The sequence below is a fragment of the Leptolyngbya sp. CCNP1308 genome, from assembly GCF_034932455.1.
In the GTDB taxonomy this organism is placed as follows: domain Bacteria; phylum Cyanobacteriota; class Cyanobacteriia; order Phormidesmidales; family Phormidesmidaceae; genus Nodosilinea.
In genome coordinates this window covers 1-57,671 of record NZ_JAYGIH010000107.1, presented here as the reverse complement: position 1 = coordinate 57,671, position 57,671 = coordinate 1, and the positions used below count along the sequence as shown (strand labels likewise).

At 58.0% G+C, this 57,671-nt stretch carries 52 protein-coding genes and 1 pseudogene (1 of these 53 running past the window's edge); 30 read left to right on the top strand and 23 right to left on the bottom strand.

Annotated features, from left to right (window positions below):
• The 4 genes and pseudogenes from VB780_RS27415 to VB780_RS27400 all read left to right on the top strand — a co-directional run.
• Positions 1–2,575: the 3' portion of a COR domain-containing protein gene (locus tag VB780_RS27415; RefSeq protein ID WP_323354365.1), read on the top strand. It extends 704 nt beyond the left edge of the window; the window shows 2,575 of its 3,279 coding nt (coding positions 705–3,279); its start codon lies beyond the left edge, outside the window; its stop codon occupies positions 2,573–2,575.
• A gap of 234 nt (positions 2,576–2,809) precedes the next feature.
• Positions 2,810–3,178: a hypothetical protein gene (locus VB780_RS27410; protein ID WP_323354364.1), complete on the top strand. Its 369-nt coding sequence runs from the start codon at positions 2,810–2,812 to the stop codon at positions 3,176–3,178.
• Between the two features lie 57 nt (positions 3,179–3,235).
• A pseudogene (locus VB780_RS27405) lies at positions 3,236–4,416 on the top strand (IS3 family transposase).
• A gap of 373 nt (positions 4,417–4,789) precedes the next feature.
• Positions 4,790–5,068, top strand: a complete 279-nt coding sequence (locus VB780_RS27400; RefSeq protein WP_323354363.1) for a hypothetical protein — start codon at positions 4,790–4,792, stop codon at positions 5,066–5,068.
• 40 nt (positions 5,069–5,108) lie between these two features.
• On the opposite strand, the gene VB780_RS27395 is transcribed toward VB780_RS27400, so the two are convergent.
• Complete coding sequence (locus tag VB780_RS27395) at positions 5,109–5,405, bottom strand: hypothetical protein (RefSeq protein ID WP_323354362.1); 297 nt, start codon at positions 5,403–5,405, stop codon at positions 5,109–5,111.
• Positions 5,406–5,591: 186 nt separating this feature from the next.
• Here VB780_RS27395 and trpS point away from each other — a divergent pair, with 186 nt between their 5' ends.
• Complete coding sequence (gene trpS / locus VB780_RS27390) at positions 5,592–6,602, top strand: tryptophan--tRNA ligase (protein WP_323354361.1); 1,011 nt, start codon at positions 5,592–5,594, stop codon at positions 6,600–6,602.
• 57 nt (positions 6,603–6,659) lie between these two features.
• Complete coding sequence (locus VB780_RS27385; protein ID WP_323354360.1) at positions 6,660–7,583, top strand: methylenetetrahydrofolate reductase; 924 nt, start codon at positions 6,660–6,662, stop codon at positions 7,581–7,583.
• Here the strand turns inward: VB780_RS27385 and VB780_RS27380 are convergent.
• From VB780_RS27380 to VB780_RS27355, 6 genes are all read right to left on the bottom strand, one after another.
• Entirely contained in the window at positions 7,569–8,945 is a 1,377-nt protein-coding gene (locus VB780_RS27380; protein WP_323354359.1) for a cytochrome P450, read from the bottom strand. The two genes, VB780_RS27385 and VB780_RS27380, sit on opposite strands and share 15 nt — an antisense overlap.
• A 114-nt stretch (positions 8,946–9,059) precedes the next feature.
• Positions 9,060–9,818 (bottom strand): glycosyltransferase family 4 protein, encoded by a 759-nt coding sequence (locus VB780_RS27375; RefSeq protein ID WP_323354358.1) that lies wholly within the window; start codon positions 9,816–9,818, stop codon positions 9,060–9,062.
• An 874-nt stretch (positions 9,819–10,692) separates the two neighbouring features.
• A complete protein-coding gene (locus VB780_RS27370; RefSeq protein WP_323354357.1) occupies positions 10,693–10,926 on the bottom strand; it encodes a hypothetical protein in 234 nt (77 codons plus the stop codon).
• Positions 10,927–10,948: 22 nt separating this feature from the next.
• Positions 10,949–12,085: a CO2 hydration protein gene (locus VB780_RS27365; RefSeq protein ID WP_323354356.1), complete on the bottom strand. Its 1,137-nt coding sequence runs from the start codon at positions 12,083–12,085 to the stop codon at positions 10,949–10,951.
• Positions 12,082–13,710, bottom strand: coding sequence for an NADH-quinone oxidoreductase subunit M (locus tag VB780_RS27360; protein ID WP_323354355.1), 1,629 nt, complete (start codon positions 13,708–13,710; stop codon positions 12,082–12,084). The genes VB780_RS27365 and VB780_RS27360 overlap by 4 nt, the downstream gene beginning before the upstream one ends.
• Before the next feature lie 9 nt (positions 13,711–13,719).
• Positions 13,720–15,573: an NAD(P)H-quinone oxidoreductase subunit F gene (locus tag VB780_RS27355; protein ID WP_323354354.1), complete on the bottom strand. Its 1,854-nt coding sequence runs from the start codon at positions 15,571–15,573 to the stop codon at positions 13,720–13,722.
• A 906-nt stretch (positions 15,574–16,479) separates the two neighbouring features.
• Between VB780_RS27355 and VB780_RS27350 the strand changes: the two genes are divergently transcribed.
• From VB780_RS27350 to VB780_RS27325, 6 genes are all read left to right on the top strand, one after another.
• On the top strand, positions 16,480–16,788 hold the full coding sequence (locus tag VB780_RS27350) for a carbon dioxide-concentrating mechanism protein CcmK (protein ID WP_193966493.1): 309 nt from the start codon (positions 16,480–16,482) through the stop codon (positions 16,786–16,788).
• Between the two features lie 139 nt (positions 16,789–16,927).
• Positions 16,928–17,266 (top strand): carbon dioxide-concentrating mechanism protein CcmK, encoded by a 339-nt coding sequence (locus tag VB780_RS27345; RefSeq protein WP_006454499.1) that lies wholly within the window; start codon positions 16,928–16,930, stop codon positions 17,264–17,266.
• A 6-nt stretch (positions 17,267–17,272) separates the two neighbouring features.
• Complete coding sequence (locus VB780_RS27340; RefSeq protein ID WP_323354353.1) at positions 17,273–17,575, top strand: EutN/CcmL family microcompartment protein; 303 nt, start codon at positions 17,273–17,275, stop codon at positions 17,573–17,575.
• Positions 17,576–17,720: 145 nt separating this feature from the next.
• Complete coding sequence (locus tag VB780_RS27335; protein WP_323354352.1) at positions 17,721–19,697, top strand: ribulose bisphosphate carboxylase small subunit; 1,977 nt, start codon at positions 17,721–17,723, stop codon at positions 19,695–19,697.
• A 26-nt stretch (positions 19,698–19,723) separates the two neighbouring features.
• Complete coding sequence (locus tag VB780_RS27330) at positions 19,724–20,380, top strand: hypothetical protein (RefSeq protein WP_323354351.1); 657 nt, start codon at positions 19,724–19,726, stop codon at positions 20,378–20,380.
• Between the two features lie 36 nt (positions 20,381–20,416).
• Entirely contained in the window at positions 20,417–21,286 is an 870-nt protein-coding gene (locus tag VB780_RS27325) for a BMC domain-containing protein (protein WP_323354350.1), read from the top strand.
• A 4-nt stretch (positions 21,287–21,290) separates the two neighbouring features.
• Here the strand turns inward: VB780_RS27325 and miaA are convergent, their stop codons facing one another.
• Positions 21,291–22,262, bottom strand: coding sequence for a tRNA (adenosine(37)-N6)-dimethylallyltransferase MiaA (gene miaA, locus VB780_RS27320; RefSeq protein WP_323354349.1), 972 nt, complete (start codon positions 22,260–22,262; stop codon positions 21,291–21,293).
• A 173-nt stretch (positions 22,263–22,435) separates the two neighbouring features.
• On the opposite strand from miaA, the gene gyrB reads away from it, so the two are divergent.
• On the top strand, positions 22,436–24,376 hold the full coding sequence (gene gyrB, locus VB780_RS27315) for a DNA topoisomerase (ATP-hydrolyzing) subunit B (protein ID WP_323354348.1): 1,941 nt from the start codon (positions 22,436–22,438) through the stop codon (positions 24,374–24,376).
• Between the two features lie 99 nt (positions 24,377–24,475).
• Here gyrB and VB780_RS27310 read toward each other — a convergent pair whose 3' ends face one another.
• A complete protein-coding gene (locus VB780_RS27310; protein ID WP_323354347.1) occupies positions 24,476–25,297 on the bottom strand; it encodes an acyl-CoA desaturase in 822 nt (273 codons plus the stop codon).
• A gap of 143 nt (positions 25,298–25,440) precedes the next feature.
• Here VB780_RS27310 and VB780_RS27305 point away from each other — a divergent pair, with 143 nt between their 5' ends.
• Entirely contained in the window at positions 25,441–26,649 is a 1,209-nt protein-coding gene (locus VB780_RS27305; RefSeq protein WP_323354346.1) for a methionine gamma-lyase family protein, read from the top strand.
• A gap of 150 nt (positions 26,650–26,799) precedes the next feature.
• On the opposite strand, the gene VB780_RS27300 is transcribed toward VB780_RS27305, so the two are convergent.
• From VB780_RS27300 to VB780_RS27290, 3 genes are all read right to left on the bottom strand, one after another.
• Entirely contained in the window at positions 26,800–27,282 is a 483-nt protein-coding gene (locus tag VB780_RS27300) for a photosystem I reaction center subunit XI (protein WP_323354345.1), read from the bottom strand.
• A gap of 125 nt (positions 27,283–27,407) precedes the next feature.
• Positions 27,408–27,533, bottom strand: coding sequence for a photosystem I reaction center subunit IX (gene psaJ / locus VB780_RS27295; protein ID WP_017301046.1), 126 nt, complete (start codon positions 27,531–27,533; stop codon positions 27,408–27,410).
• Between the two features lie 49 nt (positions 27,534–27,582).
• Positions 27,583–28,083 carry a Photosystem I reaction center subunit III gene (locus VB780_RS27290; protein WP_323354344.1) on the bottom strand — a complete coding sequence of 167 codons (501 nt, stop codon included), beginning with the start codon at positions 28,081–28,083 and terminating at the stop codon, positions 27,583–27,585.
• A 219-nt stretch (positions 28,084–28,302) separates the two neighbouring features.
• On the opposite strand from VB780_RS27290, the gene tsaD reads away from it, so the two are divergent.
• From tsaD to VB780_RS27275, 3 genes are all read left to right on the top strand, one after another.
• Positions 28,303–29,361: a tRNA (adenosine(37)-N6)-threonylcarbamoyltransferase complex transferase subunit TsaD gene (gene tsaD / locus VB780_RS27285; RefSeq protein ID WP_323354343.1), complete on the top strand. Its 1,059-nt coding sequence runs from the start codon at positions 28,303–28,305 to the stop codon at positions 29,359–29,361.
• 67 nt (positions 29,362–29,428) lie between these two features.
• Entirely contained in the window at positions 29,429–29,842 is a 414-nt protein-coding gene (locus VB780_RS27280; RefSeq protein ID WP_323354342.1) for a thioredoxin domain-containing protein, read from the top strand.
• 73 nt (positions 29,843–29,915) lie between these two features.
• Positions 29,916–30,263 (top strand): metal-sensitive transcriptional regulator, encoded by a 348-nt coding sequence (locus VB780_RS27275; RefSeq protein WP_323354341.1) that lies wholly within the window; start codon positions 29,916–29,918, stop codon positions 30,261–30,263.
• Between the two features lie 74 nt (positions 30,264–30,337).
• On the opposite strand, the gene VB780_RS27270 is transcribed toward VB780_RS27275, so the two are convergent.
• Together VB780_RS27270 and VB780_RS27265 are read right to left on the bottom strand one after the other, a co-directional pair.
• Complete coding sequence (locus tag VB780_RS27270; RefSeq protein WP_323354340.1) at positions 30,338–30,751, bottom strand: hypothetical protein; 414 nt, start codon at positions 30,749–30,751, stop codon at positions 30,338–30,340.
• A 136-nt stretch (positions 30,752–30,887) separates the two neighbouring features.
• A complete protein-coding gene (locus VB780_RS27265) occupies positions 30,888–32,465 on the bottom strand; it encodes an adenylate/guanylate cyclase domain-containing protein (RefSeq protein WP_323354339.1) in 1,578 nt (525 codons plus the stop codon).
• A gap of 519 nt (positions 32,466–32,984) precedes the next feature.
• Here VB780_RS27265 and acs point away from each other — a divergent pair.
• The 3 genes from acs to VB780_RS27250 all read left to right on the top strand — a co-directional run bounded on the left by acs (position 32,985) and on the right by VB780_RS27250 (position 37,222).
• Positions 32,985–34,952: an acetate--CoA ligase gene (gene acs, locus VB780_RS27260; protein ID WP_323354338.1), complete on the top strand. Its 1,968-nt coding sequence runs from the start codon at positions 32,985–32,987 to the stop codon at positions 34,950–34,952.
• 990 nt (positions 34,953–35,942) lie between these two features.
• Complete coding sequence (locus VB780_RS27255) at positions 35,943–36,323, top strand: AbrB family transcriptional regulator (RefSeq protein WP_190755376.1); 381 nt, start codon at positions 35,943–35,945, stop codon at positions 36,321–36,323.
• 140 nt (positions 36,324–36,463) lie between these two features.
• Positions 36,464–37,222 carry a CPBP family intramembrane glutamic endopeptidase gene (locus tag VB780_RS27250; RefSeq protein WP_323354337.1) on the top strand — a complete coding sequence of 253 codons (759 nt, stop codon included), beginning with the start codon at positions 36,464–36,466 and terminating at the stop codon, positions 37,220–37,222.
• Between the two features lie 39 nt (positions 37,223–37,261).
• Here VB780_RS27250 and cbiE read toward each other — a convergent pair whose 3' ends face one another.
• Together cbiE and VB780_RS27240 are read right to left on the bottom strand one after the other, a co-directional pair.
• Complete coding sequence (gene cbiE, locus VB780_RS27245; RefSeq protein WP_323354336.1) at positions 37,262–38,518, bottom strand: precorrin-6y C5,15-methyltransferase (decarboxylating) subunit CbiE; 1,257 nt, start codon at positions 38,516–38,518, stop codon at positions 37,262–37,264.
• The gene (locus VB780_RS27240; protein WP_323354335.1) at positions 38,515–39,132 is read right to left on the bottom strand and encodes a precorrin-8X methylmutase; all 618 of its coding nucleotides are present in this window, start codon (positions 39,130–39,132) and stop codon (positions 38,515–38,517) included. Before VB780_RS27240 ends, cbiE begins: the two co-directional genes overlap by 4 nt.
• A gap of 137 nt (positions 39,133–39,269) precedes the next feature.
• Between VB780_RS27240 and holA the strand changes: the two genes are divergently transcribed.
• From holA to VB780_RS27210, 6 genes are all read left to right on the top strand, one after another.
• On the top strand, positions 39,270–40,256 hold the full coding sequence (gene holA, locus VB780_RS27235) for a DNA polymerase III subunit delta (RefSeq protein ID WP_323354334.1): 987 nt from the start codon (positions 39,270–39,272) through the stop codon (positions 40,254–40,256).
• 152 nt (positions 40,257–40,408) lie between these two features.
• The gene (locus VB780_RS27230) at positions 40,409–40,936 is read left to right on the top strand and encodes a DUF4168 domain-containing protein (RefSeq protein WP_323354333.1); all 528 of its coding nucleotides are present in this window, start codon (positions 40,409–40,411) and stop codon (positions 40,934–40,936) included.
• The gene (gene obgE / locus VB780_RS27225) at positions 40,936–41,976 is read left to right on the top strand and encodes a GTPase ObgE (protein WP_323354332.1); all 1,041 of its coding nucleotides are present in this window, start codon (positions 40,936–40,938) and stop codon (positions 41,974–41,976) included. Before VB780_RS27230 ends, obgE begins: the two co-directional genes overlap by 1 nt.
• A gap of 249 nt (positions 41,977–42,225) precedes the next feature.
• Entirely contained in the window at positions 42,226–43,620 is a 1,395-nt protein-coding gene (locus VB780_RS27220; protein WP_323354331.1) for a GAF domain-containing sensor histidine kinase, read from the top strand.
• Positions 43,621–43,734: 114 nt separating this feature from the next.
• Positions 43,735–44,589: a response regulator transcription factor gene (locus VB780_RS27215; RefSeq protein ID WP_323354330.1), complete on the top strand. Its 855-nt coding sequence runs from the start codon at positions 43,735–43,737 to the stop codon at positions 44,587–44,589.
• 90 nt (positions 44,590–44,679) lie between these two features.
• Positions 44,680–45,246 (top strand): FKBP-type peptidyl-prolyl cis-trans isomerase, encoded by a 567-nt coding sequence (locus VB780_RS27210; protein WP_323354329.1) that lies wholly within the window; start codon positions 44,680–44,682, stop codon positions 45,244–45,246.
• A 33-nt stretch (positions 45,247–45,279) separates the two neighbouring features.
• On the opposite strand, the gene VB780_RS27205 is transcribed toward VB780_RS27210, so the two are convergent.
• The 6 genes from VB780_RS27205 to hemF all read right to left on the bottom strand — a co-directional run bounded on the left by VB780_RS27205 (position 45,280) and on the right by hemF (position 51,183).
• Positions 45,280–46,149 (bottom strand): arylamine N-acetyltransferase, encoded by an 870-nt coding sequence (locus VB780_RS27205; RefSeq protein ID WP_323354328.1) that lies wholly within the window; start codon positions 46,147–46,149, stop codon positions 45,280–45,282.
• 48 nt (positions 46,150–46,197) lie between these two features.
• On the bottom strand, positions 46,198–46,680 hold the full coding sequence (locus tag VB780_RS27200) for a peptidoglycan-binding domain-containing protein (protein ID WP_323354327.1): 483 nt from the start codon (positions 46,678–46,680) through the stop codon (positions 46,198–46,200).
• 111 nt (positions 46,681–46,791) lie between these two features.
• Positions 46,792–48,336, bottom strand: coding sequence for an ABC transporter ATP-binding protein (locus VB780_RS27195; protein WP_323354326.1), 1,545 nt, complete (start codon positions 48,334–48,336; stop codon positions 46,792–46,794).
• 93 nt (positions 48,337–48,429) lie between these two features.
• Positions 48,430–49,545 (bottom strand): threonine-phosphate decarboxylase CobD, encoded by a 1,116-nt coding sequence (cobD, locus tag VB780_RS27190; RefSeq protein ID WP_323354325.1) that lies wholly within the window; start codon positions 49,543–49,545, stop codon positions 48,430–48,432.
• An 8-nt stretch (positions 49,546–49,553) separates the two neighbouring features.
• Positions 49,554–49,844 (bottom strand): HU family DNA-binding protein, encoded by a 291-nt coding sequence (locus VB780_RS27185; RefSeq protein WP_323354324.1) that lies wholly within the window; start codon positions 49,842–49,844, stop codon positions 49,554–49,556.
• A gap of 295 nt (positions 49,845–50,139) precedes the next feature.
• On the bottom strand, positions 50,140–51,183 hold the full coding sequence (hemF, locus tag VB780_RS27180) for an oxygen-dependent coproporphyrinogen oxidase (RefSeq protein WP_323354323.1): 1,044 nt from the start codon (positions 51,181–51,183) through the stop codon (positions 50,140–50,142).
• A gap of 377 nt (positions 51,184–51,560) precedes the next feature.
• On the opposite strand from hemF, the gene VB780_RS27175 reads away from it, so the two are divergent.
• The 4 genes from VB780_RS27175 (at position 51,561) to VB780_RS27160 (ending at position 55,121) form a co-directional block, all read left to right on the top strand.
• Positions 51,561–52,091 carry an SRPBCC family protein gene (locus tag VB780_RS27175; protein WP_323354322.1) on the top strand — a complete coding sequence of 177 codons (531 nt, stop codon included), beginning with the start codon at positions 51,561–51,563 and terminating at the stop codon, positions 52,089–52,091.
• 220 nt (positions 52,092–52,311) lie between these two features.
• Positions 52,312–53,376 (top strand): Mrp/NBP35 family ATP-binding protein, encoded by a 1,065-nt coding sequence (locus VB780_RS27170; RefSeq protein WP_323354321.1) that lies wholly within the window; start codon positions 52,312–52,314, stop codon positions 53,374–53,376.
• A gap of 104 nt (positions 53,377–53,480) precedes the next feature.
• A complete protein-coding gene (gene rodA, locus VB780_RS27165; protein WP_323354320.1) occupies positions 53,481–54,740 on the top strand; it encodes a rod shape-determining protein RodA in 1,260 nt (419 codons plus the stop codon).
• A gap of 9 nt (positions 54,741–54,749) precedes the next feature.
• Complete coding sequence (locus tag VB780_RS27160; RefSeq protein ID WP_323354319.1) at positions 54,750–55,121, top strand: nucleotidyltransferase family protein; 372 nt, start codon at positions 54,750–54,752, stop codon at positions 55,119–55,121.
• A gap of 74 nt (positions 55,122–55,195) precedes the next feature.
• On the opposite strand, the gene VB780_RS27155 is transcribed toward VB780_RS27160, so the two are convergent.
• Positions 55,196–57,671 (bottom strand): COR domain-containing protein (locus VB780_RS27155; RefSeq protein WP_323354318.1); only part of this gene is annotated, 2,476 nt, incomplete at its 5' end.

The window sequence follows — 57,671 nt, the reverse complement described above, 5'->3', positions numbered from 1 at the left end:
GACTATTAGGGGAGTCACAAGTTATCACTATCCAGAAGGACACTTTGATGACAAAACAGCTAGGAACCGCTTTGGATTAAACACCCTGCCTTCCGAAATTTGGAAGCTCACTAATCTCTACGAGCTTGATCTTAGCTATAATAAATTAGCTAACCTTCCTTCTGAAATTGGACAGCTCACTAATCTCTACGAGCTTGATCTTAGCTATAATAAATTAGCTAACCTTCCTTCTGAAATTGGACAGCTCACTAATCTCTACGAGCTTGATCTTAGCGGAAATAATCTGATTGGCTTGCCACCTGAGATTATACAGCTTACTGAGCTTCATATATTTGAGCTAAACGAAAACCATCTAGTTCAAATGCCACTGGAGATTGCCCAGATTACGAACCTTAAAAGTCTTTGCTTGCGTAACAATCAACTGAGTGAATTAGCGCCAGAAATCAGGCAGCTTTCAAAACTCACTAAACTTGATCTTCGAGGCAACCCTCTTCCTATTGCTCCTGAAATACTGGAGGATAGAGAAAAAGGGGATGTGGGTTATGTAAGTGCCATTCTAGATTTCTACTTCGCCACCCAAGACCCTACCGCGATTGATCGCCTCTACGAAGCCAAATTTCTTATCGTTGGCGAAGGCGGCGCGGGCAAAACTTCACTCGCTAAAAAGATTCAAGATCCTAATTACGAACTGAATCTTGAAGAAGAGTCGACCCACGGCATTGATGTGATTCAGTGGCGCTTCCCCCTCGACAGTGGGCAAGAGTTTCGTGTCAACCTATGGGACTTTGGCGGTCAGGAAATCTACCATCAAACCCACCAGTTCTTTCTCACCGAGCGATCCCTCTATGCCCTCGTTGCCGACACCCGCAAAGAAAATACCGACTTTCCCTACTGGCTCAACTCCATCGAGCTATTCGGTGGCGATAGTCCCGTGCTGTTAATCAAGAATGAAAAGGGCGATCGACCCTGCAATGTCAACGAAAGGCAGTTAAGCAGTGAGTTTCCCCATATCAAAAGGTTCCTTGCTACCAATCTGCATAATCGCGGCTTGCCAGAGATCAAAGAGGCGATTCGTGAATATATCACACAGCTAGAGTTTGTCGGCACCCCCCTGCCCAAACCCTGGGTCCGCGTCCGCTACGCGCTGGAAAATGACGCCCGCAACTATATCGATCAGCGCGACTACTTCGCTCTTTGCGAGCGCAATGGGGTAACAGACCGCGACGAAATGCTCCGCATCAGTGATTTTCTCCACAAGCTCGGCATCTGCCTGCACTTTCAAAAAGACCGTGTCCTCAAGCAAATGGTCATCCTGCGCCCCGAGTGGGCCACCAACGCTGTCTACGCAATCGTCAAAAACGACACCGTCGCTGCTGCTAAAGGTCTCTTCACCCGCACCGATGCCGAAACCATTTGGGCCAAGGCCAACTACGCCAACCTCGGGGACGAACTCTTGCAGCTGATGGAAAACTTCAACCTCTGCTACCCCATCCCTGGCCTACCCGATGCCTACATCGCCCCCCAGCTACTCGAATTTGAGCCACCCCCCTACGACTGGGGCAGTACCAACACCCTCACCCTGCGCTACGAATACGACTTCATGCCCAAGGGCATCCTTACCCAGCTCATTGTTCGCCTCTACCGCTGGATTGAGCAGCAGCAACTCGTCTGGCGCAGCGGCGTGGTGCTCACCAACGGTCGTGCCCGCGCCGAAGTGATCGAAACCTATCGCCCCTACAAAGGCGAAATCAGCCTCCGCGTTTCCGGCGTCCACAACAAAGAGCTGCTCAGCATCATCGCCAATGAAATCGACCAGATCAACGCCCCCTTTGAGAAGATCAAAGTTAATAAAAAAATTCCCTGCAACTGCGAAGAGTGCCTTGAAGACACAGACCCCCACTACTTTCGCCTGCAAACCCTTGATCGCTTCCTCGCCAAAGGTCGCACCGAAGTCGCCTGCGAAAAGAGTGCCATTGACATACCCATCCGCAGTCTCACCGCCGTCATCCCCACTATCGAACTTGTCGCTGGTCTTGAAGACCGTTTCGCTCCAGGCAAGCTACCGGCTAATTTCGGAAAGCAAGGTATTCAAGATACCTTCGATCTCCTCAAGCAAAAACACACCGAGTACTATCCTGAGAACCAGTTCTATGACGTCTTTCTCGCCCATAACAGCAAAGACAAGCCCTTTGTACGGCAGGTTTATCGACAGCTCCGAGCCATAGGCCTGCAACCCTGGCTCGACGAAGAAGAAGTCGCCCCCGGCAGGAATTTTCATGACGAAATTCAGCGAATGATTCGGCAGATCAAGACCGCTGCTATTTTTTTGGGGCCACAAGGGCTTGGCCCCTGGCAAAAAGTTGAGCAAGAATCCTTTATTGCCGAATGCGTTGAGCGAGATATCCCAGTCATTCCAGTACTCCTACCTGGAGTCGAAAAGATCCCCGATGAGCTAGTTTTCTTAAAGCGATTTAGCACTGTTTCCTTTGACTCAGACCAAGATCAGGCAGCACTGAATCGTTTAAAGTGGGGTGTCTCTGGAGAAAAGCCTGAAAAGAACACGCCGTCAAACTAGCTTACCCAGCAGTAGCTCAACGACCCCCAGGTGTTTCTCCCCCAGCTCAGCCAGCGACTAGAGGCCATCGTCGGCGACCACTGGCTCTTCGACCCCGCCCACGTTGCCTAACCCACCCCTCACCCCCTCGTCCCGACGCTCCAGCGTCGCCTAAGCCCGGGGCGCAGGAGCGCCAAGAGCGGCGTTCCCACGCAGAGCTTGGGAACGATAGAAGAGTCGAGACAGAACACGCCCATGGGTCGCAGCCGCTACGTCATCACCGAGCCTGATGCTCCCCACTTTTTGACCTGCACCGTAGTCGAGTGGCTGCCAGTCTTCACTCGCCCCGAAGCCGTAGAAATACTTCTAAACAGTTGGGCTTATCTGCGAGAGCACAGCGACTTCAGGCTATATGGCTACGTCGTGCTAGAAAACCATTTGCACTTGGTTGCCCAAGCCCCGCGGCTAGATAAATGTATGGTCAGCTTCAAGTCCTTCACAGCGGTTAAACTCATCGAGCTTTTAACCTGCCATCGCGCCACCACCATTCTGAAGCGACTGCATGAGGCTAAGCCCGCCCATAAGCGCGATCGCGATCACCAGTTCTGGCAAGAAGGTGTATGACCTTACCTCGAAAAAGTGGACATTCTCGAAGAGTCGATACCGAAGGAGAATGTTCAGATGACCCAAAAACCGCGAAGGACATTTACAGACGAACAAAAAGCAGAGGCTGTTCGCATTGTGGGCCAATCAGGTAAACCAGTCAGCCAGGTGGCTCAAGAAATGGGTTTGACCGAAAGTGCGTTGCGCAAGTGGGTGAAGCAAGCCCGAATTGATCGCTCTGGTGATACCGGAGGTTCATTGACCTCTGCTGAACGTCAAGAATTAACTACACTGCGTCGAGACCTAAAACGAGTTCGTATGGAGCGTGATTTCTTAAAAAAAGCCGCGACCTTCTTTGCTCAGGAAAGCTCAGATCCTATGAGTTAATCCAGAGGGAGAAGGTGAATTTTCCGATTGCTCTGATGTGCCGAGTCCTGAAGCAGTCCAGGAGTGGCTATTACGCCTGGTGCAACCGCCTCGCTTCCCGTAGAACCCAGGAGAATGAGCTCTTGTCTGACCAAATTCAACGCATTTATGACACCAGTCGCCAAAGCTATGGGTCCCCTCGGATTCAGGCGGCCCTGGTAGCTCAAGGCTGGAGCGTCAGCCGTCAACGGGTGGTGCGATTAATGTCCAAACTCGGCATCAGCGCTCGGACTCGGCGTAAATTCCAGGTGACGACTGACTCTAAGCATGCCTGGCCCATCGCTGAGAACCACTTGGACAGAGACTTTACGACGACAGAACCTGACCGGGTATGGGTGGCTGACATGACCTACATTTGGACGAGCGAAGGCTGACTGTATCTGGCGGTCATCATCGATCTATTTTCTCGACGGGTCGTGGGATGGTCGATGGCCGAGCATATGCGCACAGAGGTCGTGTTGACGGCCTTAGAGGCGGCCCTAGGGCAACGCCAACCGGCTCCATCGGGTCTGCTGTTCCATTCTGACCGAGGCTCTCAATATGCCAGTGGAGAGTACCAGGCGGCGCTTCAGCAGGCTACGATAAGGGTCAGCATGAGCCGTCGAGGCAATTGTTGGGATAATGCGGTGGCTGAAAGCTTTTTTGGCACCCTCAAAACCGAGGTGATTCATCCTAGGATCTTCTCTACTCGAACGGTTGCCCGCACCGTTATTGCTGAATGGATTGAGGTCTTCTATAACCGACAACGGTTGCACTCAACTCTTGGATATCTGTCCCCAGTGCAGTTTGAAGAAAACTATTGGTGCTCTTTGAATAGCCTGAGTGCAGCCTAAACTACCTGTCCACTTTCTTGAGTCAAGATCAGTATATGCGGAGTTGGTGTTCAGCGAGGCCGTGATGCGACAAAAGCTAGAGTACATAAATAACAATCCGGTCAAGCGAGGTTACGTAGACAGTCCCGAGCATTGGCGTTACTCCAGCGCGCGCAACTATCTCGGTGAACCCGGCATGATCGCCATTGACCCCTGGTGCTAAGGCCGCCCCTCATCGCATCATCGTCCCGACGCTAAAGCGTCGAGACGTAACCCCAGACGCTCCAGCGTCCCTGAGTCTGGGGCGCAGGAGCGCCCGGGGCGGCATTCCCACGCGGAGCATGGGAACGAGGGGAAACGAGGGGAAAGCAGGCCAGCCGCTGAAAGGCGTAATATGGTCGTTTCTCCACTGCGCAGTGCTGCGACTCGCAACGCAACGGGAATGAACACCTACTTGATCTTCTGGATTCTGGGCTTTGGCATTCTTTGGTCGGGGCTCAGGCTGTTTGACGACGAGGTGTTTCTCATCGTCACCCTCATAGTTGGCTGTGGGCTGGTGCTAGCCGGGCTAATCTCTGCCCCCGCCACGCTGCAAATTGTCGTTGAGGTCGTCTTGGTTATCGCCCTGTTCCACATCTGTATGGAGTGCATCAGTCGAGGCAACCGCAGCTAGTTTGACCGAGCGGCGGCCTGCGCCTCTACTGCTCTTGCCTCTATTGCTCTTGAATCAGCCGCAGGTAGTTTTGCTTAAGCTGAATGTGGCTCTCGCTGAGGCGATCGGACAGATTCTTTTCTACATCCGATAGCTGTTCCCAAAACAGCGAAGAGCGCTGGGTGCCGATGTACTCGCGCCAAAGCTGCTCTAGCAGTTCAGCCGCTACGGGGCTTTCGGCTTTGAGATCCCCTAGTACCTCCTGAAACGCCTGGTTGGCTTCGGGATGCTGCTGCACTTCTTTGGCCAGGCCAATGGCCGTTTGCAGGCGGGTTGAGAGATCGGTGGGGAGAGTCATAGGATTAATAGTTTTTATGATTGGATGTTACAAATCTAAGCAATTTAGTTTATCCCGACAAGGAAAGCCTATTTATCGGCCCAGGTCTGGCTACTGCGACGGGCAGAGATTGGGGTAGATTCATAGGGGGGGCGCCCGCTGGCTCTCTGCCAACCCCGTTCACGTCGCTACATCTTTCCCAGACCTATGGCCAAACAGCGCATTCTCTCAGGCATTCAGCCCACGGGCAATCTTCACCTAGGCAACTATCTGGGGGCGATCCGCAACTGGGTTGACCTGCAAAAAGACTACGATGCTTTTTTGTTTATGGCCGACCTCCACGCCATTACCGTACCCCACGACCCCAAGCGGCTGGCGGAAGATACCTACAAGGTGGCGGCCACCTATATCGCCTGCGGCATTGACCCCGAGAAGGCGACTATTTTTGTGCAGTCGCACCTGTCGGCCCACTCAGAACTGGCCTGGCTGTTCAACTGCATCACCCCGCTCAACTGGCTAGAGCGCATGATTCAGTTCAAAGAAAAGGCGATTAAGCAGGGGGGAAACGTCAGCATTGGCCTGCTCGACTACCCGGTGCTGCAGGCCGCCGACATTCTGCTCTACGAACCCGATCTGGTGCCCGTGGGCGAAGACCAAAAGCAGCACCTAGAACTCACCCGCGATATTGCGGCCCGGCTCAACTTTCAGTTCGGCAGCGAAGAAAACCCGGTGCTCAAGGTGCCCGAACCGATGATTCGCGCCGAAGGGGCCAGGGTAATGAGCCTGACCGACGGCACTAAGAAAATGTCGAAGTCAGACCCCTCTGACCAGAGCCGTATTGATCTAACCGACCCCACCGATGCGATCGTCAAGAAGATTAAGCGGGCCAAAACTGACCCCGAGCGGGGGCTTTGGTTCGATGACCCGGCCCGGCCCGAGTGCAACAACCTGCTGACGCTGTATATGCTGCTGTCGAACCAGACCAAAGAGGCGGTGGCGGCAGAGTGCAAAGAGATGGGCTGGGGCCAGTTTAAGCCGCTGCTGGCCGATACGGCGGTAGCGGCCCTAGAGCCAATTCAGAGCCGGTTTAATGAGCTGATGGGCGATCGCACCTACCTCGAAAGCATTCTCAGAACCGGGCGCGAAAAGGCTGGCGACGTGGCCAACACCACCCTGGCGCGGGTAAAAGACGCCCTGGGCTACTCTAAACCGCTGTAGCTGGCGAGATATACTAATCAATCACCCCTGTTTCCCACAGATCCTGAGGAGGATTGTTTGGCTTCTGCACCCCTGGGTTATCGGCTGCGCACGGCGGCCCAAGCCGACCAGTTTTTGGTGACGGCAGAGGTGATGCCGCCCAAGGGGGGCAACCCAGAGCACATGCTGGCCATGGGCCAACTGCTTAAGGGTCGAGTGCACGCCGTCAATGTCACCGACGGCAGCCGGGCGGTGATGCGCATGTCATCGTGGGCGGCGGCGCTGCTGCTCCAGCAGCAGGGGGTTGAGGCTGTGTGCCAGGTGGCCTGCCGCGATCGCAACCGCATTGCCCTCCAGGCCGACCTGATGGGGGCCCACGCCCTGGGGCTGCGCAACATTCTGGCCCTCACGGGCGACCCGGTTAAAGCCGGCGACCATCCCGAAGCGCGATCGGTATTTGATCTAGAGTCGGTGCGGCTGCTCAAACTGCTCGAAAAACTCAACTTTGGCCTAGACAGCCACGACAAGCCCCTCACCGACGGCGCGCTCGATCTGTTTGCCGGAGCGGCGATCGATCCGCAATCGCCCAGCTGGTCGGGGTTACAGCGCCGCTTTGAATCCAAGGTCAAAGCCGGAGCGCAGTTCTTTCAAAGCCAGCTCATCACCGACTTCGATCGCCTGGCCAAGTTTATGGATCAGGTAGCCTCCGGCTACAGCCGCCCCGTTCTCGCCGGAATTTTCCTGCTTAAGTCGGCTAAAAACGCCAATTTCATCAACCGCAACGTGCCCGGTGCCCAGATTCCCCAGGCGATTATCGATCGCCTGGCCGCAGCCCCCGACCCCCTGCAAGAGGGGGTGCAGATTGCCGCCGAGCAGGTGCAGGCCGCCCGCTCCCTGTGCCAGGGGGTGCACCTGATGGCCGTGCGTCGCGAAGATTTGATTCCCCAAATTCTCGACCAGGGTGGGGTAGCCCCCGTCGATGACGCCCTAGCCGAGCGGTAGCGCCTGGGGTTGGGCAACGCGCTGGGCCAGGGGCATCAGCCGCAGATTTCCCGGTGGCGCTAGAGTGAGACCCCGCCGCACGGGTTTGAGCGGGTGACGCAGCCCCTCGGGCAGTTCCAGCTGCCAGTGGCGCAAAATCGTCGCCAGCACCAGCTTCATTTCCATCAGGGCAAAGGCCGAGCCAATGCAGCTGCGATGCCCACCCCCAAAGGGGAGATACTCGGCGGGCGAATACTGCCGCTCTAAGAATCGCTCGGGCCTAAAGGTGTTGGGTTCTGGGTAGAGATCCTCCCTATGGTGCACCAGGTAAATGTTAAGAAACAGCACCGACCCAGCGGAGAACTCGTAGCCCGCCACCGTCATCGGCTGGCTAACAATGCGAATGCCGGTAGTGGGGGCGACGGGGTAGATGCGCAGGGTCTCCTGGCAGACGGCGGTGAGGTAGGGCAAACTGGCGTAGCTGAGGGGATCGACAGTTTGCCCCAAGGTGTCCAGCTCTTGGTGGAGGCGCTTGCCCACATCCGGTAGCCAGTGCGCCCAGTACAGCGCCCAGGTCAGCGCGGAAGCCGTGGTTTCGTGACCCGCCACCAGCAGCGTCATCAGCTCGTCGTGGAGTTCGCCATCGCTGAGGGGCTCACCCTGCTCGTCGCGGGCGCTGATCATCAGCGAGAGAATGTCGGAGCTGTTGGGCTGCGGATGCTGGCGGCGATCGCCAATTTCGGCGTAGATCAGCGCGTCAATCTCCGCTTTGATCCGCACAAACTTTCCCCAGGGGCTCATCGGTCCCCAGTCTTGCTGAAGCCTTGGGAAGAAAATAAAAAAAGCGCTGAAGGGAGTGCCTAAGCCCTCCAGCAGCGTGCTCAGCAGGTATCGCAGGCGATCGTAGCGATCGCCGTCACCCAGCCCAAACACCGCCTTCAAGATCACCCGCAGGGTAATCTCCTGCATGGCCGCCCGCACGTTAAAGGCAATGCCAGGCCGCCAGCTCGCCATCACCTGTTCGGTGAGGGTGCCGATGACCTGACCGTAGGTGCGCATGCGATCGCCATGGAACGGCGGCATCAGCAGGCGACGGTGGCGACGATGGCGAGCCCCATCCAGCAGCAGCAGCGACTGATCGCCCAGCAGAAAGGTCAACCCACCCCCCGGGCTCTGGGGCGGAATGTGAAACTGAGCCGCATCGGCCTGAAAAATACCCTGAATCACCGCCGGATCGGCCACGTAGATCGACAGCGGCTTTTCCCCCACCTGAAACACCGGCCCGTAGCGGCGATAGTGGTCTTCAAAGTAGTCTAGCGGGCGCAGAATAAGCTTGGGTGCGCGCCGCCAAAAGGGAGTTTTGGTGCCGGGGATAGCAGGCATGCTAAAGAGACGTAGTAGAGCATTGAAGTGGCTAGCCTGTGCCCAGCCACCTCAATGCTAGACCATCTCAGCGGGTTCCCTAGTCGCCGCTGCATAGATTCTGCGCCGTCAAACTTAAGCTGACTGCAAGCGGCTAGAACTGAGTCGTTGCTGTTGATAAAAGCACTGCTCCAGGCTGTGCTGCAACAACCCTCGACGGCTATCGGGCGTATCGTTTACCCACTGCTTAATCAGTTGATGCCACTTGACCGGCAGCTGTAATCTAGACCAGGCTCTAGCAGAGTTGACCGATAGAGTTCGATACAGCTCTGCATTGGTCAGCAGTGCTTCAATATTACGGGCCAGGGTAGCTACATCCTGCTCAGGAAACATCAGCACATCCTGGCCGGGCTCAAACTTATCCTGAAACATGGGATGATCCGAAATAATTAGCGGAGTTCTGACGGTCAAGGCCTCGTAGATAGTTAAGGGCAATCCCTCCGGATAGGCATGGCGGCTGGGCACTAAAACCACATCGGCCCAGCGCATTTTCTCTAAGACCTGATCGTGGGGCAGACCGCCCGCCAGCGTCACCTGAGTATCTAACCCTAAACGGTGAATTTCCGCTCTGCACCAGTCCAGTTCTCCTCTGCCAATCAGCGTGAGATGGGGGGTTAGGCCAGTCTGCTTCAGCCGCGCCAGGGCATTTAAGCCATCGCCGACCCCTTTGACCTCACAGATTCGGCCAACGTAGATAATATTTCGAGCATGAACGCTGGCGTCACCCAGGCTTTTTGGCACAAAGTCGCTAGGAGTAATTTCATAGGGAAAATCCCACGGAATAATTTTGCTGGGCTTAACGCCAATATTCCGCAGAGAGTGACATGAGCTCAAACCGTGATTACCCACCAAATCAATAGCTTTGTCGTTAAGCATCCGAGACAGACGAACGCGTTTAAATTTAGATAAAAGCCCACCCCCCTGAAAGGAGTCGGCAAATAAACCCATCACCTTGACGTTATTTTGCTTAGCCCATTTAAATGCAGCAACCGAGGGAAAATGTACAACTAGATGGGTAGGCTTTTGCTGCTCAATCAACTCTAAAAGGCGCTTTGGCTCTTTGTAGGGGTCTAGGTTGCCGCCGACAACTCGCAGACCAGGCTCTAAAACTTCATTGTATTCAGAGTCTGTCTGACAGCAAACATGAATAACCTCATCGACCTCTCTACCGATTTCGATGGATTTTTCTAAGATATATCGGTGGCTAAAATATTCTTGCTTACCGGACTGAGCCAGTAAGTGATAAGCCTTCTTCAGGTCACCGGCATATTGAAGTATGACCAGGCGAGCTTTAGCCAAGTTAGACATAGTGTAGTTATTCAATCTGTTAGAGTTATAGCCACGCTTTCAAGATGCCAATCACCCAATCCAGCTGGGGCAACGACTCAATTAAGCTAGAAATACACAGCCACGATGGGTAGTAGTGGCTGTATCCCATCCACAACCTAATTGGCCAGCCTCCGAAAGAACTCAGATGCGGCGCAGCTTCAGATAAACTTCAAAGAATGTGAACTTATTTAAAGCTCAAGGAATAAATATAGCCTTAGCCTTCAAAAGCTGAGGCGATCGCTACGGTAGCCGTATAGGTTTAGGTGTAGCCGTGTTCGCCCTGCTAGAGTTTGAGGGCGGTCATCACAATCGGGGAAAGCCTTGATTCAAAAGGATTACAGGTACTTGACCCTTTCGCAATTTAATTCGTCTCACCGACTTAGACGCTGGCCATGTCAATCATTTTGTCAATCTGCCCTCTTACATGAGGCTGATATGCAAAGCTGCCATCAAATTGGATAACCTCTGAACCCCACAACAGCCATATTGATGGATGATCCTCAAAACACAATCGGATTTCACGATCAAGGGCATGGAAATCATCATCTTCGTGTCCGTTTAAGGCTTCTGCATCTGAATGGTATAGCGCGTAGATTACCTGAATGAGCTTCATGAGAAGCTAGCCTAATTCTTGGTCAAAGCTGCACCACATCCAGTCGGGAAGTCGCTAGGCGATCCATCCATCCTGCGAGGAAGGCGTGGTTGGCGGCTTGCTCGGTGGGGTCTTGGGTATCGGCGGGGTGGGGCAGCAGCCCTTGCAGCGAGGCACTGGTGACGCAGAACATCGACTTTTGAAAGCTCTGGCAGATCTTAACCCGTACATCGTCGAGCCCGCGCCCGCTGGATTGGTAGAACGCCGTCAGGTAGTCGGGCAGGTAGTGACGCATATCCTGCATCAACAGGGTGGGGGGAATGCCCGCTCCACCAATGGGTAGGGGGTCGGCATAGAGAGCCCCGTACTCAAAGCGGCCCTGGTCGGCGGAGATTTGGTTGGCTTGAGCATTGTAGGAGACCGTCCCCAAAAATGGCGTGCCGCGAAAGAACACCGCCTCCACGTAGGGAACCGCCACATCCATTAAAAACGTCAGCCCAGCAGACTTGGGCAGCAGTTCGTAGCTGGTGCCGCTGATTTCGACTGCATAAGTAATGGGGTTCGCCGCCGCTGCCACCAACCCGGCTTTGATAAAGGCCACCACCTCAGGAATGGTCTGCACCTTACCGGCATCGTAGGCGTCGGACAGATCGATAAATAGATCGCTCATCACCCGCCAAAACTGGCCGAGAGCGCTGTAGTAGGCAAGCTGGCGCACCTGCTCGGGCAGAAAGTCGGGGAACAGACCATTTAGTGCCCGAATGGGAAGGTTAGTTTTGATCTTGGCGGCAACGGCGGCCTGACAGTGCTGCAAAAAGTCGTCGCTGTCGAGGTATTCGTCGAGTTTGCCGCCGCCGTGCCAAAGCATGGTTTTCATGCAGTATTCGGCGTACTCGAAGTTGATGCGATCGTGCCACCAGTGGCGCAGCAGCTGGGGCAGCGTCACCCTGCCGTTGAAATACTTGAAAAATGGAAACAGCACCAAGAACTGGTGATCGGCGATGTAGATTAGATTCTTGGAGTAGGCATCGAGCACTACCCCGTAGCTTTTGAGAATGCCCACCACTTCGATCACATTACTCTCAAAGTCGGGCAGCAGCGCCTCGGCTGCCAACAGCTTTTGAATGAAGGGCTCTAGGGGATGGGGGTTGGGTTTGGCCAGGGGTAGGGTTTTGGTCATGGCAGGGAAGTTTCAACGCTGGGGTCGGCAAAGACAGGGGAAACGGGAACCGGCGGGGCTAAGGTTGGCTCAACCAGCAGGATGTCGGCTACAGCGGCGGGCAGAGCCGCGGGGGCAAACCGGGTGCGCGCCTGCACAAACCCTTGGTAGGGCTGGTGCAGGGCCAGGGTGGTGTGCTCGCTCCAGCGGGCTAGCCAGTTGGGCTGGAGCCCAAAGGCAATAATCAAGGCGGCTAGACCCAGGGCGGGGGCGCGATCGCGCCAGGTCACCGAGGGCAGCTCAATGTCGAGCTGGGGAGCCACGGTGGGAGGTGCGATCGCCAGTCGGCCAAAAAAGACCCGGTTCACCAGCAGCAAAAAGTACACCGCCGTCAGGCCCGAGCCCACCATGCACAGCAGCGTCTGCACCGGAAAGATCAAAAAGCTGCCGCGAAACACCAGGAACTCAGAAATAAACCCCACCATACCGGGAATACCGGCACTGGCCATCACCCCTAGGATCATCATTGACCCGACGAAGGGCAGACCCCGCTCAGGGTTGAGCAGGCCGCGCAGCACCGTCATGTCGCGGGTGCCCGTGGCCTTATACACCACCCCCACCAGCAAAAACAGCAGCGCCGAAATCAGCCCGTGGCTAATCATCTGGAACACCGTCGCCACAATGCTCACGGGGGTAGAAGCCGCCGCCGCCAGCAGTACGTAGCCCATGTGGCCAATGGAGCTGTAGGCCACCATTTTCTTCATGTCGGTCTGGGCGATCGCCGCCAGCGACCCGTAGAGCACGCTGATCACCGCCCAGGTCGCCATCCAGGGGGCCAGGGCCATCCAGGCATCGGGCAGCAGACCAAGGCCAAACCGCACCACACCGTAGGTGCCCAGCTTCAGCAGCACCCCCGCCAGCAGCACCGACACTGGCGTCGATGCCTCCACGTGGGCATCGGGCAACCAGGTGTGAAACGGAAACAGCGGCACCTTAATGCCAAAGCCGATCAGCAGCGCCACCAGCAGAGTAATCTGCTGGGCCAGGGGTAGGGCCGTAGCTAGGCCGCTGTCGTAGTCGAAGCTGGTGTTGCCCGACAGCCACACCAGGCCCAAGAACGCCCCCAAAATCAGCACCCCCGACAGGGCGGTGTAGATCAAAAACTTAGTGGCGGCGTAGCCCCGTCGCGACCCGCCCCAGATGGCGATCAGCAGGTACAGCGGAATCAGCTCTAGCTCATAGAAGATAAAGAACAGCAGCAGGTTGGCCGCCAAAAAGGCTCCCGCTACGGCGCTGTTGATCACCAGCAGCAGCACGTAGTAGAGCCGAGTACGGTGCAGGGTGGGGTCGCTGATGTAGATCGCCACCAGGCTCAGCAGGCTATTCACCGCCAGCAGCGGCAGCGACAGACCATCGAGGCCCAGGCGATAGCTTAACCCCAGGGGCTCGACCCAGGGCAGCACCTCCTCAAACTGAAATCCCGGCGTTGCCAGCTCGAAGCGGGTGGCCAAAAAACCGACCAGAGCCAGGGTCAGGGCCAAACCAACGCCGCTTACAACCTTGGCCGTCTGCGCCTCTAGCTTGCCAGGCCACAGGATCAGCACCAGGGCCGCCACCAGCGGAATTAAAATCAGTGCACTCAGCATCGCCAACCGTTACCAAAGCGTCCAGGTCATGAAAATTCCAAGCAGCCCCACCCCGGCAAAGATGGTCAACAGGTAGAGCTGCGACTGGCCCGAGGCGCTATATTTAAGCCCCTCGCCACCAAACAGCGAGGCCAGCCCCACTCCATTTACCAGGCCATCGACCACGTACTGGTCAAACCAGCTGCTAAACCGGGCCAGGGTAGACACGGCGGCCACCACGGTTTTGTCGTAGAGGCGCTCGGTGTAAAAGTCGTAGGCCAGCAGATCTTGAACAATGCGCAGGGAACGGTTGAGCGATCGCGCCAGTGACTTCGACAGAGGCACCATTGCCCCCGCTACAACTCCGACCCAGCCCGACAGCAGCGTCAGCAAGGTGATCGGCCAGTTGATGTATTCCCAGGGGGGCAGCACCAGCAGCTTGCCCATAATCAGCGGCAGCAGCAGCGTAACCACTGACAGCGTGACCATGGGTACCGCCATCTGCCACGGTACCTCTGGGGCCCGACGGGTTTTGGGCTGGGGTGTCCCCAAAAATACCAGGCGAAACACCCGCGTCAGGTTCAGGGCGGTGAGCCCGTTGACCAGCAAAAACACCAGCATCAGCAGCGGATAGTCGCGGCTGAGAAAATCAGCCCCCATTCGCAGCCCCCAAAAGCAGCCCAGGGGCATCACGCCGACCAGGCCTAAGGCCCCGGTTACAAAGGCCAGGGTGGTAGCCGGCATTTTTCTCCCTAGGCCGCCCAGTTCGGTCAGGGTTTGGCAGTTGGTGGTCGTAATAATCGAGCCCACCGCCATAAAGATCAGCGCCTTGGCCACGGCATGGGTCAGCAGCAAAATCAACGCCACCCCAGGCCAGGTTGTGCCAACGGCAATAAACACCAGCCCCAAGTAGGCGCTGGTGGAGTAAGAAAACGTGCGCTTTAGATCGACCTGGGCCAGGGCGACCAGCGACCCGCCAATGGCCGTCACCGTGCCAATCACTACCAGCATGCCTAGGGCCACTGGCGACAGCACCACAATGGGCTGTAGCCGAATCAGCACGTAGGCACCGCAGGTTACCACCACCGAGTTCCGCAGAATTGAGGCCGGGTTGGGCCCTTCCATGGCCTCGTCAAGCCACAGGTGAAGCGGAAACTGGGCGCATTTGCCGATTGGCCCAGCAATCAACGCCAACCCCAGTAGGGTAGCCATGGGCTGAGACAACCCCTCTATCTTGACCCACTCGTATAGGTCGTTGAAGTCGAGACTGCCCGCCAGGCAGGCCAAGGAAACCACCCCCATCAACAGCAGCACATCGCCAATGCGCTTCGTCAAGAAGGCATCGCGGGCCGCCGTTACCACCAGGGGTTGTGCATACCAGAACCCCACCAGTAAATAGGTTGACAGGGTGAGCATCTCCAGCAGCGAGTAGGAGAAAAACAGCGACCCGCTCAGCACTAGGCCACTCATGGCTGCCTCAAAGACCCCCATCAGGGAATAAAAGCGGGCTAGAGCCCAGTCTTTTTCGAGGTAGCCGAGGGCAAAGACCTGGGCCAGCAGGCTAAGGCCCGTAATCAGTTCCAGGGCACCCAGATTGAGTACCGAAATGTCGAGGGCCAGGGTGAGGTGTAGATCGGCAAAGTCAAACCAGGAGAACAGCAGTTCCTGGGGACCCTGGTTCCAGATGCCGCGAAAGGCCATGAGTCCGTGAAAAAAGGACAACAGGGTCGTCACGATATTGAGATAGGCCGCCGGTCGAGGGCCGGTACGGCGAATCAGACCCGTGGACCAGGGCAGCGACAGCAGCGCCCCAATTAGGCCGTACATCGGCAGCAGCCAGCTGGTCTCGACAAAAAATTGGGTGATCCCGACGTTTTCTGACAACACCTTAAATGCTTATCTCCAATGGCGATGGTTCAGCAAATAACAGGCCCTGACTACCCAAGGTCAGCGGCCCTCGCTCAAAGAATTTAGCGCAGCGATCGCAGCTCCTGATAACACCGCAGCGCTCTGCCCACAGCTACACCAAAACTGAGGAGCAGTCTCCTGAGCCAACCCTAAAGCCGACAGTCGCCCCGGCAGTGCCCCTGCCGCCACGGGTTGCCGGGACTCAGCACAGCCCTCTCCAGAGTGCGAGCAGGGCAGAGCGAGAATCGCAAAACTTTAGGCTCCTTTTCCTTTGTTTCTAGAGCTTTTTGCTATTCTACCTGATTACCTGAGGGGGGCCGGGCCAAGAGCCGTGAGTTTAGCGGTTTACCCATAAAAACTTCTGAAGGGAGTAGGGATTCAGTTCTGAAGGGATCAATATAGAAATCTAGAAATCACAGCCCGATGGCAAGGATCCTACTGAGGAGCAGCGGATATCAGCCCGCCATAGACTCTAAGAGGCGCGATCGCGCAGCGCATTCCCAAAAATGAGAACCGCCGCAGAACGAATATCCGTTCCGGAATCGCCCAGCCCCTGCCCCAAACCAGGCCCACCTCACCCCAGGCGCAGGTGAGCAACCACTGCTGTCAACCTATGGATTGATTACGACAAAAAAAGCTTTGCGTCATAAGCTTTAATAATATTCAACATTAGCAACAATCATTGGGACTTATATTGCAAAAGTGACTACGGACACCTATGCTTAATCTGTCATCAAGAATTTTTGGGCAATCTGAAGTTTTTGCTTCCCCAACGGTGATTCCCGGCTTGTCATTTTTTGGGATGCTTTCTTGCGCCTGAACAGCGGGCAAAGTGTGCTAGGTAAACCCAGGATTGTCTAAGACTATAAGGAGATTTCGACTATGCCGATTGCTGTGGGAATGATTGAAACGCTGGGTTTTCCGGCGGTGGTAGAAGCCGCTGACGCAATGGTAAAAGCGGCCCGGGTTACCCTGGTAGGCTATGAAAAAATTGGTAGCGGTCGCGTCACCGTAATTGTGCGGGGCGACGTGTCTGAGGTGCAGGCTTCGGTGGCGGCTGGGGTTGAAAATGTAAAGCGAGTCAATGGTGGCGAAGTTCTGTCGACTCACATCATTGCCCGTCCCCACGAAAACCTCGAGTTCGTTCTGCCCATTCGCTACACCGAGGCGGTAGAACAGTTTCGCACCTAAGTCCTAGCCATCCGGTTTTTTGAGACCTATTCGTTCTAAGGTTTAGGGGTCTACCTGTCCGGTTCTCCTGGTTCAGGGTAAGGCTAATTCAGCATTCGTTTGAGCTCCTGTATTCTCTGAAAAAAAGGCGTATAAAAGCATGGCAATTGCAGTTGGTATGGTCGAGACGTTGGGCTTCCCCGCCGTAGTAGAAGCGGCTGACGCGATGGTAAAAGCCGCCCGGGTGACCCTGGTGGGCTACGAGAAAATTGGTAGCGGTCGCGTCACCGTAATTGTGCGAGGCGATGTGTCTGAAGTGCAGGCCTCGGTAGCGGCTGGGGTTGAAAACGTAAAGCGCGTCAACGGCGGCCAGGTACTGTCGACCCACATCATTGCTCGTCCCCACGAAAACCTCGAGTTCGTTCTGCCCATTCGCTACACCGAAGCGGTAGAGCAGTTCAGAGAGAGCGTTAGCGGCATCCGCCCCTACGGCAGATAAGTCACTATGCTCTTGGCCAAGGTTCGGGGCACGGTAGTTAGCTCTTGTAAGGAACCCAGCTTGAGCGGCGCTAAGTTTTTACTGGTGCAGCTGATTAGCGAAACTGGTGACTTGCTGCCCGACTATACCGTGGCCGCAGATGTGGTGGGGGCTGGCCCCGGCGAATGGGTGCTGATTACCCAGGGCAGCGGGGCCCGCCAGCACCACGGCTACGAGAATCGTCCTGTGGATGCGGCAGTGATTGCCATTGTCGACACTGTCAGTCTCGACAGCGGCAATCTCTACAACAAGCGAGATGATTTTAGCTAGCCATGTCTAGAGGGCTGGGCGTTCCAGTATAGCCAGCCCAGGCGGAGACACACTCTCTCCACGGCTAGCCCATTTCCGGAAAAAGATTTCTGGACTGATATTAACGGGCTAGCTGATCGGGGATTTTTTGGGAGGATGTACGGCAATGGCGATCCGCACACCAGCGGCATCTCCGACTCAGGCATGGGGTTCGCACCAGGGATCTGGGCCACCGGCTCAGGTTCATGGGCTGGCTCGGGTGCAGGGGCAGGTTCGAGTTGAACCTGGAGCAGTTTTGGCCGCTGGCTCTGTAGCGCAGGCTGACCCCGGTGCTGCGGTGCGGCTCGGTGCGGCCAGTACGCTGCAGGAGGGAGCGGTGATCTACGGTCGTGCCCTGGGCCAGGTGTTGGGAGACGATCGCAGCCCCTATGCGGTCTGGGTAGGCGATCGCGCCATCCTCACCCACAAGGTGCTGGTGCAAAGCCCCGTCTATATCGGTGCCGACTGTTTCATTGGCTTTCGCTCGACGCTGTTTAATGCTCGCCTCGGAGCCGGCTGCGTCGTAATGATGCACGCCCTAGTGCAGGATGTGGACGTACCGCCCGGCAAGCTGATTCCCTCGGGGTCAGTGATTACCCAGCAGCAGCAGGCCGACGCCCTGCGCGACGTTAGCCCGACTGATATTGCCCTGATTAGAGAACTTGCAGGAACGCCCGGCCATGCGTCCCCCATTGGTGGGTCGGCTAGCTCAGCGTCTTCAGATACCACAGCACAATCAAACGAACGCGATGGATTAGGCACTATGACTTCTCAACTGCTACCTCCCGACGTTGTCCAACGGGTCCGTCAGTACCTGGCCCAGGGGCTTACCATTGGCACTGAGCATGCCGACGCTCGCCGTTATCGCAGTGGCGTGTGGCAGACTTGCAGCCCGGTTCAGTCCCATCGAGAGCCCGAGGTGCTAGCCGCCCTAGAGGCCTGTCTGTCTGAGCACTCGGGTGAGTACGTACGCATGTTCGGCATCGATCCGAAGGCTAAGCAGCGGGTGGCCCCGATCACCATTCAGCGTCCCGACGGCAAACCCGTGGCGGTCGGCGGTGGCGTAACGGGGGCTTCTCACACCAGCTATTCCAATCATTCCAGTGATGGTGGCCATCGCCCCGCTCCGGCCACGGCCAGTGGCCCCCTGTCACCAGAAGTTGTACAGCAGGTGCGTCAGTACCTTAGCCAGGGCTATCGCATCGGCACCGAGCATGCTGATGCCCGCCGCTACAGCAGCAACGTGTGGCAAACTTGCTCCCCTATTCAGTCCTCTCGCGAGGGTGAAGTCTTTGGTGCCCTAGAGCGCTGCCTAGCCGAGCACTCGGGCGAATACGTACGTCTGTTTGGTATCGATCCCAAGGCGAAGTGCCGCGTGGCTCCGACCACCATTCAGCGCCCCGACGGCAAGACTGGAGCAATGAGTTCACACTCCAGAGGCGGATCCAGTTCCTCCTCTGCTGCTGCTGCCCCCAGATCCAGCGGCGGTTCATCTCAGGCCAGTGGCGAGGTAGCTCAGCAGGTGCGCCAGTGGCTTAGCCAGGGCTATCACGTGGGGGCCGAGCACGCCGATGCTCGTCGCTACAACAGCAATGTGTGGCAATCTTGCAAAACCATTACCAGCAACCGTGAGGGTGAGGTTCTAGGCGCAATTAATGCCTGTATAGCCGAGCACCCCGACGAGTACGTGCGGGTGTTTGGGATCGATCCTAAGGCGAAGCGGCGAGTGTCCGCTGTCACTGTACAGCGACCAGGCTCGAAGTCAGCAACCGTGGCACCGGCTCCCTCCTATTCAAACTCGGCACCTAGTTTTTCATCCAGCAACGGAGCCGCTCCCATGGGGGGATTGCCCCAAGAAGTAGTGCAGCAGGTGCAGCAGCTCTTTAACCAGGGCTATCGCCTTAGCCTTGAGCATGCCGATGTGCGTCGCTACCGCAGTGGTGCCTGGCAAAATGCTGGCAGGCTGGAGGGGAGCCGGGCATCGGACGTGCTCAATGCCCTAGAATCTCAGCTGCGGAACCACTCTGGCCAATACGTCCGCCTGATTGGCATCGATCCAAAGGTGAAGAAACGAGTGCATGAAGCCACTATTCAGCGCCCCTAGAGACCTCTAACCCCAGACTCTTAACCGTGGCAGTATCCGCCGAGGCGATCGCTCAGCCCACCAATGGCTACATCCAGGGAGATGTGGATTTAGCGCCTGGAGTGGCGATCGCACCGGGGGTACTGCTGGCGGTGGCTCCCGGTTGTCGTCTGGTGATCTCTGCAGGGGTCTGTTTGGGGGCCGATGTGGTAGTGCAGGTTCGCCATGGCGATCTGGTAATTGAGCCGGGGGCAAGTTTGGGCAGCGGGGTGCTGATCATTGGCTACGGCTCCATCGGCCAGCACACTTGCATCGGAGCCAACAGCACTATCATCAACCCCAATCTGGGGGCTGCCCAGTCGATCGCCCCGGGGTCTTTGCTGGGCGATCCAACGCAGACATCTTCTGCTCAGGCGTCGTCATCTAGCGGGGTTGCCCCTAATACCAATCACTACATCTACGGAACTACCGACAATCTGAGGACTGTGGGGAATGCCGTCAACGGATCGGGTAACGCCGCCGTTGGGACAGCTGCTCAGAATGGCAGTATCCCCAACGGCATTGCCCAGAATGGCAATGCTCAGAGCGGTGTTGAGCAAAATGGATCTTCGGTCTACGGCAAAACCCAGGTCAACCGGCTGCTGGCAACTCTATTTCCCCAGCGTCAGGCTCTCAATGGCGCTAGCCCAGAGGACAGGCCGTAGAATGGAGAGGCAGACACTCCTGTGCAGAGGCACCCTATGCAACCCGACGGCAAACTAGCCTCGCCCCTCGACCTCAAGCCCGGTGCGCCTAAGCGGTTGACCCTGGCGACCCCTGCCCCTGGCCAAAGAGAGGCGCCGCGCCGCGACAAGTATCGCGGCGCGGCGCTGGGTATGGTGTCGACGGAGAGCTTTCCAGCGGTGGTAGGGACGGCCGACGCCATGCTAAAGGCCGCCGACGTGCTGCTAGTGGGCTACGAAAAGACCGGTGGCGGGCACTGCACCGCGATCGTGCGGGGGGGCATTTCCGACGTGCGTATGGCGGTGGAGGCGGGGGTTAAAACCGCTCAAGATTTTGGTCAGTTTGTCTCGTCAACGTTGATTCCACGCCCGTTGCCCAACCTGGAGGCGGTGCTACCTATCTGTGCCCGCTGGGACGAGCTGCGGCGCGAAGGCGGCAGTAAGATGGGCAGTCAGGCTATTGGCCTGCTAGAAACCCGTGGATTCCCGGCGATGGTGGGGGCCGCCGACGCCATGACCAAGTCTGCCGACGTGCAGCTGATGTCCCACGAGACGATTGGCGAGGGGCTTTGCACCATTTTGATTCGGGGGTCGCTGCCCAATGTGGCGATCGCGATCGAAGCCGGCATGCACGAAGCCGAGCGCATTGGCGAGCTCCACGCCGTTATGGTCATCCCCCGCCCCCTCGACGACCTAGTCGAGTCGCTGCCCGTGATGGAAATGGAGCAGGAGCAGCCCGAGCCCCTGCGGATGCCCCTCAACCTGGAGGTTAAGCAAGAAGAAGTCGAAGCCGAGCCGGTGCTGATTGAAGCGACAGCGGAAGAGGCGGAACCTATTGCCCTAGAGCTGACCGTAGACGATCGCGAACTGGCGGACGAGGAGCTGTAGGGAGTCACGAGAGGATTGATACCGTGCGTTTTTCGGTCGATTGCGGTCTCTTCTCCTTTAACCATTGCCACACTTGCTCCACCAAATCTTTGGCATCGGCATCAAACCACTGCGCCGTAGCGCGGTTGCGCAACCAGGTGCGCTGGCGTTTGGCAAACTGGCGAGTGTGCTGCACGATGTCAGCCTGGGCCATGGCGAGGGAAACATCCCCCCGGATATGGCGCAGTATTTCGGCGTATCCCAGGGTTTGCAGCAGGGGCAACTCCGGGCCGTATTTTGCAGCCAGGTGAGTCACCTCATCCACAAACCCAGCCTCCACCATCGCCTGGGTGCGCTGGGCGATGCGACGTTCCAACGCGGGGGCATCGCAGTCGAGGGCCATATAGAGCACCGGATAGGCCGGGGGCGCTTCGCCCTGGAGAGCCGACATGGGCTGACCGGTAACGTAGAACACCTCTAGGGCGCGCACCGTACGCACCAGATCGTTGGGGTGAATCCGCTGGGCCGCCGCCGCATCCAGGCGTTTGAGCAGAGCGTAGCAGTGGGGCTGCCCCAGAGCCTCTAACTGCTGGCGCAGGGCAGGCTGGGGAGCCACGGGGGGAATTCGCAGCCCTTTTACCACCGCATCTATATAGAGTCCGGTACCGCCCACCAGTAGGGGGGATGTGCCCGCCCGGTGGAACCGCTGAATTAGCCCCTGGGCTTGGGCTTGGTACTGGGCCAGGGTGAGGGTTTCGGTGGGGTCGCAGATGTCTATTAAGTAATGGGAAATTTGCTGCCGATCGCAGGCCGAAGGTTTTGCCGTCCCAATATCGAACTCTCGATATACTTGTCGGGAGTCGGCGCTGAGAATGACACCCTGTTGATTTGGGGCGAGGGCCAGGCGCTCGGCTAGGGCGATCGCCAGAGACGACTTGCCCGTGGCTGTAGCACCGCCAACCACCAGTAAAAATGGTACAATTGAACTACCTGCCATCCTTGCTTGGGATGATGATTCTAATCGGGAAAATTTTGGTGATTGCATCCCTGGTTCATTCTTGAGCTGACATTGCCTTAGAGCCCGCTGTGGCTGCTTTGTGCTATAATTTCTAGGTGTTTTGACCTGGCGAGCATTCAGGTGGCTTAGAGCCCATTTTTGGAGCGTACAGTATGACAACCGACTATGGTGCCGATCAGATTCAGGTTCTAGAGGGGCTTGAGCCGGTTCGCAAACGTCCAGGCATGTACATCGGCAGCACTGGCCCTCGGGGACTCCACCACCTAGTGTACGAGGTTGTCGATAACTCCGTAGACGAAGCGCTGGCCGGCCACTGCGATCGCATCGATATTTCCCTCAACGCCGATGGCTCGGTCAGCGTCACCGACAACGGCCGCGGTATCCCCACTGACATTCACCCCCGCACGGGCAAGTCGGCCCTCGAAACGGTAATGACCGTGCTCCACGCCGGGGGCAAGTTTGGCGGCGGCGGCTATAAGGTGTCGGGCGGCCTCCACGGCGTCGGCATTTCGGTGGTCAACGCCCTGTCGGAGTGGGTCGAGGTGACGGTCTGGCGCGAGGGCAAAGAGCACAAGCAGCGCTTTGAGCGCGGCGTGCCCATTGGCGAGCTGAAGGCGGAGAAAATTGCCGAGCAGCGCCAGGGTACCTCGGTCACGTTTTTGCCCGACACCGAGATCTTTCATAACGGCACTGAGTTTGACTACGACACCCTCTGTGGGCGACTGCGCGAGCTAGCCTACCTCAACGCAGGCATTCAGGTGATCTTCACCGACTACCGCCTGGATGTGATTAAGTCCGACAAGCCCAAGGTTTCGACCTACCACTACGCGGGCGGCATCATTGAGTACGTCAAGTACATCAACAACGACAAGCAGCCCATCCATGACGAGATTATCCACATCTCCTCCGAGCGCGACGGGGTGCAGGTGGAGGCAGCCCTCCAGTGGTGTATCGACGCCTACTCCGACAACCTGCTGGGCTTTGCCAACAACATTCGCACCATCGACGGCGGCACCCACCTGGAGGGGCTCAAGGCGGTGCTAACCCGCACCCTCAACAACTTCAGCCGCAAGCGCAACAAGCGCAAAGACGCTGACTCTAACCTGGCGGGGGAAAACATCCGCGAGGGGCTGACGGCCATCATTTCGGTGAAGGTGCCCGACCCCGAGTTTGAGGGTCAAACCAAGACCAAGTTGGGCAATACCGAAGTACGCGGCATTGTCGATTCCCTCGTGGGCGAGGCGCTGACCGAATATCTCGACTTTCATCCCAATGTGGCCGACGCCATTCTAGAGAAGGCGATTCAGGCCTTTAACGCCGCCGAGGCGGCTCGGCGAGCGCGGGAACTGGTGCGTCGTAAGTCAGTGCTGGAGTCGTCTACCCTGCCGGGTAAGCTAGCCGACTGTAGCAGCCGCGACCCCAGCGAGTCAGAAATCTTTATCGTGGAAGGGGACTCGGCGGGCGGCAGTGCCAAGCAGGGGCGCGATCGCCGCTTCCAGGCCATCCTCCCCCTGCGGGGCAAAATTCTCAACATTGAGAAAACCGAAGACTCGAAGATCTACAAAAACACTGAGATCCAGGCGCTGATCACCGCCTTGGGCATGGGCATTCGCGGCGAGGAGTTTGACTCATCGCAGCTGCGCTACCACCGCATTTGTCTAATGACCGACGCCGATGTGGACGGAGCCCACATCCGTACCCTGCTGCTGACCTTCTTCTACCGCTACCAGCGCGACCTGGTCGATCAGGGCTATATCTACATCGCCTGCCCGCCGCTTTACAAGGTCGAGCGGGGTCGCAACCACTGGTACTGCTACAACGAGCGCGAGCTTCAGCATCTGATCACCAACGAGTTTCCGGCCAACGCCAACTACACGGTGCAGCGGTTTAAGGGTCTGGGTGAAATGATGCCTCAGCAGCTGTGGGAAACCACCATGGACCCCACCACTCGCACCATGAAGCGGGTGGAGATTGAAGACGCCGCTGAGGCCGATCGCATCTTTACGATTCTGATGGGCGATCGCGTCGCCCCCCGCCGTGAGTTCATCGAAACCTACGGCCCCCGCATGAAGCTCGAAGACCTCGACATCTAAGCCCGTCGTCTCGGGCAAAACGCTCCCTGAAAAAGTTCCAAAAAAAAGAACGAGTTAGCCACAATGGCTAACTCGTTCTTTTTTTGAACCATTGGCAAATTAGCCTTCAGCAGAGCCAGCCAGCTTCACTTTCTTAGCCAAACCCACCTTTTCGAGCAGGTTAATGGTCATCCAGGTCATATCGATCTCCCACCACTTGAGACCATGACGGGCCGAATATTGGTAAGCGTGGTGATTGTTGTGCCAGCCCTCACCGTAGGTGACGACAGCCACCCACCAGCAGTTGGTCGATTTGTCGTCGGTGTCGTGGCTCCGGTAGCCAAACTTGTGGGTAGCGCTGTTCACCAGCCAGGTGCAGTGGTAAACCACTACCAGGCGCACAAAGACACCCCAGAGCACAAAAGGCCAGCCGCCCAGGGCGTAGAGCACCAGTCCTAGACCGACCTGAAGCAGCAGAAAATACTTTTCGCAGAATAGATAAAAGCGATCGTCTTTAATGTCCCGAATAAAGCGATCGACATCGTGGCGGGCTGGCACATCGCGCAGCATCCAGCCCATGTGGCTCCACCAAAAGCCCTTGTTAGAGTCGTGGTGGTCGAGGCTCTGGTCAGAATAGGCGTGGTGGTGACGGTGCAGGCCCACCCACATAATCGGGCCATGCTGGCAGGCCAGGGTGCCGCAAAACACAAAGAAATACTCCAGCCACTTGGGCACCGTAAAGCTGCGGTGGGATACCAGCCGGTGCCAGCCCAGGGTAATGCCCAGGCAGCCAGTAAACCAGTGGAGCAGCAGCGCTACCCCGATCGCCGCCCAGGAAAAGTTAGCGGGCAGAAACGCCAGGGCCGCCATGCTGTGGACAAAAATCATGAAGCCAAGGGTGACCCAATCGCGGGACAAACGCTCGGTAGTTACAGCAGTCATGCAAAAATCTCAGAATTTTGGACAAGCGCCCCAGCAGGAATCCTCAGGTAGGAATTTTGCTCAGGCAGAGTAAATGTAGGGGACAATAGTTACCCCTGTTTCTTAACGAAAAAAATTAACCATTGCAACAATCAAACCTGATCATGCCCCCAGAATCGACGCTTCTTCCGATTTTTTATGGAATTGACGCCCAGGTCAAGCAAAACCTGGCGCGAGTGCTGGGGGCGTTTCGGCGACACCGGGTGGGCAGCCACCACTTTAACAGCGTGTCGGGCTACGGCCACGATGATCTGGGGCGCGACACCCTCGATCGCGTCTTTGCCGACGTGGTGCAGGCGGAGGCCGCCCTGGTGCGATCGCAGTTTGTCTCAGGCACCCACGCGATCGCCTGCGCCCTGTACGGCGTGCTACGCCCCGGTGATGAAATGCTTGCGGTAGCGGGCACCCCCTACGACACCCTAGAAGAGGTGATTGGCTTGCGAGGCACGGGCCAGGGGTCCTTAGCAGAATTTGGGGTGTCCTATCGAGAGTTACCGTTGACCGCGACCCACAGCATCGATTGGGATGCCCTGGCGACAGCAGTGGGGCCAAAAACCCGACTGGTGCACATCCAGCGATCCTGCGGCTACAGCTGGCGCTCAACTCTCACCATAGCGGAAATCGAAACCATCGTCCGTACGGTCAAGGCTCAGAATCCTACCGTTGTCTGTTTTGTCGATAACTGCTACGGCGAATTTTTAGAAGACCGCGAACCCACCGCCGTCGGGGCTGATTTAATCGCCGGGTCGCTAATCAAAAACCCAGGCGGCACTATTGCCCCCACGGGCGGCTACGTGGCGGGCCGGGCCGACCTAGTGGTGGCTGCCGCCTGTCGCCTCACCGCCCCCGGTATTGGGGCCAGCGGCGGCTCTAGCCTCAACCTCAACCGCCTGCTGTACCAGGGGTTATTTTTGGCCCCCCAAATGGTGGGCGAAGCGATGAAGGGCAACTATCTACTGGCGGCCACCTTCGATGCCCTGGGCTACCCCGTCAACCCAGCCCCCAGTGCCCCTCAGCGCGACGTGATCCAGGCCATTCGCCTGGGTTCAGCCGAGAAACTGATCGCCTTTTGTAAGGCCGTACAGCAGCATTCTCCCATCGATGCCTATGTGGAACCCGTGCCTGCCGCCATGCCTGGCTACGACAGCGAGCTGGTGATGGCGGGGGGCACCTTTATCGACGGCAGCACCTCAGAACTGTCTGCCGACGGCCCCTTGCGAGAGCCCTACATCGTCTACTGCCAGGGCGGTACCCACTGGACCCACGTGGCCCTGGCCCTGGAAGCAGCGGTAGAGGCGATCGGGCCGTTGTAGAGCCTTGGCTGATTTTGCTAAACCAAGCCCGGCGTTGTCTTTTGCCCATCCAATGCTGCTAAGCAACGGGTTGAGATCAAAAAACGAAGGGGCGATGGATAATCATCCATCGCCCCTTCGTTTCACAGGGTAAAGGTCACAGCGTGAACCCTAGCTGTGGCCACCGCTGACCAGAGTGGTCAGAATAGGCAAATTAGCCGCCAGCAGGTAGGCGAAGGTAGCTCCGCCAATGCCGCCGATTAAAAAGCTACCGGCAAACTCGCTCCAGCCTTCGTCAGTTTCGAGGCTGGCGGGAGGGGTAAACGGCGTGGTGGTTTTGGTCACAGCATCGTTGACGCCAGCACCGGAATAAATCGACAGGCAGGCGGTCAAGATCACCACCAGTGCTGCCGCGCTCAGCAGCCCGGCCAGGCCAGGAATTTCAGAATCGCGCAGGGGACCCAACAGCGCAAAGGGGCCATAGAGGAAATAGCCGTGGGCCATGCCAATCTCTAAGCCACGCCGCTGGGGGGAAAGCCCCTTGCGGTAGGCGGGTAGATTGCCGATGAACGCCCTCGAAAACGCAGAGGAATTAATCGGCGTTTCTAGATTACCGATTTGTGGATCCCCAGCGGGCTGAATAAGGTCTGTCATGGGGGAGTTTCTCCAACTCAAACAAAATCACAGCAAAAAATAAGAAAGAAGGTTTTTAGACACCGCTCAGGCTCTAAAAACCTCTTTAAGTTGTTCTCGCAAGGACTGCCCCGCGAGGTCTTTCCCTAGGGATGCAGCAGCAGATCGGGAAAGAAGCGATTGAACTCAATCAAAATACCAGCGGTAATCACCATCCACACGGTAGCTAGCACCGGGGCAGACGACAGGTACCGAAGCAGGTTGTTGTCCATGGTCTAATTCTCCTGGGTCGTGGTTCTGGGGGGTGAGCAGAGCAGCTAACTAGCGAGGAGATACAGTGATCTCGTCGTTTTTAGCAAACATGGCTCCGCTGACAATATCTTTGAAGGCGGTCAGGGGCCAGGCGAACCCAGACAGAGAGCATTTGATGGCCAGGGGCACATCGATAATGATCTCTTTGTCTTCAGGATTTTTGTCACCGCGCACTGCAATGACGTAGGCGCGGCCTACCCAGCCAATCCATCCAGCGATGTAGAGAAACAACAGGCTAGGAATCAAAAATTCCTTGGCGTGGGAGAGATCGCCACTTACCACTAGGTGGGGTAGACCGTCGCTACCGCACAGCAGGGTGGAGCTACCATAGAAATCGAACCGAGCCTTGGCCGACTCAGTTTTGGCACCGGCAGCCCGCTTTAGAAAGGCCTCGTTTTGACCGCAGGGGGTTAGACCTGCTACGTTGTCGCCAGCCAGGCTAGCGGAGGCCGGGGGGGCAAACCCAAACCAGAGAAACACTACAAGCGCTACAGCAAAAAACCGTCGCATAAACTGTTCCTTTTAATTACCGAAGAAACTAGGGCGATTTGAACGTAAAGTTAAGTTTTTTGAACAAAAATTCACCCAACTTGGTCGCCATAATACCCCGCAGTCGAACCCCCGTAAAGCTAAGATCGGTGGGGTGTTTACATCTCTACAAATTACGGTGCAGCCCACTCTAGTTCCCTGCTGAGGCTTACTCTAAATTCCCTTTCAACGACAACCCCCATGGCGACGATTTTGGCGATAGAGACCAGCTGTGATGAGACGGCGGCGGCGGTGGTGCGCGATCGCACCCTCCTCAGCAGTGTTGTGGCCTCACAGATCGACATTCACCGGCCCTATGGCGGCATTGTGCCCGAGGTAGCCTCGCGCCACCATGTCGCTACCCTGGGGGAAGGCATCAGCACCGCCCTCGACCGGGCTGGGCTGGGCTGGGCCGGCATCGACGGGGTGGCCGCTACCTGCACCCCAGGACTGGTGGGCGCACTACTGGTGGGGCTGACGGCGGGCAAAACCCTGGCCATGGTTCACCACAAGCCCTTCCTAGGGATTCACCACCTGGAGGGGCACATCTACGCCAACTACCTAGCCAGCCCCGACCTGGAGCCTCCTTACCTGTGTCTGCTGGTGTCGGGGGGGCACACCAGCTTGATCTACGTCAAGGGCTGCGGCCAGTACCAGACCCTGGGCCAAACCCGCGACGACGCTGCTGGAGAAGCCTTTGACAAAGTAGCGCGCCTGCTGGGGCTGGGCTATCCCGGTGGCCCCATCCTCGACCAGCTAGCCCAAACCGGCAATCCCAAAGCGTTTCCCCTACCCGAGGGCAATATCTCGCTGCCCGAGGGGGGCTTTCACCCCTACGATTCCAGCTTTAGCGGGCTGAAGACGGCGGTGCTGCGGCTGGTGGAAAAACTCCGACAGGAGGGGGTCGATCCCCTACCCTTAGCCGATCTGGCCGCCAGCTTTCAGGCGACGGTGGCCCGCAGTCTGACCCGCAGAGTGGTGGCCTGTGCCCAGGCCTACGGACTTACCACCGTGGCCGTGGGGGGCGGGGTCGCCGCCAACAGCGGCCTGCGGCAGCACCTCCAGCAGGCGGCGACCGACCACGGCCTGCGGGTGCTGTTTCCGTCCCTCAGCCTCTGTACCGACAATGCCGCCATGATTGGCTGCGCCGCCGCCGACCACCTCAACCGGGGGCACTATTCAGGCTTCGACCTGGGAGCCCAGTCGCGCCTCGACCTGGCGCGGGTGATGGAGCTTTACGCGCCTATGGCCGTGGCTTGACGCTACACTGGGGTTTAGCGGCGGCGATCGCCCTCTCGCTGCTTAGGGATTGTGTTAGTTAAGCGCCATGGTTTCACTGCACCGCATCCATTCTTGGCCTCGGCCAAATGTCTCCTGGCTGGGAGGGTTAGCGTTGGGCACCCTGCTGCTAGCCGGGTGCGGACCTAATTCGGCCCAACCCGTTACCAACGCGACCAGCTACGAGGCCCAGCTGGCCCAGCACCTAGCCGACACCAGCGGCGTGATGTATGGGGCTTACTGGTGTCCCCACTGCGCCGATCAAAAGGCGATGTTTGGCGAGGCTGTGGAGCAGGTGCCCTACGTAGAGTGCGCCGCCGATGGCGACAACCCGCAGCCAGAGCTGTGTGAACAAAAGGGCATTCAGGGATATCCCACATGGGAAATCGAGGGTCAGCTCTACCCAGGGGTTAAGTCTTTAGACGACTTGGCCACCCTGTCAGGGTTCTTATCGCCCCAGTAGGGCGGCGTTGGGCAGGCTCTACGGTTGAGCAAGCCGCCGTTTCTGTCCGTCTGTTATTCATTCTCAAATTCCATTGCACAACCCCAGTCCCCACCCCCATTCCCATCTGCACGAGGTCAGCCCCACGGGCGACAGCGTTGCCCATCCCCACGTCCATGATCCGGAGTCGCTGCGGCGGATTGTTAACCGACTGGCCCGCATTGAGGGCCACATTCGCGGCATTAAAACGATGGTGCAGGAGAGTCGCCCCTGCCCCGACGTGCTAGTGCAGGTGGCGGCGGTGCGAGGGGCGCTCGATCGCGTGGCCCGCATCATTCTCGATGAGCACCTGACCGAGTGCATTGGCCGTGCCGCCGAAGACGGCAATATCGAGGCAGAAATTGCGGAACTCAAGGCCGCTCTAGATCGATTTCTGCCGTAAGTTTGGGAGCCAAGAATTCACGGCTCAAGGTATTCGGTCAGCTTTTTGCGCCGAAGTCATTGGCCTTTTAATTCCTAGGCCGGAATAAACCGACTGTGTTCGCGCAGCAGGCGACGCTCAAACTGGCGTACCCAGTGGCCGAAGCGATCGCTCTCCTGGGCCGTGGCAAACACCAGGGGTTTACGCGTCAGCAGCGCCACGTACTCCTCTTTGGTGCGCACCACAATGGCGGTCTGCTGGTCTAGCTCAATACAGATATGGGAAAACCCCTCTAGCTTTAGCGACGACATCAGCAGTGACTTCAGCCCTAGGGCCTGAAAGACTAGCTGCACCCAGCTCGTACTTTCGTTGTCGGCGGTGATGAAATACTCGCGGGGCAGACCGCTGAAGTCGAAAATGGCAACCCCGACAATGTTCTCCAGCATTGCGTCTTGGGCGGAGATCGAGGGCGCGGGCTGCGCTGGTACAGATGCCTTAACCGTAGTCATAGACCCATCACATGGTGGCACAGGTGCTGAAGGAACTAGCCATAGACACGATATGTATCGCTGGCTACCTGAAAGAGCTCCCTTGGCCTAGCATACCCGGCCAGCCATCACAAATCATGGTTTAGTGGACCAGTGCTCAGCGTTGCCTAGCAACGGTCGCCAGGCTTTTTTGCCGCAGGAAGTAGGTGCGCATACTCCCCTTCCCCTTGACCAATATCTCGCCCCGCAGGTCAAAGTCGTAGGTGTCTTTGAGACAGTTGTAGGTCGTTTCGGTCACCTGAATCTGCTCGGCTACCCCAAAGGACTCCATGCGGCTAGCGGTATTGACGGTGTCGCCCCAAAGGTCGTAGATGAACTTCTTGGTGCCAATCACCCCGGCGACCACCGGGCCGGTATTAATGCCAATGCGCAGACGAAAGGATTGCCCGGTGCGATCGCTAAATTTCTGAGCCATGGCCTGCATATCCAGAGCCATCTCCGCCACCGCCTGGGCATGGTCATCCCGCTCGTAGGGAATTCCCCCTACTGCCATATAGGCATCGCCAATGGTCTTGATTTTTTCGAGCTGGTGCCGCTCGGCCAGATGGTCAAACTGGGAAAAAACATCGTTTAGCAGCGCCACCAGCTCTTGGGGGCTGAGGGTTTCTGAAAGCTGAGTAAACTCCACAATGTCGGCAAACAGCACCGTCACCTCGGCAAAGTGGTCGGCAATCGTGTTGCGCCCCTGCTTGAGCCGGGTGGCAATGGGCAAGGGCAAAATGTTCAGCAACAGCTGCTCCGACTTTTCTTTCTCTTCCAGGAGGGCTTGGCGGGCCTGCTCGCGCTCGGCCACAACACTGGCCAAGATCAGGGCCGTAAACGCCAGCACACAGATATAGGCCTGAAGCGGCTGCACCGCCTGGAGCGGGTCGTCTAAAAACGCCAAAAACGGCCCCTGACCTTGGGAGACCCCCCAGGTGGCAATCACCGTAACCACAGCGGTGCCCAGCGCGGCCCCAAATGGCCCCAGCCGCAGCGCTGCCCACATGACAATGGGAAACGGCATGTATTCGAGCGGGTAGGGGGCATGGACCATGCGATCAGGATCGCAGAATAAATACCAGCTCAGGGCAGTCAGAATGACCAACCACAGCCCAATTAGCGGCGGCGAGTAGAAATTGCGAAACCGCCGCATGCCCTGCCGCCAGGTAATCATTAACGCAGTGATCACAACGACGCCGGTCACATTGCCAATCCACCAGCTAAACCAGGCGCTGCCAAAATTGGCCCAGTCGAGCTGGTTCAGCAGACAGAAATAGGTGACGCCCACCGTGGCGCTTACGGTAGCAGGAGCCACGGCCCCCAGCCCAATAAACGCCCCGACGTCTTTAATGCGAGCCAGGGAATTGCTAAACCCTACCCGCTGCAGTAGCCAAAGCCCCAGCAGCGGTTGCAGGGTGTTGTTGACAGCAGCAACCACATCCCAGTGCCAGGTTTGGTCAGGGGAGATGATCGTGTTAATCAAAGAGCCCAGGGTGATGCCCGGAGCCAGGACGGCACCGGCCTGCAATACGATGCCTTGGCTGTAGCCTGCCGGAGGCCAGATGGGCAGCACAGCCACCCAATTGCCTGCCAGCTGAAAACTGAGTTTGGCCACAATTAAGTAGCCCGCCGCCACCGCTAAAACACCAAGCCATCGACGCCCCAGGCGACGGATCAATAACAACTGAGCCATAGCTAACCCTGAATAGAGATACGGCCAGCAAACTTGAGCTGAAATATCCCTGCCTTACCCGATTACCCAGCGGTAACGGTGACTCTGATTAAACCAGCGGCAGATCGAAAATTGACCCATTTACATTAAGTCTTAGGGTTACTCGACCGAGCCGAGCCGAGCTGTGTAGCCTCAGAAGTTCCAGTCCTTAGATCTAATCTTCGCGGCAGCAGGGCAAATTCCGCACCTTTTTAGGTGCTGCATGCCCTAGAAGGGGATTTAGCCGTTAAAAAATAGGCGCTAGGCGCTGCCTCTATCTCCTGAGAGCTGACGGCTTCTGCGCTTAGATTCTGAATTCTGCCTACTGATTTCGGAATATAGCCAGATTTCGAATTAGGCAAGCATCCTTAAAACCATTACGGAAACCGTAGATGCTGTTCAAAGGGCCGCTAAAAATCGTATGGTTTTTAGGGGAAGCCGCTCCTCCACAGCGGCTTTCGTTTAACCTTATTTGTGTTCGCAAGAGACTCAGCATTGTCTATGGCTTCCCCCACCATCGAATCGATTCTCCACGAAAATCGCCTGTTTTCTCCCACCGATGGGTTTGTTCAAAACGCCTCCATTCAGAGCCTAGAAGAGTATCGTGCCCTGGCCGAGCGGGCGGCGGCAGACCCGGCTCAGTTTTGGGCAGAACTGGCTAGCCAAGAGCTGCACTGGTTTAAGCCTTGGGATACGGTGCTCGACTGGCAGCCGCCCTTTGCCAAGTGGTTTGTGGGGGGCAAAATCAACATTTCCTACAACTGTTTAGATCGCCACCTCACCACCTGGCGACGCAACAAAGCTGCCCTAATCTGGGAAGGCGAACCGGGCGACAGCCGCACCCTAACCTACGCCCAGCTGCACCGGGAGGTATGTCAGGTGGCCAATGTGCTCAAAGGGTTGGGTGTGAAAAAGGGCGATCGCGTCGGCATCTACATGCCGATGGTGCCGGAGGCGGCGATCGCCATGCTGGCCTGTGCCCGCATTGGTGCGCCCCACACCGTTATCTTTGGCGGCTTTAGCGCCGAAGCACTGAAAGATCGCCTCAACGACGCCGAGGCCAAGGTGGTGATCACCGCCGACGGCGGCTTTCGCAAAGACAAGATTGTGCCGCTTAAAGCAGCGGTTGATCAAGCGCTATCCAACGGCGGCGTGCCCAGCGTGTCTAGCGTACTCGTGGTACAGCGCACCAAGGCCGCGATGGAAATGGTCGAAGGCCGCGACCACTGGTGGCACGAGCTTCAAGCCACCGCTTCGGCCCACTGTCCGCCAGAAGAAATGGACGCCGAAGATCTGCTGTTTATTCTCTACACCAGCGGCACCACGGGTAAACCTAAGGGGGTAGTGCACACTACCGGAGGTTACAACCTCTACACCCACACCACCTTTAAATGGGCCTTTGACATCAAAGATACCGACGTCTACTGGTGCACCGCCGATGTCGGCTGGATTACCGGCCACAGCTATATTGTCTACGGTCCTCTGTCGAACGGGGCAACTACGGTGATGTACGAAGGGGTGCCCCGGCCCTCGAACCCCGGCTGCTTTTGGGACGTGATTGAAAAGTACGGCGTCACCATTTTCTACACCGCACCCACCGCTATTCGCGCCTTCATTAAAATGGGCGACGAGCTGCCCAAGGCGCGAGATCTGTCATCACTGCGCCTGCTGGGCACCGTAGGCGAACCGATCAACCCCGAAGCCTGGATGTGGTACCACCAGGTGATTGGCGGCGAGCGCTGCCCGATTGTCGATACCTGGTGGCAGACCGAGACTGGCGGCTTTATGATCACGCCGCTGCCGGGGGCCATACCCACCAAGCCCGGTTCCGCTACCCTGCCCTTTCCCGGCATTTTGGCCGATGTGGTGGATCTCGACGGCCACCCGGTGCCCGCTGGCGAGGGCGGTTACCTGGTGATCAAGCACCCCTGGCCCAGCATGATGCGTACGGTCTACGGCGACGACGATCGCTACCGCCGCACCTACTGGGAGCACATTGCCCCCATTGAGGGTCAGTACCTCTACTTTGCCGGCGACGGTGCCCGCAAGGATGCCGATGGCTACTTTTGGGTGATGGGCCGGGTGGACGATGTGATCAACGTATCGGGCCACCGCCTGGGCACCATGGAGGTCGAGTCGGCGCTGGTCTCCCACCCTGCGGTGGCTGAGGCTGCTGTGGTAGGCCGCAAAGACGAGATCAAGGGCGAAGACATTTTTGCCTTTGTGATTTTAGAGGGCCAGTACAGCGCCAGCGACGCGCTCAAGCAGGAGCTCAAGCAGCATGTGGTGAATGAAATTGGGGCGATCGCCCGACCCGGCGAAATTAAATTTGCCGATGCCTTACCGAAAACGCGATCGGGCAAAATCATTCGCCGCTTTTTGCGCAATTTGGCCAGCGGCGAGGCGATCGCAGGGGATGCTTCTACCATGGAAGATCAGAGCGTACTCGATCAGCTTCGCCAGGGCTAACCCCAACCTTCAGTCAGCTAATCAAGCCTAGGGTTTACCGCCGTAAAAGCGCAGCGTCCTCGTTGGAGAACTGACGACGCTGCGCTTTTGCCATGCTGTTTTTTGGGGCGGTTTCCAGAGGATCTTCTCCCCTCAGCAAAACAGTACAGCCCAAAATAATTGATTGCAGCCCAGAACAATTGGTACAAAAGACATTCCTTATCGGGGTCATCTCCAATAGGATATTTTTTTACCTCTATCTGAAGATAGATCTACCCTATTTTTCCTAGATTTTGGGCTGCCGGTGGGAAGATCGCTTCGCTTAGCTATTTCCAGCAGTAGATAGCGCTAACCGCAGGCCCGCTTGAGCCGATGATTGCCCCATGGCAAGTGACAGCAGCGCTCTGGTCCCGAGTAAAGACAGCCTGATTAGAGGGTTTTCTATATCTCAAAGAGCTAAGTTTAGCGCTGAGCCGCAGTACCTCAGTAAAAAACCCGGAGAATTGACAACCTCAGTGCCTTCGGTACAAGCATTGTGCTGCCGAGAGCCATTTACCCCAAACGGGCAAACGAGCGGTTGCGCAAATCTCCATCAGACTGTCAGCCCAATTTTCCACAGAATAGGAGCAAGAATACAGAGTTACGGCCAATGCACAGATTGTTGACCTGCCATTATGAAGTAGACGAGTTTATCCAAATACTTGCCTGCAAACCCAAAAAATTTGACTGTAGCGTCGGGCTAGAGCCTGATGGCGCGGCTTTTCTAAAGCTGGCATGCACCTACGAGAGTCAGTGGGCGCATGAAGAAAATCAGTAAAAGCTGATCTAACTCATTTATTTTTGGGTGACAGCTTCTGAGAGCGTGACTATAATTAGTTGTGCGAATGGGCAGATTTATTTGCTATTATTCTTTTGCTATTCTGCAATGGTCGTTAACCTGATTACCAAAAGGGTCGGCCTGCTGTTTTTCAGCACTTAGCTTCACGTCTTACACAAGGATTTTCCCTGACAATGGCAGAAAAACCAACTCCCCTAACCGGCAAAGCACTGCTCCAAAAGGTTAAGGATCTCTCTAACCTAACCAAGCGCGAAACCGCCAAAGAATGCGGCTACTACACCCTAACCAAAGACAATCAGGTACGGGTTAATCTGTCTGGCTTTTACGACGCTCTGCTAGAGGCCAAAGGTATTAACCTTGACCCTGAAAGCAGCAAAGATGGTCGGGGTCGTGAACCTACCTATCGGGTAAGCGTCCACAAAAATGGTCAGATTGTTATTGGGGCTACCTATACCCAAGAAATGGGCCTCAAGTCTGGCGACGAGTTTGAAATTAAGCTTGGCTACAAGCACATTCACCTGAAGCAGCTCGATGCCGACTCTGATGAAGAGTAGTCCTAACACACCATGACCAGTCTGTCGGTAAATATGTCAGCGATCGCGCATCTAATTGTTTTTTTTTAAGCTGGATGGCTCTGGGCATTCCAGCTAGTCTCTTAGTTGCGCGTATAGCTCACATTCCGCTCGCCTACCCCGTGGCTCCGCAGCACAAGTTACCCCTGTTGCTGCCCCTTTATTTACTTGCCCCTGGAGCGGTGGAGGTGCACCGTCGCCTTACCGCTAGCACCTGGTCAGCCTACGGCATTGCCTGGGATTGGCCGTTTGCTAAAGCCGCTGCGGCAGGGTTTGGGGTGGCCGCTGGCGGGGTGGTTCTCCTGGTGGCGTTGCAGGTGGGGCTGGGGTGGCGGCGATGGCAGGCTCCTGGGCAGACTGTAAACCCAACTGGGCCGAGTCTTTCCCCGACTAACCCCAGTGGTGCCAGCACTAACCCTCAAACCATACCCAGTCCCTCGCCAGGGGTAGTGCTGCTTGCAGTGCTGCCCCTGGCGCTGTTTGTGGGCTGGATTGAAGAACTGATATTTCGCGGCGTACTGGTTAACGGACTGGGGCAGGCGCTGCCGATTGTGCCCATGGCGATCGCCGTCTGCCTAATTTTTGCCCTCTCTCACCTGGTGTGGGATGGCCCTGCCGGAGCGCCCCAGGTGCCGGGTCTGGCAATTATGGGAGCAGTGCTGCTGCTGGCCCGCTGGGCTACAGGCGGCAGCCTGGGCTTGGCCTGGGGGCTGCACGCCGGGTGGGTGTTTGCGATCGCCGCTATTGATGCCCTGGCCCTCCTCAAGCCCGGCAAGGCCGAGCCTCTCTGGCTGGTGGGGCTACCCGATCAGCCGCTGACAGGGCTGCTGCCCCTGGGGTTGCTGGTGCTGACGGGGGTAGGAGTTTGGGCTTTGGGGTAGAGGGGTCGGTGAGTGGGTGATGGCTGAATCGCTGATGGATTAGGGGCGGTTCAGGGTGATGAGGGTGATCGGGGTGAGGGGCTGCCAACGGGTCAGTGACCCGACCCGAACCCCCTGCTGCACCTGAATTTGGCGCAGCTCTATCTGCCAAGAGAATGGATTGTCTGCGGTTCCACCGGCCCAGGCCAGCACCGTGCCGGTGTGCTCTAGGGTCGCCAGAGCAAGGACGATGCGGCCCTGGGGTCGGAGGCGCTGAGCGCATCGATCCAGAATTTCACCCAAGTGGCCGCCGCTGCCGCCGATGAAGATGCGATCGGGGTCGGGCAGAGCGGCCAGGGCGTCCGGAGCTGCCCCGTAGATGGGATGTAGGTTGGTGTTGCCCAGGCGGCGCTGGTTTTGTTGAATTAAGCCATGACCGGCGGCGGTTTTCTCAACGGCGTAGACCTGGGCGGTGGGGCAGAGGCGGTTGATTTCAACGCTGACGGAGCCGGTACCGGCTCCAATGTCCCAAATGATTTGCCCTGGCCTCGGGTCTAGGTCAGCCAAAATTTGAATGCGGATATCGCGCTTGGTGATCAGTCCGGGGCGATCGCTAAAGGTGGCAAAGGCGCGATCGGGCAGGCCAATTAGCGGCAGATTCTCGGTATCGAGCAATGCCTCGTGGTGCCGCTGGAGCACCACCACGTTGAGCGGCGCAAAGCTCTTGCCCACAACAGTTTCAGGCGTCAAGCTGTGGATGGTTTCGGTGTCATCCCCCAGGTTCTCGCACACCGCCAAGCGGTAGTGGTAGGGCAACCCGAGGGCAAGAATCAGATGTCCCAAGGCCGCTGGGTTGTGGGTCGGATCGGTGAGTACCGCAATTAGTGGATCCCCCCGGCGTAGCGCAGCGGTGAGTTCTTCGGTGGATCGGCCGTGGGCGCTGATCAGCGTGGCCCCTTGCCAGGGGAGTTTGAGCCGACTAAAGGCCAGCTGCACCGCACTCAGGTGGGGGTGAAAGGTGAGGCTTTCGGCGGGTAAATGCTCTAGCAGCAATCGCCCCAGGCCAAAAAAGAGCGGGTCGCCAGAGGCCAAAACCACGGCAATACCGGGTTTAGCCGCATCCAGCCATTCACGGAGGCGATTGAGAGTTACCTTTAAATCGCCCAATACCCAGGTCTCGGCCAACCCGTCGGGAAAGTAGCTGAGATGCCGGGGACTGCCCACCAGCACCGCCGCCTGATCGATCACTGGCAGCAGTTTGGGCGACAAACCCTCGCGCCCATCTAGCCCAATCCCTACCACCTGAATTGGGGTCATGGCTGTTGCTCCCAGGCCAGCACCAGCAGGGCGTTGAGAATGGCCGCCGCTGCGGGCGACCCGCCCTTGCGCCCCTCCACCCGAATCTGCGGCACCGAGGTCTGGGCTAGGCGCTGCTTAGAGTCCTCTACCGCTACAAAACCCACTGGAGCACCGATGACTAAGGCGGGATGGGCTTGGGCTGAGGCGATGCGATCGCACAGCGCCATCAGCGCCGTCGGCGCATTGCCCACCACCACCAGCGCATTGGGATACTCCTCCAAACACCGCAGCAGTCCGGTTTCCGTGCGGGTGCGCCCCTCCTCTGGCGGTTCCCCCATCGTCACCGCTGTCAGTAGCGGATTTTGGAACGTGCGCTCCACCATGCCCACCACTCCCTGGCGTACCATCGTCACATCTACAATAATTGGGCCGCCTTGAGAGAGATGGTGGGTCGCGGCGGCGATCGCCCCCTCACTAAACCTCATCAGATCCTTAAACTCAAAATCGGCAGTACTGTGGATGACGCGCCGCACCACCGCATACTCTGCCGGAGTGAACCCGTGATCGCCAAACTCCCGATCGATCAGCGCAAAACTTTCTTCTAAAATGGGGCTCTGCCACAGCTGCGCCATAAAATCCCTAAACGATCCCTAGCCGTAACAACGTCCCAACCCAAGACGCCCCATCATCTCATACCCCCTCATCTCCCACACCCCTCACCTTCTCCACTTACTCATCTACCCATCCACCCATCCACTCCCCCCACCCCATGCCCGCCTACTACTTCTGGGGCGACGACGACTTTGCCCTGCAAAAGGCCGTCCAAACCCTGCGCCAGCGCACCCTCGACGAGGCCTGGGCCAGCTTTAATTACGATGTGGTGCCAGCCGAGGCTAGCAGCGGCCCATCCCAGGCCCTCAGCCAGGCCATGACACCTCCCTTTGGCGAGGGCCGGCGGCTGGTGTGGCTAGCGAATACCAGCCTGGGGCAACGCTGCCCAGAATCCGTTCTGGCTGAGTTTGAGCGCACCCTGCCCCAGCTGCCCGACACCTCGGTGCTGCTGCTCACCAGCGCCGCTAAGCCCGACGGTCGGGCCAAATTTACGAAACTGTTTAAAACCTGGGGCGAGGTGCGCGAGTTTGCCACCATTCCCCCTTGGAAAACCGACCAAATTCACCAGCAGGTCGCCGCCGTAGCTAAGGAGCGCGGCATGAACCTGGAGGCTGGCACCCTAGATCTGCTGACGGAAGCGGTGGGCAATGACACCCGCCAGCTCCACCTCGAGCTGGAAAAGCTGGCGCTCTACTGGGGGGTAAACCCGCAGCCGATTCCTCCTGCTGTGGCTACAGAGCTGGTGACGGTGTCAACCCAAACTAGCCTCAAGCTGGCCCAATCCCTTAAGCAGGGCGATACGCCCACCGCCCTGGGGCTGGTCAACGACCTGCTCGATCGCAACGAGCCCGCCCTGCGCATTGTGGCCACCCTAGTCAGCCAGTTTCGGCTGTGGCTATGGCTGAAGGCTCTGGCCGGGGTGGCCAGCGATGCCGAGGTGGCGGCAGCGGCGGAGATCGCTAACCCCAAGCGAATTTACTTTTTAAAGCAAGAAGTGCGATCGCTTAGTCTGCCCCAATTGCAACGGAGTCTGCCTTTGCTACTAGAATTAGAGTCTGATTTAAAGCAGGGACGGGATGAACGCGCTACTCTACACACAAAAGTAATAGAACTCTGTCGGTTGTTCAAGCCTGGTGGCGTTTAGCCCCACGGCTGGAACTCGCAGGGGCGTTGCCCCGTCTGGGCTGTGAGATTCAAGCGATCGCGCCGAGGGTGGCGTTTACCCAAAAAGATCCTTCTTTTTTGTTGGAGCACAGGGCCATTCTGGTTGATACCAGCTCAGGAGATATAGACATAATGATCCACTTATCAACTCATCCTTTATCTGTTCACCGTCGCACCCTGGCTTTGGCCGCTGCGATCGCCAGTCTGGCCGTTTTAGCTGGCGGCGCAGGGGTTTCTCTTCCCACAACCACGGGCAGCGTGACCCTGGGAGCCGCCGCCTGGGCCCAAGACAGTTCGGTATCGTCTGAGGAAGTAACGGGCTACGCCGCCTCGGTTCTCGAGATGGACACCCCGCGCAATGAAGCCTTTAGCCAAATTAAAACCCTGCTGACGGGCACCAGCTACGACATCAGCAGCATTGATATGTCCTGCACGGGCACCGCCAACCTCAACCAGCTCCCTCGTAACCTGCGCAGCGACGTGCGTACCATTGTCGTTAACTACTGTAACCAGGCCAGCACCATCGTCCAGTCCAACGGGCTTACGGTGCGGCGGTTCAACGCGATTACGTCCGCCTATCCCCAAGATCCGGCCCTAGCCGAGCAAATTCGGGCGGCTATGGTACAGCTTCAGCAACAATCTGCCAATGGCTCTGAATAATGCAGTTTATTGACCAAGCTGAAGTTGAGGTGATTGCCGGCGACGGCGGCGATGGTATCGTCGCCTTTCGCCGTGAAAAATACGTCCCTGCTGGCGGGCCGGCGGGGGGCAACGGGGGGCCTGGGGGTTCAATTTACCTGCGGGCTACCCAGCAGCTCCAAACCCTGCTCGATTTTCGCTACGCCCACCGCTTTAAGGCCGACAATGGCCAGCGGGGAGGCCCTAAAAACATGACCGGTGCCGCTGGGGTCGATCTATACCTCGATGTTCCCTGTGGCACCGCCATTTACGATGTCGCCACCGATGAGCTGATGGGCGATTTAGTTGAGCCTGGCCAGCTGCTCTGCGTGGCCCAGGGGGGCAAGGGGGGACTGGGGAACCGCCACTTTCTCAGCAACCGCAACCGGGCTCCAGAGCACGCCCTGCCCGGTCTGCCCGGCGAAGAGCGACGGCTGCGCCTAGAGCTTAAGCTGCTGGCCGAGGTCGGCATTGTCGGCCTGCCCAATGCGGGCAAGTCAACCCTAATTTCGGCCCTGTCGGCGGCACGACCAAAAATTGCCGACTACCCGTTTACCACCCTCATCCCCAACTTAGGAGTGGTGCGCCGTCCCTCAGGCGATGGAACCGTCTTTGCCGACATTCCCGGCCTGATCGAAGGGGCCCACCAGGGGCTGGGTCTAGGGCACGAGTTTCTGCGCCACATTGAGCGCACCCGGCTGCTGCTGCACGTGGTCGATGCCACCGCCGAGCAGCCGGTTGAGAACTTCCACACCATCCAACAGGAGCTAGCGGCCTACGGGCGCGATCTGAGCGATCGCCCCCAGGTGTTGGCTCTCAACAAAATCGATGCCCTCACCCCCGAAACCCTAGCCGAGCTTATCCACCAGTTCGAAGCGCTGGTGCCCGGCCCCGTGTACGGCATTTCGGCGGTGGCCGGTACCGGCCTAGGCCCCATGCTCCAGCAAGTTTGGGATCTGCTCGATCGAGCAAAAGCCGCAGCGGCAGCCGCTGCGTCGGTCTTCGCCGTACCCCAAGACTAAGCGTATGCCAGTTAAAGACATCCCTATTCGAGGACGCGAACTCGGCCCCTTGGGCCGGTCGCGGTGAGATCTTGGAGAGATCTTTAACTGGAGAACTCTAAGCCCGGGCGCACTCCAATCTCAGCAGCGCCCGTACCCAGACCCCACCTACGGTACGTAAAGATACCGTTCTGCTCCCATCTACCGTTACTTCAGCCATCCCCCTCGGGCATGCTAAGCCTGTGTTTTAACAGGGGTTAGGCTTTGGCCATGAGCGTTTCTGTGTTTCCAGTGGGGCCTGAGGGTAAAGCAGCGGATGAGACGACCCTGCCCCAGTTGACCTGGCCCTGTTGCTCCCTTCAAGGGCTGACCTGGGTCGAGCGGCAGCAGCGGCGCAACCGAGCGATCGCCGCCCTTGACCTCAGCCCAGACAGCAGCATACCCGCCTGGGAAGAGGCCGCCCAAATGGCCGCCCGCTTCCTCGGTGTACCCATCGCGGTGGTGACCCTGGCCGACAGCCAGACCGAGTATGTGCGGGCGGCCTTCGGGCTGTCATGCCTGGGGGTGGGCAACCCTCTGTCGCAGCAGCGCCAGATTCCCCTCCAGGAGGGATTTGGGGTCTATATTCTCGACAGCGAGCAGGCCCTGCAGGTGACCGACACCCTTGACAGCCCTAGCTTGGCCCAGAGTGATCTGGTCATCACCTATGGCATTAGGGCCTATGCCGGTGTGCCGCTGATGACCGGTCAGGGCATCTGCGTTGGCACCCTGGCCGCGATCGATGTACAACCCAGACCATTCACCGCCCAAGATCTAGGTTTTTTAGCCATGGCAGCTCGCTGGGGCATGAGCGAGTACGAACGCCAGCAGGCTACCTGCATGGCTCCTGCCCCTCAGATACCTCTAGAATCTCTGGTGGATCGGGTGCGCCTCAACCTGATTAGCCAGCTCACCCAAGAGCTGCGCAGCCCCCTGACCACGGTGCTCGGTATGACCACCATGCTCAGCCGAGAGATCTACGGCCCCCTCACCCCCAAACAGCGCGAGTACACCGACATTGTGCACCGCAGCAGCCAGACTCTGATGGCGCTGGTAGAAGAACTTATCGACCTAAACCCCCTAGAGACCGAACGCTCAGAGCTGGTGCCTACGGCTGTTGATATTGAAGCCCTGGGTCAGCAGGTGCTGGCAACCCTCACCCCCGTGGCTGAAGCCAGTGCTCAAACCCTCAGTCTCTCGGTAGAACCTGGCGAAAACCACTGGATTTTAGATCAGCGGGTCGTGAAGCAGATCCTGTATCACCTGGCCTTTAGCATCATGCAGGTGGCTGGAGACAATGGCACCCTGCGCGTTCATGCCTGTCGGCGGGGCAAGACCCTGGCCCTGGCCCTGTGGCTATCTAACCCCTGGCTAGGGGAGGGACTGCCCCAGGAGGTGGTCACGCTGCTTCAGGCTTCGACCGTGCCGCGCCAAACCCCTCGTTCCCTTCTCGGCATACTGTTGGGCCAGCATTTGGTGCGGCGCCACGGTGGGCAGATGACTGTGCAGGGCAGTATCGATAGCGACTGTCGGCTCCTGGTGATATTGCCTGGTTTAGAGGCCGCCACCGCCCGCGCAGAGTCGAGCCATCCCCAGGTCGAAATCGAGGCCACCTGTCACCGCTAGGCTAGGCAAGTTTACGCAAGCTTAACCAGAAGCCGATGTTTCCTTAAGCTAAGTCCGACAGGATAGCGGAGTGGTGCAGACGCCGATTTGCTGGCTGGGCGGCAAGCAAACGTCATGGTTGACGAACGCTCCCTGGGTCACGGGCTTGACTCTGTGGGAGGCGATCGCCCGTGGTGCCGCAGTCTGCCTGCGCCTGTTCACGCTCCGTTAGGCTGTGCTGTGCAAAAAATATCCCCTGGGCGATCGTCGTTGTCGACGGTGCAAGAGCGCATTTTAATCATTGACGACGAAGACCTGATCCGCGAAACCGTGGCTCTGGCGCTGACGGAGCAGGGTTATCAGGTGATCACCGCCGAGTCAGGTCATCGCGCCCTAGAGCTGATGTTTCCGGCAGCCGGGGAGGGTATCGCTGGGCTAGAGATTGATTTAGCCATTGTTGACCTCATGCTGCCCGGCGTTAACGGGCTAGATATTTGCCGCATGATGCGCCACCACAATCTAGATATGCCCATTCTAATTTTGAGCGCCAAGGGGGCCGAGATGGATCGGGTGGTGGGTCTGGAGGTGGGGGCTGACGACTACTTGCCCAAGCCCTTTGGCATGCGCGAACTGATTGCCCGCTGCCGAGCCCTGCTGCGGCGCTACCAGTGGTCTACAGCCCAACCCAGCAGCGCCGTCTTGACCTACCGCGAGATTGTGCTTCACGCCACGGAGTTTAGGGTGCTGGTGGCGGGGCAAGAGGTGAATCTGTCGCCCAAGGAGTTTCGCATTCTGGAGCTGTTCATGCAGAGCCCGAACCGGGTCTGGTCGCGGGAGGAGCTGATCCAGGCGGTGTGGGGGGCCGATTTTGTGGGCGATCGCAAAACCGTAGACGTGCACATTCGCTGGCTGCGCGAAAAAATTGAGCACGACCCGGCGCACCCGCAGTATGTGACGACGCTGCGGGGGTTTGGCTATCGGTTTGGGTGAGGGGGTGGGGAGTGATCGGGGTGATAACTCCCCTAGGGCCACTCAAGGCGATATGATCGGTAGGGTCTAAGCTGCGATGGGAGATCCGCCGTGCGAGAAATTTTAATTAGCCTGGGAGTCTTAGCGGCCTGCTGTGCAGTGCTGCTGCTGGCTCAATTTACCAGCCCCCAACCCGAGGCCATGGCCTCAAACCTGGAAACAGCCCAGATCGCCGAAGAAGCTGTGGCCCTAGCCGAGCCCGTCACCCAGGTTGCCCAGGCTGCCGCTGATCTAGTTCCTGCCGATGAGGATGCCTCGACTATGATGCCTGAAGAGACGCTAGTGACCACCGACTCTGGCCTACAGTACGTTGACGTTGTCGAAGGCACGGGGGCCATGCCCCAGCCAGGGCAGCGGGTTACGGTGCACTACACTGGCACCCTCGAAGACGGTACCAAGTTCGACAGCTCCCGCGATCGCGGTCGCCCCTTTACCTTTCAAATTGGGGTGGGCCAGGTGATCAAAGGCTGGGATGAAGGGGTTGGCACCATGCGGGTAGGCGGCCAGCGCAAGCTGGTGATTCCCTCGGAGCTGGGCTACGGCAGCCGGGGCGCTGGGGGCGTAATTCCGCCCAACGCCACGCTGCTGTTTGATGTGGAACTGCTGCGCATCGGCTAGCTATAGCCCGACGCAGATTTTCCTGAACAAGCCCTAGGATGTCGCGAAGCGTTCTAGGGCTTGTTGTAGATCCAGGGTGGCGGGCACCCGCAGGCCAAAGCGATCGCTCAACGCATCGTGCAGGTCGGTGGCGGTGGTCAGCAGTCGCTTCTCCGATCGCCCGTCCAGGTAGCGGGTGGTTAACTGGTTGTTGAGCAGGGAGTAGCGACAGCCATCCCCAGGTCGGGCCGCAATCAGCGCGTTGACAAACAGCGACTGAGGATGAGTTGACACATGCCAATTGCTGACCTCGTAGTCGCAGCGCTGCTGCTCTTGCAGGTCAAAACAGTACAGCGGTTTCCACAGCTGGTTGAGCTGGGCTTCGAGGCAGTAGGTTTGCCCCACCAGCGTCAGGCGATAAAACTCGTGGGTAGTGGGTTGAGAAACCTCCGGTACCAGCGCCAGCGGTTCTGGTACCGTTAGCCCGCCAAAGCCCACGTCGGCAATATAGGGTACGTCGTCAATATCTACTTTCAGCAGCATGTGGCTGCGGGGGGTGATGGTACTCTCTGGCAGATTCCACCGCACGCGGGCGGCCAGATTTGTGACCTGAAAGCCCAGGGCCGCGAGCACCGATCGCAGCAGCAGATTTTGCTCAAAACAGTAGCCTCCCCGCTGGTCGCGAATCAGCTTCTGCTGTAGATCGCCCAACCCTAGGGAGACGGGCTGGTGGAAAAAGGAACTGAGGTTTTCGAAGGCAATGGTGCGGGTGTGGTCCCGGTGAATGGCTCGGAGGGTTTCGAGGGTAGGCGCGGGATACCCAGCCTGGGAGGCTCCGTCAGCACTGCCATAGCCAATGCGCTCAAAATAGGCCGCTAGATCGAGCACCGCTGGCTCTGCACTGTCGCGGGACTGTCGTGGCATTAGCGTCGCTCCCAAAGCAGTTCAAAACCAGACCTCCTGGGGCTGACCTCAGCGGCCAGAATCCTTAGATCGTTGGAAGTCTCGCAGGGCGCGCTGGGTTTTAGGCCCCGTTACCCCGTCTACTCGGCCAGGGTCATAGCCGCGTTTGGCCAGCTGCTGCTGCACCTGGCGAGCGCCCTCGGTCAGGCTTTCATCCAGCTCTTCGAGCAGCTCTAGGACTTTCTCGCTGGGCTGGCCACTGTGGGTGAGGTCGAGCAGTTCGCGCAGCCGCGCCTTGAGATTTTCGTTGACCGAGGCGTAAACCCGCGTGGCGCTGCCCAGGCCAATGGCGTGGTCGATAAAGTGGTCGGCTTCGTTGATCCAAAAGTCGAGGCGGCCATCGGCTTCGGCCAGAGCCAGCAGCTCGTCGAGGCGCTGGCTCTCGGCATCGCTCAGGCTGGGGAGGGCGGCCAGACGGCAGTATTCTTGCACTAGAGCCAGACAGTCGGCGTCGGCAATGCCTGGAATTTGCTGCGTTAAGGGTTCACCCATGGTCTGACTCGCCTGTGTTGGTACGGTGTCAACAAAGCATGCAATCAAAGCTAGATCTGTAGTTTACCCGCTGCTAGACCGGCTCCACGAGGGGGGAAACCCCCAATGCCGCTAGTGGCCAGCCATCTTGTGGCCGATGTCGGCAATATTGGCCTGCTCAACGGCGCTCTCGTAGACAAACTGCCCTTCGCTAATCACCAAAATGCGATCGCCTAGGGCCAGCAGCTCGTCGAGGTCTTCGCTCACCAGCAGCACCGCCACCCCCCGGTTGCGGGCCTCCACCAGGGCGTTGTGAATCTGGTCTACAGCCTGAAAATCGAGGCCAAAGCAGGGATTGGCGGCAATCAGCAGCTTGACATCGGGGGAGGACAGTTCCCGCGCCAGCACCGCCCGCTGCACGTTGCCCCCCGACAGATTTTGGATCGGGGTATCCGGGGAGGGAGTCTTGACGGAAAACGCCGCGATTAGCTCCACGGCGGCCTCGCGGATGGCCCTGAGCATGAGCCACAGCCGACCCCGAGCCTGGGGGGGACGATCGAAGGTGCGCAGGGCCATGTTTTCGGCTACGGACATCCCAGGCACGCAGGCGTTGCGCAGGGGTTCCTCGGGCAGGGTGCAGACACCGTGGCTATACATTTCTCCTCGGGTGGCGCGGTAGGGGTCGCCGTTGACCTCGATGTGGCCGTGGGTGGGCGATCGCTGTCCCGCCAGCGCCTCCACCAGCTCCCGCTGGCCGTTGCCCGAGACTCCGGCAATGCCGACAATCTCGCCGCTGTTCACCGTCAGGTCGAGGGGGCCAAAGGCAGATAGGCCGTTGTCTTTGAGGGCTCCTAGCCCGTGCACCGTCAGCACCGGATGGCGATCCGCAATCGGGGTTTTATCGACCGCTTTGGTGGCCCGCTCGGCCCCCAGCATCATCCGGGCCATGTCGGCTACGGTCAGGTCGGCCACAGCCCCGTGGCCCGCCAGGTGCCCCTTGCGCAGCACCGTCACCTCGTCGGTAAAGGCCAGCACTTCGCGAAACTTGTGGGTGATCAGCAGCACGCTGAGGTGACCGGCCTGCACCTCCTGGCGCAGCAGCCCCAGCACCTCGTCGGCCTCGTTGGGGGTGAGCACCGAGGTGGGCTCATCGAGAATCAAAATGCGGCTTTGCAGGTAGAGCTGCTTGAGAATTTCGAGCTTTTGCTTTTGCCCCGCCGCCAGCTGGCCCACGGGCACATCGAGGTCAACCTGAAAGGGCGATCGCTCCATAAAGGTGCGCAGGGCGGCGTATTCTTGCTTCCAGTTGATTACCTGGGCGCGATCGTAGCGGCTGAGCACCAGGTTTTCGGCCACGGTCATGGCGGGTACCGAGGTGAAGTGCTGGTACACCATGCCAATGCCGCAGCCGTGGGCATCCTTGGGACTTTTGATCGGGTAGATCTCGTTGTCCACCAAGATTTGCCCAGCGGTGGGCGCATAGAAGCCCATGATGCACTTCACCAGCGTGCTCTTACCGGCTCCGTTTTCCCCCAGCAGCCCGTGGAAGGTGCCCGGTTTGAGGGTAAGCGTAATGTCGTCGAGGGCCACCAGGCTGCCAAACCGCTTGGTCATATTCACCACCTTGAGTTCGGGCGGCGGGTTGAGGTGCAGCAGTGGCGGGGCAACGGTGGTCATAGGCGGCTCAGGCTCGACGGGAAATCGCTACGGGGAAACCAACAGGACTCACGGATCACTTGCTCTAGGCCCAATCTCTCAGGATTGGGGGCATCATACTGCCACAGCTTGCCCCAGGGCTGTTAGCAAACGCTCATTTTCGGCAGCGGTGCGCACCGCCACCCGAAAGTAGTCTGCCCCCAGCTCAGGGAAACTGAGACAATCGCGAATCAGCACCTGGTGACTGCGCAGCACGGCCTCTTGCAGCGCTGGAGCGGGGTGGGTGGTGCGCACGAGCAAATAGTTGGCGGCTCCGACTAGGGGCTTCAGCCCAGGGATAGCCCGCAATCCTTCAAACAGTCCGGTACGGGCGGGGGGCAGCCAATCCCAGGTGCGGGTTTGAAAGGCCTTGTCTTGAACTGCTGCGATCGCCGCTACCGCCGCCAGAGTATTCACCGGCCAGGGGTCGCGCCAGTGCTGCCAGCGGTGTAGCCGGTCGGGGTGGCCCAGGGCATAGCCAATACGCAGGCCTGGCAGAGTATAAAACTTGGTCAGCGACCTGAGCACCACCAGATTTGGGTAGCGATCGAGTTCGCCGATTAACGACTGCTGCTGGTTCGGCGGCACAAAATCCATAAAGGCTTCATCCACAATCACGGTGTCGGCGCGATCGAGCAGTGGCTTGAGGCTGTCCACGCTCCACAGACGACCCGTGGGGTTGTGGGGATTGTTGATTAAGATGCCCGCTACCTCAGCTTCAGGCCAGGGGATCGCGGTTTGAAGGGGACAGTCCTCCGTAACTTTCCCTAGGGAAAGCGGCCAGGGGTTAACCGGCACCCCAAAACTTTCCAGGGCGCGGCCATAGTCGCCAAAGGCCGGAGTCAGCAGGTGGCAGCCCACCGGAGCAGGCCCCTCAGCCAGATCGCGAGCGGCCCAGGTCAGCAGCTCGGCGGCCCCGTTGCCCGGCAGCACCCAGTCGGCGGGCACCCGGTGATAGTCGGCCAAGGCCTGGCGCAGGGCACTGTAGTCGGGGTCGGGGTAGTGGCGCAGCTGCCCCAGAGCCTCGGCCAGGGCCAAAGCCACCGACTCAGGTGGCCCCAGGGGATTGATGCTGGCCGAAAAGTCTACAAGAGAATCGGGGGAACAGTTGGCGACAGCCGCCGCCCAGACCAGGTTTCCCCCGTGAACAGGTCGAATTGAAGCTGTGGGAGCAGAAGGTGTGGGAGTCAAGGGGGTGGTTACTTGGCCACCTTTTCTTTGAACAGTTTGCCAGCGGAAAACGCCGGTACCTTGGTCGCCGGAATCACCATGGTGTCGCCGGTTTTGGGGTTGCGCCCTTCCCGCTCTTTGCGCTCGCGGCGCTCAAAGGAGCCAAACCCTACCAGGGTGACTTTTTCGCCTGTAGCAACGGCTTCCATAATGGCGTCGATGGTGGCTGTAATCACCGAGTCTACGTCTTTTTTGGTCATAGACTTGTCGCCGGTAGAGGCTTTCTCAGCCACCTTATCAACGAGTTCAGCTTTATTCATAACTGTCTCCTATGGGCAAAGAACATTCGGATAGCAGCCGCAATCTGACGATAGACCCAGAGCTCGTACAACGGCTCTGGCAGCCAAAACGGCTGAAACCCCTGTCAATCCAGAATTTCACTGCCCCATTCTAAGGGCATCCCTAGGAAAGTGGATCGCCAAAAGCTTTAATTTATGTGGATTCCGGGGTTTTTTAAGAAATTTAAACAGCTCAAAGCCCCAGGTTGCTCAAGATCGGCGACCTGGGGCTTTGAGTAAAGGCCTTATCTAGCAAGGGATACAGAGATTGGGCCGGCTAAGAGCCGGCAGGGCTACCCGACCAGTTAACCCAGTCTTGGGGGGTAAGAAATACCTCGTACAACCGGGCCTCAGGGCTCTCAGGCTCGGGGGTGTAGCCGTATTCCCAACGCACCAAGGGGGGTAGCGACATCAAAATTGACTCGGTGCGCCCGTTGGTTTGCAGGCCAAAGATGGTGCCCCGGTCATACACCAGGTTGAACTCCACGTAGCGGCCCCGGCGATAGAGCTGAAACTGCCGCTGGTGGTCGCTGTACTCCGTACTGTGGCGACGCTCCACAATGGGCACGTAGGCGGGCAGGAAGGCATTGCCGCAGTCGCCGGCAAAATTGAATAGGTCATCCCAGCTGCGGGGGGGGAGTTCGCCAATGCCCTGGCTAGTCTGATCGGCGGCTTTGCCTGCGTCAGGCCCGCGGTAGAGCGTGCCCTGACCATCCTGGTAGTCAAAGAAAATGCCGCCCACGCCCCGGGTCTCGCCCCGGTGCTTGAGGTAGAAGTACTCGTCGCACCAGGGCTTAAAGACCTTGTAGTAGTCAGGGTTGTGGCGATCGCAGGTCGCCTTCAGCGTCTGGTGAAAGTGCACCACGTCTTCGTCGAAGGGGTAATAGGGGGTGAGGTCAATGCCGCCGCCAAACCACCACACCGGGCCGGCCTCAAAGTAGCGATAGTTGAGGTGCACCGTCGGAATGAACGGGTTGCGGGGGTGCAGCACCATGGAGGTGCCGGTGGCGTAGAATCGATGGCCCGCCGCCTCGGGGCGCTGCACCAAAATTGACGGCGGCAGGTGGTCGCCCCACACTTCAGAAAAGTTAACGCCGCCCTGCTCAAAGATCTTGCCCTGCTTGATGACGCGCGATCGCCCGCCGCCGCCCTCGGGCCGATCCCAGGCGTCTTGCTGAAATTGGGCACCGCCGTCGAGAGCCTCTAGCTTTTGACAAATGCTGTCTTGGAGCTGCTTCAGCATGGCGCTGACGCGATCGCGGGAGTCTGCCGGGGGTGCGGTGTTGGCAGCAGCGGGCTTAGATACAGGGGTGGTGGTCATGGGCGTGGAGAAAACAATATGTTATGTCGGCACCGGGTCGAATATGTCACACTGTAGAATGGCCTACGCAGGAGCTTACGGATCCATCTTTTTCTTCCGCTGCCTGCATTTTGCCCGATAGCAACCGGAGGCAATTTGGCCTGAAGCAACGCCATTCACGGTACCCAGTTTTCACACGCTACCGTGAAACCCGACCCAACACCAACCTGATCCGCCAGGTTGAGAAAAATGTTTAGAAACGCAACGTTCTGTAACGACAGCTCGGCCTAGTCCAGCCTTTTTTGCCCCCGTAACGCCCATGATCGATTTGCCAGCCGCCTTAATCCGCTATGGTCTCCAGGTAAAGTCCTGGTCGGCTAGCGATGGAGGGCGCGGCCATGTTTAGCGTTGAGCGTTTTCCCCGCCCCTTTTTGACCCTGCTACACCTGATCCATCGGTGGGTGCAGGTGCAGCAGCAGCTGGAGAAGTCTTACCTGACCGTGAGCACCGCCTCGGTCGATACTCTTTGGCAAACGATTATGAACCTGGCCGATGTCTCCTGGCATCCGCTGCTGACCAGCACCAATGCGCCCCAGGGTCTCAAGCCTAAGCCCGGTTTAATCTATCGGGCCTTCACCAAAATTTGCCCCATTCCAGTGAAGATTTTTGTGGAACGGGTGCAGCCCCACGAGCTAATCAGCGTGCGGGTATTGCCCATACCCGGCCTTGAAGAGCGGGTCACCTACCACCTCAAGTCCACCGTGCGGGGCACCCAGATTTCCTACTCGGTCACCCTGCGGGGATGGCTGTCGCCCCTGGCCTGGTCGCTGCTGCGCCCCTACGCTGCCAAGGTGGCCTCGGCCCTGGCCGAAGCCGCTGAGCATCCCGATCTGCTCGATGGGCCGAATTCTCGCTTTCAGGTTTGGTAACACCGCCTACCCTAAGCACTTGTGCTCAAGGGGGGACGGGGCAGCTTAAGATTAGGGGATGGTTTGCTCAATTTCGTCATCTGCGAGATGAGCAGTGGTGGGCAGTGCCCACCCTACGGATTGCCAACTGTCCCCAAGCGTTGGTGGTTCAAAGCTGTCTAGCTACAACCGTCTAGTTTCTAGATGTCGTCCCTTTCGCTGGCCCAACTCCCTCAACTCCATGAGCCAAACCCTCTCCGAAGCTTCTGTATTAGATGTGCTGCGCCCGGTGCAAGACCCGGAGCTGCAAAAGAGCCTGGTGGATCTCAATATGATTCGCGATGTGGCGATCGCCGATAGCACCGTCAGCTTCACCCTGGTGCTGACCACCCCCGCCTGCCCGCTGCGGGAGTTCATCGTCGAAGACTGCCAGAAGGCCGTGCGCACCCTCCCCGGAGTTGAGACGGTCAACGTGGATGTCACCGCCGAAACGCCTCAGCAAAAGGCCCTGCCCGATCGCACTGGCATCGGCGGCGTCAAAAATATCATTGCGGTTTCCAGCGGCAAGGGGGGCGTGGGCAAGAGTACCGTGGCGGTGAATCTGGCCGTTTCCCTGGCCCAGATGGGCTCCTCGGTCGGCCTGATCGATGCCGATATCTACGGCCCCAACGCGCCGATCATGATGGGCCTGGCCGATGCCCAGGTGGTGGTGAAGCAGGGCGAAGTGCTCGAACCCGCCTTTAACCACGGCGTCAAGCTGGTCTCCATGGGCTTTTTGATCGATCGCGATCAGCCGGTGATCTGGCGCGGCCCCATGCTCAACGGCATCATTCGCCAGTTTCTCTACCAGGTGGAGTGGGGCGAGCTCGACTATTTAATTGTGGACTTACCGCCGGGCACGGGCGATGCCCAGCTCACCCTGGCCCAGGCGGTGCCTATGGCCGGGGCCGTGATTGTCTCTACCCCCCAGTCGGTGGCGATCTCCGACGCCCGCCGGGGGCTGAAGATGTTTCAGCAGCTGCAAGTGCCAGTGCTGGGCATTGTCGAAAACATGAGCGTGTTTATTCCCCCTGATGCGCCGGAGAAGCGCTACGACATCTTTGGCTCTGGTGGCGGCGAGCTGCTCTCAAAAGAGCTAGACCTGCCGGTGCTGGGCTGCATTCCCCTAGAGATGGCGGTGCGCGAGGGGGGCGATGCGGGCATCCCGATTGTGGTACGACACCCTGATTCTGAATCGGCCAAGGCGCTGCGGGCCATGGCCCAGCAGGTGGCGGCGAAAGTGTCGATGGCGGCGCTGGCCTCCTAGGCGGCGAGGTTTGGGATTTGGGGTTCAGAGGTAGACCCGAAACCTGAATCCCGAAACCCTTTCTCCTTGTCATAATCAATTGGGTGAACTGGTAGGCAACGGCAATGTTTTTAACCGACGCGCAAAAGCAGTGGCGATCGCTGGCGGCGGGCTGGCAGGGCGTCGATTGGGTGCTGATGGCGCTACCCGTGGCGCTCACCGGCTTTGGGTCGATTGTGATTCACAGTATTCAGCGCAATACTGTCAACGCGCACTATGGCTTAAACCATGCCGTGCTGGGGGTGATTGGCCTGGGCCTGGCCCTGTGGGTGGCCCGCAGCCGCTACGAGCACCTGCTCAACTGGCAGTGGATTATCTATGGCCTGGTCAATCTGCTGCTGGTGGCAGTGATGTTTATTGGCACCGTGGGCGGGGGTGCCCAGAGCTGGATTGCTGTCGGCAGCTTTTACGTGCAGCCCTCGGAGTTTGCCAAGCTGAGCATCATTATTACCTTGGCGGCAATGCTCAGCGCCCGCGATGCCTCTACTCTCTGGGGGGTCGGCAGTGCGATCGCCGTCATTGTGCTGCCCTGGCTGCTGGTCTTTATTCAGCCCGACCTTGGTACTTCGCTGGTGTTTGGGGCGATTACCCTGGCGATGCTCTACTGGGCTAACTGCAACCCCGGCTGGCTGGTACTGTTTGTTTCGCCCCTGGTGGCGGCGATTATGTTTCACCTGGTGCTGCCCGGCTGGCTGGTGTGGAGCCTGGCCATGGGGCTGATTGCCTGGTTTACGCTGCCCTGGCGCTGGTTTAGCACTGTGGTGGCCACGGCAGTCAACCTGGTGGCGGGCAAACTGGGGGATGTGGCTTGGGGTCTTTTAGCAGACTACCAAAAGGATCGTCTGGTGCTGTTTCTCGACCCCGACAAAGATCCGCTGGGGGGCGGCTACCACCTGATTCAGTCGCGCATTGCCATTGGGGCGGGCAAGCTTTGGGGCCAGGGGCTAGGCCAGGGCACCCAAACTCAGCTCAGCTTCATTCCTGAGCAGCACACCGACTTTATTTTTTCGGCGGTGGGCGAAGAGTGGGGCTTTGTGGGGTCGATGGTCGTCATTGCGGCCTACTGGCTAATCTGTTTTCGCCTGGTGATTATTGCCCAAAATGCCAAGGATGACTTTGGCTCGCTGCTGGTGATTGGCGTGCTGGCGATGATCGTATTTCAGGTGGTGGTCAATATTGGCATGACGATGGGCCTGGCCCCGATTACCGGGATTCCGCTGCCGTGGCTGAGCTACGGGCGATCGGCGCTGCTGACGAACTTTATTGCCCTGGGCATGGTGGAGTCGGTGGCGAACTTTCGCCATCGGCTGAAGTTTACGGATTAGGGCGATCGCATGAGTGCTCCATCACTACCCTCATTGAATGAAATCTACCGGCGTTTGAACCTAGCGCCAGAGGCGATCGCTCAGTTTTGCGAAAAGTGGCAGATTGTGGAGCTGTCTCTGTTTGGCTCTGTATTGCGCGATGACTTTCGCCGCAATGGTGAGAATCCTAGCGACATTGACTTGCTCTATGTCAGCGACCCCGCAGCCCGCTATGGGTTCAAATTTTTTGATATGCAGGCGGAGCTAGAGCAATTGTTCAATCGCAAAGTAGATCTGATTAGCAAGCGGGGGATTCAAGCCAGCCTCAACGCCCTTCGCCACACAGCTATTCTTGACTCTGCTCAGGTGATTTATGCGAAGAGATCAGCAGTCTATTCTTAGAAATTGTCATCCCCTTGCTGATAGGAACTGACAGCAAGGCTTGCTCCAGTGAGGTTGCTAACGTTGCTCTTTGCCTAGGTTTCATCGGTCTCGCTGGTTTCTTCTGCGGATGGCAAGCTCTTGCTGTCTTGGCCGCGCAGTAAAGGCAACCGTTTATAGGCTTCGATAATGAGGGTGACAAAGTTGGCTTCGCTAAAGCGCTCGTCTTGCATGAGCTGAAAGGCACCCACAATGCCGATTGCCAGCAGTGCGCCGATAATCACCACGGGCAGTAGGTACCCAGCGACAAAGTGGCTAACTACAGCAAACAGCCCCGTCACCACCGCCAGCACAAACAGATAAAACAACCCAGACCCCCAGGGGGTACGGGGCCGGGGAGCAGGAGCAGGAGCAGATGAAGGATCGCCCTGGGGTACCGGGGGCGGCTCAAAGCGGCGATCGAGATCTCGGCGAGTTTCGAGACGTTTTTCGCGATCCAATGGGGTTTCAACCCCTTGCAGCAGGTCGCGTACAGATACCTTTTCGCGCAGGCCGGAGGGGACAAATTCCTCCACATTTATCGCTTCCATATCGAGCAGATTTTTGTAGTCAACCAGAACATCGGGCTGGCTGGGCAGGGGCACTTTTTCTTCGACCTCAATGCCAGGGATGCTGCGGTGGATGTAGTCGAACTGGTCGCGGATGCTCTCTAGCAAAATGCGGCGGGTGCTGGGGTTGCCGCTCACCCAAATAAAGATTTTGCGGTCTTCTTTGTCGGCTTTGACCAGGGCTTTATAGCCGCCTTTGGTAAGCACTACGCCGTTGCGCCAGTAGGTACGCTTTGAGATCAGCTGATTCATGCGCACAATGAAGCGCGAAATAATGCTGCCGGGCAGAATGTTGTAGTGGTACTGGAAGGGTAGGGCATCACTCCAGTCGCCGGTTTCGGGTTCTTCTTTGCTGAGCAGGTCGGGCAGCAGGTAGCGATCGTCGGTGTACCCTTCGAGCGGGAAGCACAGCTCAAATTTGCGCATGATGTCGAGAATGAACAGGTGCTTTTCGGCGGGGTAGCGCTGGGGGGGCAAAATGCGGTGCAGCATCGAGCGCTCTAAAATGCCCTTGTGCTCGGTCATAAGAGCGTTGTCGTTGAGAATAGAGTAAACGCCATTGGTGACCCACTCGGGGTTGAGCACGCTGTCTTGTTGCAGGCGCGGGTCGTCGCGAAAGTTGAGGGCGATGCCCAGGTCGTGCAAAAAGCCGACCAGGGTCTTTTGGCTTTGGTCATCGGTGACCCGCTGGCTGGCGCAGATGTGTTGGTACTGGTGATACTCAATGTAGTCGGCATCGAGCGCTTCGAGCTGGGCTTTGACGGCAAACCAGGTCTCGGGCAGCAGGTCAAAGACGTGGGGCAGCTCGGCAATTTGCTTTTGAATGGCTTGTTTGAGCTTGTCAATGCCTTTGTGGCCCAGGTCGCTGCAAGAGGTTTCGATAAAGCCAACAATGTTGGGATATTTTTTCTTGAGCCCGCGCCGGTCGATGTCGAGAGATTTTTGGTCTACCTGGTTGCCGACGACAACGACGGGCGAATTGCCGCCAAAGCTGCGGATAATTTTGAGCCAGTACTCAACTCGGTTGGCGGTTTCGTCTTGGCGGGCGCTGAGCACCAGCAGGTAGAGGCTGCGCTTGGTGAGAAAAAACTGGTGGGTGGCGTGCATGATCTCTTGGCCGCCAAAATCCCACAGGTTGAGTTTTACGGTTTGGCTGTTGGCCTGAATCGGCCAGTCGGAGATGTTGATGCCCTCGGTCATGCGCTCGTGGGGGTCAAAGGTGCCTTCGATTAGGCGCTTGACGAGGGAGGTCTTGCCCACCTTGGCCTCGCCCACTAGCAACACCTTGGCCTCGTTGAGGGGGCGCGACGGCTGGGTGCAGTTTTGCTGATAGTAATTAATGATGGTTGCAGGCTCTCCCACCCTATTCAAAATTTCGGGTGGTATCGGCAATGGGTTATCGCGGAGGTCGAGCCTTGATAGCTTGGTGAGCTGGGCAATTTCCGCCGGCAGACTGCTGAGTCGGTTATTGCGGAGGTCGAGCGTAGATAGCCTGGTGAGCTGGGCAATTTCCGCCGGCAGACTGCTGAATTGGTTATTGCTGAGGTCGAGCGTAGATAGATTGGTGAGTTGGGTAATTTCCGCCGGCAGACCGCTGAGTTGGTTCCCGCTGAGGTCGAGCCAATATAGATTGGTGAGCTGGGCAATTTCTGCTGGCAGACCGCTAAGTTGGTTACTGCTGAGTTCGAGCCAATATAGCTTGGTGAGTTGGGCAATTTCCGCCGGCAAACTGCCGAGTCGGTTCCTGCTGAGGTCGAGCGTAGATAGATTGGTGAGCTGGGCAATTTCCGCCGGCAGACCGCTGAGTTGGTTCCAGCTGAGGACGAGTGTAGATAGATTGGTGGGCTGGGCAACTTCCGCCGGCAAACTGCTGAGTCGGTTATTGCTGAGGTCGAGCGTAGATAGATTGGTGAGCTGGGCAACTTCCGCCGGCAGACCGCTGAGTCGGTTATTGCTGAGGTTG

Bases quoted from the DNA above. Each gene is read 5' to 3' on its own strand.
- VB780_RS27410 (WP_323354364.1), top strand. From the start codon at position 2,810: ATGGGTCGCAGCCGCTACGTCATCACCGAGCCTGATGCTCCCCACTTT.
- VB780_RS27400 (WP_323354363.1), top strand. From the start codon at position 4,790: ATGGTCGTTTCTCCACTGCGCAGTGCTGCGACTCGCAACGCAACGGGA.
- VB780_RS27395 (WP_323354362.1), bottom strand. From the start codon at position 5,405: ATGACTCTCCCCACCGATCTCTCAACCCGCCTGCAAACGGCCATTGGC.
- trpS (WP_323354361.1), top strand. From the start codon at position 5,592: ATGGCCAAACAGCGCATTCTCTCAGGCATTCAGCCCACGGGCAATCTT.
- VB780_RS27380 (WP_323354359.1), bottom strand. From the start codon at position 8,945: ATGCCTGCTATCCCCGGCACCAAAACTCCCTTTTGGCGGCGCGCACCC.
- VB780_RS27370 (WP_323354357.1), bottom strand. From the start codon at position 10,926: ATGAAGCTCATTCAGGTAATCTACGCGCTATACCATTCAGATGCAGAA.
- VB780_RS27365 (WP_323354356.1), bottom strand. From the start codon at position 12,085: ATGACCAAAACCCTACCCCTGGCCAAACCCAACCCCCATCCCCTAGAG.
- VB780_RS27360 (WP_323354355.1), bottom strand. From the start codon at position 13,710: ATGCTGAGTGCACTGATTTTAATTCCGCTGGTGGCGGCCCTGGTGCTG.
- VB780_RS27350 (WP_193966493.1), top strand. From the start codon at position 16,480: ATGCCGATTGCTGTGGGAATGATTGAAACGCTGGGTTTTCCGGCGGTG.
- VB780_RS27345 (WP_006454499.1), top strand. From the start codon at position 16,928: ATGGCAATTGCAGTTGGTATGGTCGAGACGTTGGGCTTCCCCGCCGTA.
- VB780_RS27340 (WP_323354353.1), top strand. From the start codon at position 17,273: ATGCTCTTGGCCAAGGTTCGGGGCACGGTAGTTAGCTCTTGTAAGGAA.
- VB780_RS27335 (WP_323354352.1), top strand. From the start codon at position 17,721: ATGGCGATCCGCACACCAGCGGCATCTCCGACTCAGGCATGGGGTTCG.
- VB780_RS27325 (WP_323354350.1), top strand. From the start codon at position 20,417: ATGCAACCCGACGGCAAACTAGCCTCGCCCCTCGACCTCAAGCCCGGT.
- miaA (WP_323354349.1), bottom strand. From the start codon at position 22,262: ATGGCAGGTAGTTCAATTGTACCATTTTTACTGGTGGTTGGCGGTGCT.
- gyrB (WP_323354348.1), top strand. From the start codon at position 22,436: ATGACAACCGACTATGGTGCCGATCAGATTCAGGTTCTAGAGGGGCTT.
- VB780_RS27310 (WP_323354347.1), bottom strand. From the start codon at position 25,297: ATGACTGCTGTAACTACCGAGCGTTTGTCCCGCGATTGGGTCACCCTT.
- VB780_RS27305 (WP_323354346.1), top strand. From the start codon at position 25,441: ATGCCCCCAGAATCGACGCTTCTTCCGATTTTTTATGGAATTGACGCC.
- VB780_RS27300 (WP_323354345.1), bottom strand. From the start codon at position 27,282: ATGACAGACCTTATTCAGCCCGCTGGGGATCCACAAATCGGTAATCTA.
- psaJ (WP_017301046.1), bottom strand. From the start codon at position 27,533: ATGGACAACAACCTGCTTCGGTACCTGTCGTCTGCCCCGGTGCTAGCT.
- VB780_RS27290 (WP_323354344.1), bottom strand. From the start codon at position 28,083: ATGCGACGGTTTTTTGCTGTAGCGCTTGTAGTGTTTCTCTGGTTTGGG.
- tsaD (WP_323354343.1), top strand. From the start codon at position 28,303: ATGGCGACGATTTTGGCGATAGAGACCAGCTGTGATGAGACGGCGGCG.
- VB780_RS27280 (WP_323354342.1), top strand. From the start codon at position 29,429: ATGGTTTCACTGCACCGCATCCATTCTTGGCCTCGGCCAAATGTCTCC.
- VB780_RS27270 (WP_323354340.1), bottom strand. From the start codon at position 30,751: ATGACTACGGTTAAGGCATCTGTACCAGCGCAGCCCGCGCCCTCGATC.
- VB780_RS27265 (WP_323354339.1), bottom strand. From the start codon at position 32,465: ATGGCTCAGTTGTTATTGATCCGTCGCCTGGGGCGTCGATGGCTTGGT.
- acs (WP_323354338.1), top strand. From the start codon at position 32,985: ATGGCTTCCCCCACCATCGAATCGATTCTCCACGAAAATCGCCTGTTT.
- VB780_RS27255 (WP_190755376.1), top strand. From the start codon at position 35,943: ATGGCAGAAAAACCAACTCCCCTAACCGGCAAAGCACTGCTCCAAAAG.
- cbiE (WP_323354336.1), bottom strand. From the start codon at position 38,518: ATGACCCCAATTCAGGTGGTAGGGATTGGGCTAGATGGGCGCGAGGGT.
- VB780_RS27240 (WP_323354335.1), bottom strand. From the start codon at position 39,132: ATGGCGCAGCTGTGGCAGAGCCCCATTTTAGAAGAAAGTTTTGCGCTG.
- holA (WP_323354334.1), top strand. From the start codon at position 39,270: ATGCCCGCCTACTACTTCTGGGGCGACGACGACTTTGCCCTGCAAAAG.
- VB780_RS27230 (WP_323354333.1), top strand. From the start codon at position 40,409: ATGATCCACTTATCAACTCATCCTTTATCTGTTCACCGTCGCACCCTG.
- obgE (WP_323354332.1), top strand. From the start codon at position 40,936: ATGCAGTTTATTGACCAAGCTGAAGTTGAGGTGATTGCCGGCGACGGC.
- VB780_RS27220 (WP_323354331.1), top strand. From the start codon at position 42,226: ATGAGCGTTTCTGTGTTTCCAGTGGGGCCTGAGGGTAAAGCAGCGGAT.
- VB780_RS27215 (WP_323354330.1), top strand. From the start codon at position 43,735: ATGGTTGACGAACGCTCCCTGGGTCACGGGCTTGACTCTGTGGGAGGC.
- VB780_RS27205 (WP_323354328.1), bottom strand. From the start codon at position 46,149: ATGCCACGACAGTCCCGCGACAGTGCAGAGCCAGCGGTGCTCGATCTA.
- VB780_RS27200 (WP_323354327.1), bottom strand. From the start codon at position 46,680: ATGGGTGAACCCTTAACGCAGCAAATTCCAGGCATTGCCGACGCCGAC.
- VB780_RS27195 (WP_323354326.1), bottom strand. From the start codon at position 48,336: ATGACCACCGTTGCCCCGCCACTGCTGCACCTCAACCCGCCGCCCGAA.
- VB780_RS27185 (WP_323354324.1), bottom strand. From the start codon at position 49,844: ATGAATAAAGCTGAACTCGTTGATAAGGTGGCTGAGAAAGCCTCTACC.
- hemF (WP_323354323.1), bottom strand. From the start codon at position 51,183: ATGACCACCACCCCTGTATCTAAGCCCGCTGCTGCCAACACCGCACCC.
- VB780_RS27175 (WP_323354322.1), top strand. From the start codon at position 51,561: ATGTTTAGCGTTGAGCGTTTTCCCCGCCCCTTTTTGACCCTGCTACAC.
- VB780_RS27170 (WP_323354321.1), top strand. From the start codon at position 52,312: ATGAGCCAAACCCTCTCCGAAGCTTCTGTATTAGATGTGCTGCGCCCG.
- rodA (WP_323354320.1), top strand. From the start codon at position 53,481: ATGTTTTTAACCGACGCGCAAAAGCAGTGGCGATCGCTGGCGGCGGGC.
- VB780_RS27160 (WP_323354319.1), top strand. From the start codon at position 54,750: ATGAGTGCTCCATCACTACCCTCATTGAATGAAATCTACCGGCGTTTG.